This is a genomic window from Psychrobacter sp. UBA6766 (assembly GCF_002453355.1).
In the GTDB taxonomy this organism is placed as follows: domain Bacteria; phylum Pseudomonadota; class Gammaproteobacteria; order Pseudomonadales; family Moraxellaceae; genus Psychrobacter.
The window spans coordinates 34,139-91,809 of record NZ_DKGQ01000025.1; the positions used below are offsets into that span (position 1 = coordinate 34,139).

The window sequence follows — 57,671 nt, forward strand, 5'->3', positions numbered from 1 at the left end:
TTATCGCCTGCAAACCACTGCAAGATGAAAGGTTAACCATTTTATGTTTACTATACGCCGTACCTCAAATTTTAACAGCCCTAATTTCAGCGTTGTTTTCAAATCTTCTGCTATCTATAAGCTCATTGTCGCGACGCTCGTGATAGGGTCAGCGTCATTGGTAGGCTGCGGGCAAAAAGGCGATTTGTACTTGACAGAGCCCAGTAGTCAAACGGTTAAAGATAATGTACCTGCGCTTGAGAGTTCCAGTCATCCACAGGATGCTGCCTTTACTGGTATCGACGATGATGACTATCAAAAACAGCGCTATCTGGAGCAGCAGCAAGTACTACCTGAGCCAAGTGACGATCCCAACGATTACTAATTTTTATTAAAAAAGCAATCTTTCCCAAAGCTTTTTAAGTTTATCCCAACGTTTAATGTTTACCTAAATCACCTGATGAGATTAGAGATATTTATATGAGTCATTCTGAGCGTCAAACGGACGATTCCGTCACTACCCAAACTGAGCAGGGATTATATGTGCATCCTGAAGCTTTAACCGCCCATTTGCCCGCACTGGGTTATCGCGAAGATACGCTATATATGGAGCAGGTAAGTATTAATGAGGTGGTTAAGCACTATGGTACGCCGTGCTATGTGTATTCAAAACAAGCGATTTTAGACGTTTATCAGGCTTATACTGCTAGTTTTGCCAGTCTACCGCACCAGATATGTTATGCCGTAAAAGCCAATTCTAACCTTGCCGTACTTGGCGTCTTGGCGCAAGCAGGAGCAGGATTTGATATCGTATCTCGTGGCGAGTTAATGCGCGTGTTGGCAGCCGGTGGCGAGGCTGCGCGCGTGGTTTTTTCAGGCGTTGGCAAAATGTACAGCGAAATCGAATATGCGCTGAATCAAGGTATCGGCTGCTTTAACGTCGAGTCAATCAGTGAATTGGCGCTAATCAACGAAGTCGCAAAGCAGCTTGATAAGAAAGCGCCAATTTCACTACGGGTCAATCCAAATGTCGACGCCAAAACCCATCCGTATATCTCAACAGGCTTAAAAGACAATAAATTTGGTATTGCCCATGAAGAAGCTGTTGTCGTTTATGAGCAAGCGGCGCAGTTATCGCATATCGATATCGTTGGTATCGACTGCCATATCGGCTCACAATTAACTGAGGTTGCACCATTTGTAGCGGCACTAGATAAAGTGATTGAGCTGATACATAGCCTGCGTGATAAAGGTATCGAGCTGCGTCATATCGATTTGGGCGGCGGACTTGGCGTTCGTTATATTGATGAGACGCCCGTATCTATCGATGCATTTGCCCAAGCATTATTGCCAAAACTGAGCGAGCTTGGCTTAATGGTGCTTTTTGAGCCAGGTCGTAGTATCGTGGCCAATGCTGGCGTGTTATTAACCAGAGTTGATGTGCTCAAACCGACGCCACATAAGAACTTTGTCATTGTTGACGCGGCAATGAATGATTTGATTCGCCCTGCTTTATATCAGGCCGAAATGGCCGTGATTCCAAGCGTTTTGCCTAAAAACGACATCGATACTGACGGCACGCAGCCATGGGATATCGTCGGCGCAATTTGTGAGACGGGTGACTTTTTAGCAAAAGATCGTTTATTGTCTCTCTCGACGGGCGACGTGTTAGCCATCACTGGTGCCGGCGCGTATGGCTTTACCATGAGTAGCAATTATAATTCACGACCTCGCGCCAGTGAGGTGATGGTAGCTGATGACCGTCACCAACTGATTCGCAAACGTGAAACGCTTGAATCTTTATATGCTGATGAAGTGTTGTGGCAAGATCAATAGTTCCTTTAGCCAATTTAGTGTTTACGAGTTTTTTTAATTAAAAATGACCCATTGTTATAACGACAATGGGTTTTTTATTGCTTGCTTTAATGAAAAGTCTATTAAGAGACATAATTTGACGGCATAAGACTTATTTAGCATAACGTTAACTTAGCACTTGGTAGCGGTGATAATTATGATTGTATCTGACAGCGTGCTAATATAAGGCATACATAAAAATAGGATAGGATAACAAGGATATGCTAATAGAATTTACAAAAATGCATGGGCTGGGCAATGATTTTATGGTCATCGATTTGGTGACCCAGCGCTTAGAGTTAACCAAGGATTTGGTGCAACTGTTGGGTGATCGTCATTTGGGTATCGGCTTTGATCAACTGCTTGTGGTTGAGCCACCAATGCGTCCCGACGTTGATTTCAGTTATCGCATTTTTAACACCGATGGTACTGAGGTTGAGCAATGTGGCAATGGTGCACGCTGTTTTGCCCGTTTTGTGCAAGCCCGAAAATTGTCATTTAAGCAGCGTCTGCGTGTTGAAACGGCAAGCGGCATTATCTCCTTGACGACTGACCGTTATGGCTGGGTCGAAGTCGATATGGGAAAGCCCAAGTTTGAGCCAAGCGAGATTCCTTTTACTCCAAGAGCAACGACCAAAATCCAAAACGCCTATCATTTAAACGTCAATGGCACGCCGGTACAGCTGTATGTCGCCAATATGGGAAATCCGCATGCGGTAATCAGGGTTGATGACGTCCTTGAAGCTGATGTTGAAACCTTGGGCAAAGCCATTGAATCACATCCGGCCTTTCCAGAGCGCGTCAATGTTGGCTTTATGCAAGTCATGAATCAGCGTCATATTCGTCTGCGGGTTTATGAGCGCGGTGTCGGTGAGACTCAAGCTTGCGGTACAGGCGCTTGTGCGGCAGTAGCTGTGGGTATCCGTGAAGGCTGGCTCGATGAAGGCGAAGACGTACGCGCGCAGCTTTATGGCGGCAGCATGATTGTCAAATGGCAGCCGGGTTATTCAGTGATGATGACTGGTCCAACGGCCTTTGTCTATGAAGGTGTCTTTAGCCCAGATGGTCTGATGGCGCAAGCGGGAATCGCCCCCAATCCAGAAGGCTAATAAATCATGACGACAGCGCCTAGCTCGGATATTAAGTCAAACACTGAGTCAAACACATGGCTATCAGCAGAATTGGCAAAATCTATCGAAGCAGATAGCATGCTGTGTGAACTGTTAGCGCCAGTACATCGTTGGCTAAACACACTATCAGTGCGAAATCATTCTGAGCATACGCTGACGGCTTATTTTGCGGGACTAAACCAATTGGCGTTATTTTTACGTGGGAAGCGTTTGACGTGGTCGCGCTGTGACAAGCGCCAATTAGCCCAACATATCAGTCAGCGCCTTGATGAAGATAAGCTGGCACTGGCTAGTGTCCAACAAGAGCTATCCGCTATCCGTCATTTTTATGGTTGGCTGATAGAAGAGGGTTTAGCGCGTATCAATCCAACCACTGGCTATCAGCTCAAGCGTAGCCCCAGACCTCTACCATCTATTGCTGATGTTGATTTACTGACGCAATTGCTAGACCAAGGAATTCCAGGTACGCCAGAGCAGGCGCGCTTGTGGTTACGCGATAAAGCGATGTTTGAATTGCTTTATAGCAGCGGACTGCGAGTCGGTGAGTTGGTTGCGCTCGATATGGCAGATGTGGATTTGGCTGACTTACGCGTTCGCGTGACGGGTAAAGGTAATAAAACGCGCTTAGTACCATTAGGAAATAAAGCAGCAGAGGCCATTAAACGTTATCTACCACATCGCAATTTGTGGGTCGAGCAGATGGATAGTGCGTTATTTATTAGTGAGAAATTAGGTACGCGCTTATCAACACGGGCAGTGCAGCAGCGTCTCAAAGTTGCTGCTACGCGCGCTGGAATCGCACAAAATATGTATCCACATCTACTGCGTCACTGCTTTGCGTCGCACATGCTTTCAGGAAGTGGCGATTTGCGCGCTGTTCAAGAAATGCTCGGGCATAGTGATATTAGTACCACGCAGATTTATACCCATGTCGATTTTGCTAAATTGACACAAGTTTATGATCGCGCCCATCCACGCGCGACTCATGGTCGAAATGATGATATCAGTTAAGTTTCAATTTCATTTTTAACCCTTCAATCCTACATTTATGCCAAACGATGACAATCAAAGATAGGCATTTTTTGTCGTCCTTGCGCTTGAGTGGCTTTGTCTAACGTTGCTAAGACGATGGCATAATTCTTCTGCTCTTTATTTACCGCTTGTTTATTCAACTCACTATCCTCGTAGCTATTGATAATTGTGCCATCATAAGCGCTAATCGTTGTATGCCCCCATGTTTGGCGGGTATTATCGTCCTTATAAGTGTGCTCGCCACCTTGCGCGGCGCCAATCACCATGCATTGACTATCCAAAGCCCGCGCGCGTAGCAATAGCGACCAATGCGCTTGTCCCGTTAAATAAGTAAATGCCGATGGCGCACTTAATAGTTCTGCGCCCGCTTGCCGCAGTCGCTGCGCCAATGCTGGAAAGCGTAAATCAAAGCAAACCATCATACCGAGCTGATAAACGGCTGCATCGATTTCAAGTGGCACGACAACCGTTTGTGTACCTGGTTCAAAGGTTGCCGCTTCATTATAGCTGCCTTGCTTATCAGCAACGGTTGCGGTAAATAAGTGAATCTTGTCATAGCGAGCCACTCGCGTCCCATCGGGGGCAAATAGCTGACTGACTTGACGTAGCCTATTATTAGGTACAATGGCGCCATCAGGACGATAAGAGCAGGGTAGCGAGCCTGCTAATACATAAATACCATAGCTGCGCGCATATTCTGCCATCGTGGCCGATAGCTCATCGAAACGCTCAGCGGTAACAAATTGCTTGCCCATGCTACAGCAGTTTTCTGGTAAAACGACCAACTTGGCGCCTTGTGCGCGCGCATCGATGATAGCGGCCTTTATATCAGCTAAATTGTCTTCGATGTTTTGCTGGCTATTCATTTGGACGGCAGCAATCGTCATTGATTGGTTCTTTGTTAACTCATTCATAATAGTATTCTCAATTTTTAAGCTGTATAGAGCTTTTGCTCTTCCTTATTTTTATTTTGTTTTCATTTAATATTTGAAATTTTAGTCTTTAATCGTGGTTTGGATGCATGGTCTTAGTGAACAGTTTTGGCATTGTCTAAGTCCTGAGTACTTATAAAGATTACTAACTTCTTAACGCTTGAGCAAATGATTACGAATGCTTCAAGCGCACAGGATATAAATTAACGTAGCAACATTGTAGCAAAAAATGCTATCGTCATGACCTGATAGGGTAAAGCGCTTATTAATGATGCTAAGCACTAATAAGTGCAGGCTTTAACCAGCATAACATATTGAATCTCACCACGATCGGAGTGTAATAAGTCACCCATGAGTATGTCGTTTGGATTAGCGGCCACGCTAAGCACCTCACAAAAACTGACCCCGCAGATGCAGCAAGCCATTAAATTGCTGCAGCTCTCTAGTCTTGAGCTCGCGCAGGAGGTGCAGGCGAAGCTTGACAGTAATCCATTGCTTGAGCGTGTCGAAGATGATGAAGAGGACTACGATAATTACGACAGCAGTAACACTGAGGGGCTAAATGAGTTTGGAGAGTCATTAACGCTAGACAGTTGGAATCAAAGCACGAGCGTTGATTCGTTTTCTACGTCTACTCATTCATCAGAGGATGGTGTGCATTATGATAACAATAGCAGCGACGACACTGTCTTTAATGACACTATCAGCGATAGCTTAGATAAGTTACAGCAAGCCAGTTTTGATGATGAAGCGATCGACAACCATGCATTGGACGCCGACGATTATAGCGGCTTTGACAGTGGTAGTGATGCCTCTGCCGCGACAGGCTCAGGTAGTCTTTCAACTCAATCAGGGCATGGAGGCAATGAAGACTTTGATAGCTACCAAGGCAGCACCAGCGCGTCAATTCAAGACCATGTACGCTGGCAATTGAACTTTAAGCATCTCTCCGAAACAGACACACTTATCGCTGAATACTTGATAGACTCCATGGATGAGATGGGCTTTGTGCGCCTTGACATCGATGACTTGCTACAAAGCTTTGATACCATGGCGAGTTTTTATCAATGGGATGAGCGCGTTGAGCACGATGAGGTCATGGTGGTACTACGCATTATTCAGTCATGCGACCCGCTTGGGGTTGGCGCACGCAATCTAAATGAGTGCTTGGCGATTCAATTATCTAAACTGCATCCTACTACTGGCTATTTAAGAGAAGCGCAGGCATTGTTGTCTGCCAGCGAGCACTTGGTCAGCAATAATATCAAAGCACTCACTGAACTCACAGGACTTGTGCCTGAACAAATTACCCCCGCGCTTAATTTACTACGTACGTTAAATCCTTCACCTGGTTTGCTGTTTCAAAGTAGCCAGCCCGATTATATGCAACCATCAGAAAGCTACGATATTCCTGATGTGTTGGTCACGCCTATTCGGCGCCACCATACCAACAAAAGCAATACGACTGCGCAAGAAGACGGCTGGTACGTACGCCTTAATCCTGAGACCCTACCAAAGCTACGGATTAATCAAGAATACGCCAACTTAGTCAAACGTGGCGATGACAGCCCTGACAATCAATATCTGCGTGAAAATCTTACCGACGCGCGCTTATTTATTCGAAGTATCGAAGAGCGTAACCAGAACCTGTTAAAAGTAGCAACCAGTATCGTGCGCTATCAGCAAGAGTTTTTGCAATATGGCGCAACTGCCATGCAGCCCCTTGTTTTAAAAGCCATTGCCGAAGAGGTTGGTTTGCACGAATCGACCGTTTCGCGTCTAACGACAAGTAAAACCATCTTAACCCCGCAAGGGCTGTTTTCCCTCAAGCACTTCTTCTCTTCACACGTTAGCAGTAGCGATGGTGATATCTCCTCAACCGCTATTAGCGCCATGATTAAACAACTCATCGCTGATGAAGACCCTAAAAAGCCCTTATCTGATAGCCGCATAAAAGATTTTTTATTTACAGAAGGTATCGATATCGCTAGACGAACGGTTGCCAAATATCGTGAAGCGATGAATATCGGCTCCTCCACTCAGCGAAAACAAAAATATTAAATGTTGCCATTCAATATCTTATAAATGTTGTACCGCCATAATTAAGCCAATTTGTACATAAATAAAAAATAAAATTTTTTGATTATATAGAAACATGAGGGAAACATCATTTAATATTACATTTACTTACAATTGTATGGCTTGCTACTCTTCCGTTTTCATGACAAATTAGAGACATACCAACAAAGAAAACCAAGTACCGGTTTGGCCTATTTTGATCATATTAATATGATAAAAATGCATTTTCATATCAATAAAGGAGTAGAAGAATAAAGCCATTAGTTATTAATAACTGACAGGCCAAACTTTATGATAAGAAAGGTACTCGGTAAATCATTGGTAAGGCGGAATGATACAAGCTGTGAAGCGAGATCATCTGCTGATTTGATTGTAAGTAACAATATAAGCAATAATAAAAGGACGATAATATGAATGTTTCTATCAGTGGTCACCATATCAGTGTTACCGAAGCCATGGACAATGCCGTTCGCGAAAAACTTGTAAAAGTAGAGCGTCACTTCGATCAGATTCAAAGTATTCAAGTAAAATTATCGCTAGACAATAGTGGCTCAAGTGATGGCGGTAAGAAGACTCATAAAGCCGAGGCAATTATGCGAGTCGCAGGTCAAGAAATGTTTGTCCAAGCCTGTGAAGACGATATGTATAAAGCCATTAATGAGATGGCAGACAAGCTTGATAGACAAGTGCGTAAATACAAAACCCGTCAAGACCGTCAAAAACTACAGGGTGCTGGGCGTGATGGACGCTATGAAGATTTAACGACGGATGACGCTGCTCCAGCGATGTAGTTTGTCTGTCATAGCTTTAAGTCGTAGATGGCTCTGTTGCCATTATTGTTTGATAAACTTTAGCCTATAAGATAATTATTATAAAAAGCATGGTTATTAAGCAAATATATTAAAACGATGGACAATTTAGTCATTAAAACGATTTAGTTACTCAAAAGTAGGACCGACTAAAAAAGACCTCAACGTGTCAACGTCAGAGGTCTTTTTTTGTGATCAAGTTTAAAAATATCCAGTCGAAAGCATGCTACTTCAGAACTCATTGGCTTGATTTTAATATATGAGGCATGGGCGTGTGGTTTAACCGCCACCAACCGCTTGGACGACTTCTATATTCATGCCTTCAATGATACGTAGTTTATCAAGCTCGCTTTTTGGCACCAGTTCACCGTCAATTTCAACGGCATAACGACCTTTACTAAGTCCGAGCTCGTTGACGACCATTTGTACAGTTTGATGCGTAGTTTGTAATCTTTTACCATTGACACTAATCGTACTCATAATATGTGCTCCCTAATAATTGAATATTCCTTTTACCAAGTTTATTTAGATTATTTATTGTAGCTGCTGATCAGTTGCGTCATCAGTTTTGACGGGGCGTTTAAGTATTTTAGTCACTTGGATGGCAGTAGCTATTAAGAAAATTCCTATTAAACATATTCTCAATCTAAGCAGCTTTTCCTATTGACCTAAACGAAATGTCGAGATGGCAAGCCATAGCCAACCCGCAATCATCAGCACCCCACCAATAGGTGTAATCGCCCCAAACCAGCGCGGTGCACCAAGCGTCATCGCATATAAACTACCTGCAAAGATGAGCGCCCCGATTTGTAGAAGCCAAGCTGTTGTTTGGGTCGTATAATTGAGGCGAATTAACACACCAACGAGCAACAACCCTAGTCCGTGTATGAACCAGTATAAGGTCGCCGTTTGCCACCATTCAAGCTGCTGGATGCTGATCGAATTTTTGAGACCATGAGCACCAAATGCACCCAAAGCAACGGCAATAGCCATATTAATCGCCGCAATACTTATCCAATTTAGCATGATAAAAATCGTCTTATAAATGAAGCTTTAATAATAGGTGTTTTCTGACTCACAAGCTAAAGTTTATTGAATATCATCAGGTAAAATAACGCTATCAATGGTCATTGCTTCACGAATTTTATCCATGGCATTTTTTTCGATTTGGCGGACGCGCTCTGCTGAAATAGAGTAAACCGCTGCTAGCTCATGCAAGGTTGATTTTTGCTCAGAAAGCCAGCGCTGCTCGACGATATCGCGTGAACGATCATCTAAGGTGTCCATTGCCGCAAGTAGTGCAGATGAATTGTTTTCTTCCCAATCTGTTTCTTCAATCATCTCAGCAGGGTCGATGCCATCCTCTAAAAAGAGCTGTGGTGCGTAGCGACCATCGTCATCATCGCTTGATTGCGCTTCAAATGAGGCATCATAAGATGTCAGGCGTGACTCCATTTCGAGCACTTGTTTGCGCGTCACATTTAAGTCATTAGCAATGGCGTCGGCTTCTTCGATGGTCAACTGGTTATTGGTCTTTTTAAGACTGCGTAAGTTAAAGAATAATTTACGATGCGCTTTAGTAGTAGCCACTTTAACAATTCGCCAATTACGAATGACGAATTCGTGAATCTCAGCCTTAATCCAATGCACGGCAAAGGATACCAAACGCACACCTTTATTGGGATCAAAGCGTTTGACGGCTTTCATTAATCCTAGATTGCCTTCTTGAATCAAATCTGCTTGCGGCAAACCATAGCCTGAGTAGCTACGTGCTATATGAATCACAAAGCGCAGGTGCGACATCACGAGCAGGCGCGCAGCTTCGACATCGCCCTCATCATAATAGCGATGGGCAAGCTCCTGCTCTTGCGTTGGTGTCAAAATCGGAATTTGATGGACGGTATTGATATAAGCACCCAAGTTTACGCCAGGCGCTGATAGATGTGTTGGCATGGCAGGCACTAAATCACGGGTACGCGTGTCGCTAAGTGTGCTTGCATCATAAGGCGGGCGTGCCGCCGCCGCTTTTAGTGCCGCATCGCGTGCTTCGTTTTTCTCAGGTGCTGCGCTGTCTTTTTTACGGGTATTTGCAGCGTCATTAGGAGTATTAGCCATATTCTTGACCTTGGTTAAAATAGATAAGCAATGAGTCAGATAAAAATCTTTATAGTTATAATTGTAAAGGATAGCGCGGTTTAGTTGCTATCAGTTTTGGTAATGATGAAGTGATATATTGTATCAACTACCTTTTTAGAATGAGTTGATGACCCACTTTCACTACCTGAGGCTGTCGTCTGATTTACCACTAATAATAAAGGATTTATTGCTTCTGTTTGCTGGCTTTGCTGACAAAAAGCGCTGATATCTGCTTGCGAGTTTGGGTCAGTGGCAACCACGTATAATGACTCACCAACAGTCACATCACGAAGCGCTACTTTGGTTTTTAACAGTGGCATTGGGCAAGCAAGTCCACGACCATCCACCATATTTTTAATAATAATTATGGGCTTTTTCCAGTTCACATTATCATTTAAGTTAAAATCATCTGTTAGATTGAAACTACCTGCTGATAATAAATCTAGCAGTTGCGTTATCGTCTGTTGCTGGGATTCAGACAAAGTTTCGGCGAAACGAATAGGGTATGAGCCGCTTTCAATGACAGATTGATTACTAGCAGACATAAAATAAACCTTTAGAATATCAATGTTTGAGAATGCCGGATTTAATAGCGCCTTATTAACAAGCTTTCATCAAGAGCTATTATAGCAAATTGCCATCCCTCAATTGCAGTTGAATATAGTGATCATAATCATTGGTCAATCAGGACATCTTATTAATACTAGACATTATATTTATAGATAGGTTTATCTTATAGGCTAAAACCATCAATCGATGCTTTAAATTTGCACAAACATGTTGCGCAATCGTGACGCGTGGCAGCGTTATTGGTAGCCAAAAGTAGACTACAATTGACCTTAGATAAACAAGCTCGTATAGTCAAAAAGACGTTATGGTCACTCGTATAGGACAGGCATTTGTACTTCTCTCATAGATCATCGAAGCTTAAGAAGCTGACAATAAACACATTGGATAAATGTGCTTTTGCTCAGTCATCAAATAAGCTACCAGCGTTCAAGTTATTTCCATCGAGATTAGCGTTTGCTCTAAACTTAGGAGTATCTGCTGCATTACTGGCACTGACAACTACGGCCAATAGTGCTGGCACGCAAGCCGCGCCATTTACTTACGGTTCATGGCAGACGTCCAATGCTGAAGAATTGGATTTACCCAATTTGCGCGGACCGGGATTAAGTTTTGCTGAGCAATATCAAAACAAATTACTTGGTGAGTGGTCATTAAGGAACATCAATGGTCGCGCTAAAATGGAGCACGATCCTTGGATTTATGAAACCATAAAAGACATGACTTGGCGGTTAAATGCGCAAGCCCGTCAGCAAGCACCATTGGGTTTGGTTATTATTGATAATCCCAGTATCAATGCTTTTGCCGCGCCCGGTGGGGTAATTGGTCTTAATACAGGAACGATACTCGCGGCGAGCAGCATGGATGAGATTGCCAGTGTCGTCGCGCATGAGGTGGCACATATTAGTCAGCACCATTATGAGAGCGGGGCCGATGAGCGCAAAAAAGCCTTGCTGATGCAAATAGGCGGTATGCTGGCGGCGATTGCCGCCTCAGCAGTCGATGGTGATGCCGCAGCCGCCGTCATGATGGGTAGTCAGACTGCTACTATGAATAGCAGCATGGCTTTTAGTCGTAATAATGAGCGTGATGCTGACCGCGTTGGTATGCAAATAATGAACCAAGCGGGTTACGATCCACGGGCGATGCCGCGATTTTTTGCGACAATGAATCAAAAAAGCCAGCTGAACCAAACCGCCAATCAATTCCTGCCCAGTTTCGTACGCTCACATCCTTTAAGTAATGAGCGTTTAAGCGAGTCACAAAGCCGCGCTCAGCGCTACGATTCACTGCCATTATCCAAGCAGCAGCGTCATCAAGCATTATTTGATTTGCTTTACTGGCGTGTACAGAGTACGGGGAAGCATGTTTCTGAAACGGAGCTTATAACTGCTGCTAAAAATAGTATCGGGGCAAAATTGGCATTGATGTATTGGTACGGCGAGCAGCAACGCTTTCGTGAGGCCAGTGAGCTGTATACCGAACTGTCAGCGTTGCCAACGCCCAAGCGCCAGATATTAGAGCCGTTATTATCCATTACCCAAAGTCAGATTCTCACGGAACAAAATAAATGGCAACAAGCGGCTGAACTGCTAGAAAGTCAGCAGCGCCTGTATCCCGAGCGTCGCGACCTGCGTCTATATCTAGCTGAAGCTCTGACCAACGGAAACCAACCAGCGGAAGCGCAAGCGTTGCTCAAACCCTTGACCGAGCAGCAACCAAGTGACCGTTATGCATGGCAAAGCTTACAATTGGCCAATGAAAAAATCGCCAAAACCACAGAATCGCCGCAGCTGGCAAAAATCGCCACGATTAATGCATTGCGTTATCGAAGTCATGATCAGCTATGGAGTGGACGCTATGAGCGTGCTCTGACTTCTTTGACGCAAGCCAAGCAATTGACTGAGCAAATGCAGAAAACCGCTCAGGCCAGTAGCGCTCGACCACTACTTGCCAATATTAATGCGGAAATCAAAGCGGTAAAAACCGCCAAAGACTTTAAGCCTTAGGCGGTTGTTGCTAGCTTGGGTTTTATAAGAATTAAGCATATATAGCAGTCTGACTTTAAAACCAATATAGGGCGACTGAGACGAATTTTTCGTAGCCTCTGTCATAGCAGCAAGCAAGGAAGATTTATATCAGTCGCACGTCGCTACTCACGTATCGATTTCATTTTAAACTAATGATAACTTTTTTACCTTTGGTTAACACTGCAGCGCGTCTTTTACCAATTTAGAAATTAATGCGGGGTCAGCGCGGCCCGCCGTTTTATTTTTTAATACACCCATCACGCTACCCATATCGCGCATTGAGGTTGCGCCTTGTTGGGCGATTTCGGCATTAACTAAGACCGCAAGCTCAGCATCATCCATTTGTTTTGGCATAAACTCATTGATGATATCAATCTCAAACTGCTCTTTAGTTGCTAAATCATCGCGACCATTTTCGGTAAAAATAGTTAGTGACTCCTGACGCTGCTTGAGCTGTTTTTGGAGCACTTCTAATACTTGCGCATCGTCAAGTTCGGTCTGGCGGTCAATCTCAATTTGTTTAATGACCGCTTGCACATTGCGGAGCACTTTGACACGCTCAAGCTCACGCGCTTTCATCGAAGTTTTGATGGTGTCAGATAACGTCTGTTTCAGTTGACTCACTGTTATTATTCCTTATAAGTATGGGTAAAATAATTGTTGGTAAAGTAATTGGGGATAAAATGCTAAATAAAATCTGCCAATCATTGATCAGCAGTAATAACAAAAATTGTAGCATAAAAAACGCCACTGTTATTCATCGATAACAGTGGCGTTAGTGTAGCGCTGGTATTTAGCTAATCGTATTGGTGATTAGTACATACGAGTGGTACGAATAGTTTCGCGTTGTAATTTTTTCTTATAACGCTTTACAGCAGCGGCTTTTTTGCGCTTGCGCACTTGCGTTGGTTTTTCATAAAATTCACGCTTACGAACGTCTGATAGAACGCCGGCTTTTTCACAAGCACGTTTAAAACGACGGATAGCGATGTCAACTGGTTCGTTTTCTTTAACCTTAACTGCAGGCATGAAATCTCCTTGATTAGGATGAGATATAAGGGCATTAGTTTGGCTGTGTATTAGTATTTAGCCGTAATATCTCAAGATTATCGGCATCAGCTCAAACTAGGACAGTCTTGCACAATAGCACAAGGGCGCTTATTTTAATCAAAAATAGCAGCAAAGTCAAAGACTTTAGCGTATCTCTATTAGATAAAGGTCAAATAATAACCAATAAACTTTAACTGAGCAGTAAAAATATGATGAAATATAAAATAAAGCTTCGGTGTTAATATTATTAATAATCTTTTAACAAATAATCAATAAATCATGGACAAAACAGCTGTTTAGCAATAACGACTTCTAGTGGGTGTATGGTATTCTATATATAATCTGCCGTTCAGTCTTGAGCCCTAATCTTTAAGTTTTAAAAATAGGTGCTTAAAAATAGCGTCTTCGGCAGATTCTACAACGCTTTGATAGCAATCATATTAAGGATCTTTTAATGAAAATTGGCATGAAAAAAACTGCAGTTAGTACCGCGCTATGGGCAACATTGCTTCTTACGATGGGCGTTAGTTTAAGTGCTTGTAGCAACGAAAAAGAGGAAGCGGGCGCAGAGTCGGGTGAGGTGTTAGCAACCGATAGAGTCGATGACGCATCAGCGCTTGCACGTAAAAACGCTCCTGAAGCAGAAGATATGGACTTCCCAGAAACAGCGCCAATGCCTGCTGCTGACACGACGGAAGGTACAGAAGAAGGGGCTGCGGGAACTGAAGCTACGACTGCAGAAGATGGCGCAACGACAGATACGGCAGGAAATACGGCTACTGCAAACGCTGATACAGACGCGGCTTCTACTGCTAGTACAGAAACAACAGATTCAGATTCGGCGGCCACGACTACCGAGCCTGCAACAAATTAATAGAAGTAGATAAAATTGAGTAAGTAAGCCGCGTACTCAGTCCATAATATCGATTCATCACTGCCAGCTACTATTACTATTAATATGCCAGCAATGACATTGAGATTTACATCAACAATCTATAGATGAGGGAATAACTATGACTATGCAGCAAAACACAATGAAAGAAAAATCAGTGGCTAAATTGGCGCTAACGAGTATAGGCCTTAGTGCGCTTTTGGCACTTAGTGCTTGTAGTGGCGGTGACAATACGGCAGCTGAAGAACCAACCGCTACTAATGACACCGAAACAGTGGTGGTAGAGCCGGAAACGCCGGTTGCAGAAACTGAAGTAGCAACGCCTGAGCCTGCAGTTGAAGCAGAGCCCGCTGAAGTTCCTGTAGAGGAACCCCAAGAAGCACCTGCACCTGCTGAAGAAGCGGCTGAACCTGAAGTATTAGCAGCTAATGCGGGCGAGCAGTTGTATGAAAAGCAGTGTAAGGCCTGTCATGCAACAGGATTGTTGGGTGCACCTAAATTTGGTGACAAAGCCGATTGGGCACCGCATCTTGAAAAAGACATAGAGACGCTACACATGCATTCTGCGAAAGGCTTTAATAAAATGCCACCACAGGCCAATGATAATGTAAGCGAAGCGCAAGTTCATGCCGCCGTAGATTATATGGTTGCCGCTGCCAGCTAACACTAGTATTGCTTGTTGAAATTTACTAGACTGACCGCCATTGTAAGCTAACAGTGGCGGTTTCTTTATTATTGAAAAAATGGCACCACAAATTATATTTCTAAAAAGTTCTTTAAGCAGTAAGCTTTGTATAGTAAATATACAAGATGTACCGTCCTAAACGCGGTAAAGCAAAATATAAAGGCGCATAAATGAAAGTATTGGGTTTAGAGACCTCTTGCGATGAGACGGGTCTGGCAATTTTTGATAGCGAGCAAATAACGAGTGAAAATAAAGGTTTGCTCGGGCAAGTACTATATTCTCAAATAGAGCTTCACGCCCTATATGGTGGTGTCGTGCCTGAGCTTGCGAGCCGCGATCATATTCGTAAATTGGTGCCGTTATTCAACGAATTGCTAGAGCAGTGCAACATCACTAAAGATGAGATTAATGCCATTGCTTACACCAAAGGCCCAGGGCTTATCGGCGCTCTAATGACGGGAGCATTATTTGGTCGCAGCTTGGCTTATGGATTGGATGTGCCAGCGATTGGCGTTCACCATATGGAAGGCCATCTTTTAGCGCCACTGATGGGAGCGAATCCACCGGCATTTCCGTTCGTATCGTTACTGGTTTCTGGCGGTCATACATTACTGATTGCTGCCCATGGTATCGGACAATACGAAATTCTAGGCGAATCCATCGATGATGCGGCGGGCGAGTGCTTTGATAAAGCAGCAAAAATGCTTGGTTTGCCATATCCTGGTGGCCCTAATATTGCCAAATTAGCAGAAATGGGCGATCAAAATGCCTATGATTTACCACGTCCAATGTTACATCGCGGTTTAGATTTTTCCTTCAGCGGTATGAAAACAGCGGTCCATAATCTTATCAAGGATACCGCTGGTTCTGATAGCGATTCGCAAGTTCGTGCTGATATTGCCGCAAGCTTCCAACATGCCGTGGTCGATACGCTAGTGAGGAAATGTGTTAAGGCGTTAAAACAAGTTGAGATGAGCCGCTTAGTCATCGCAGGCGGCGTCAGTGCCAATAGTCATTTGCGTGAGACACTAGAGCGTGAGCTCACTAAAATAAATGCCACGGTTCATTATGCACCGCCAGCGTTGTGTACCGACAATGGCGCAATGATTGCGTATGCCGGTTACGAGCGTTTGCAAGCAGGGCAGGCCGATGATTTGGCCGTCAGCTGCGTACCGCGTTGGCCGATGACCGAGCTACCTGCGCTATAGATGCTAACCGTTAGATGATACCCAACTATTAAATTTTATCTCACTCAAGGATGACTTATGCAGTGGCTTGCGATAGGATTAGGTGCTGCCATTGGCGCATGCTTGCGAGCATGGCTTGGACGGTTTAATCCGCAGCACAGCTGGATTCCCCTAGGAACATTAGGTGCCAATATATTAGGCGGGCTACTAATAGGAATGGCATTGGTATGGTTTGAGAGTACGGGTAGCAACTTATCGCCTCATGTCAGGCTATTTGTTGTCACTGGCTTTTTAGGGGGATTGACGACTTTTAGTACCTTTAGTGCTGAAACTTTTACCTTAATTAATGATGGTCGCTTGTTATCGGGACTGATTTTAATTGGTCTACATGTTGGGCTAACCTTATTGGCTACCGCGCTAGGCTTTCATCTTTTTAAAATGGTTTTATAAAATTGCTGTTACTGAATATTGATAAGTAAAGGCGCATAAAAAGAGACGTGCTCATTATTTAACATGCTTTTTTTATTACAACAATTTTAAAAAACCCACTATATTGGTTTGACTATCCCTTCTAACAAACTGGCAAATCCTTGCATATAGGCGGTATCTTGGCTCGAGGTACGCGTTGCTGCATAGAGCTGACAGTAGACGCCACTGCCTAACGGGCGTGACACTACCCAGCCTTTTTTTTCATATTCAGCAACCACCCAGTCGGGTAAAGCCGCCACGCCGCGTTCGCTGGCAACCAATTGAATTAACATGGCGGTCAGCTCGGTGGTACGCATACTTTTAAAACTGACCTGTGCTGGCGTCATAAAATTAGCAATGATATCTAGGCGCTTCGCTTCTACTGGGTAGGCAATCAAGATTTCATCAACCAAGTCTTGGGCATGAATGATTTTTTGCTCTGCCAATTCGTGAGTCGGCGACAACACCAACCGGCTCTCGTACTCAAACAATGGCTGATAGCTGATACCTTCTATTGGTAAATTACTGGTCGTAATTAATAAGTCGATATCACCTTCCATCAATAAATGATGTGGCTCAGGCTCAAAACCAGTGGCAAAGTCCAATTCGACATCCGACCATTCGCGGCGATAATGATTAAGAATCGGCATCAACCAATCAAAGCAGCTATGACATTCAGACGCCAATCGCAACCTTCCTGCTTGGCCATGAGCCAAGCGCTTTAAATTTGCTTTGGTGCGGGTGACCTGCGGCATGATGCTGTCTGCCAGTGCCAATACTATCTTTCCAGCAGGCGTAAAAGTTAGCGGACGTGTGCGGCGATTGACCAAACTGATATTATAGTAATTCTCTAATTCTTTTAACTGATGCGAGACGGCAGAGGCAGTGACATGAAGTTCATCAGCCGCCGCAGCCAACGATCCATGGGCTCGCAGCGCAGTTAGTGTATTAAGATGACGCAGCTCTAGCATAAAATAACCTAACCACTGAAGTTAAAAAATAGGAAATGTCGTGTTTGAAATATTGAAAAGTCGTAGGCACTTTTTGCCTGTTTTTACATTATAGATATTTTCGCCATAAAAGTTACAACTAACGCCGACGTAATAACAATTGCGAGATAACCACCAAAATTAACGAAGCAACCAGTAAAATCGTCCCAATCGCATTAACTTCAGGTTTAAGTCCCACGCGCACCATAGAATAAATACGCAGCGGTAGAATCTCATAGCTGGGACCAGTGACAAAGGTCGATACCACCACATCATCGAGTGACAAGGTAAAAGCAAGTAACCAACCTGCCATGACCGCAGGAAAAATTACTGGAATTAATACGGTACGCACCATCGTTGACTCGTTAGCGCCTAAATCGCGTGCCGCTTCCATCAGGCGCTCATCCAAGCTACTTAAGCGTGCAAAAACGGTGATGACCACAAACGGTAGGCAAAAAGTAATGTGTGCCAATAGCAACGAGACGAATCCTAATTGCAGCCCAACCAATAAAAACAGCGCCAATAGCGATATCGCTAACACAATCTCAGGCGACATCATTAGCACAAATAACAAGCCATTTAGCAGGCCCTTGCCGCGAAAATCATAGCGATGTAGCGCAAGAGCAGTCAACGTGCCGATGATTGTGGAAACCGTGGCAGCAACCAGGCCCAGCACAATAGAATGCCAAAAAGCATCAAGCATTGCCTGATTGTTAAATAACGACTCGTACCACTTTAAACTAAAGCCGTCCCAGTGATAACCGATTTTTGATTTATTAAATGACATCACCACCAATACAATGATGGGCAGATATAATAAAGTATAAATCAGACCGAGATAGCCTTTAGCGGCAATATTAGCGATGCTAAGCCGCTCGATAGCGCGTTTGGTTTTTGTTGGTGAGCGATGCATTGACGAGTTATTGGTTGAATTGCCAGACATTAGGCCACCTCGTTAAAGTCGGTTTTGCCAATACGGCGGCTACTGGCACGGTAGGCGAGTAATAATACAGCCATCGCAAGCGTTAATAGCACACTGGCTGCAGCGCCAAATGGCCAATCTCGAGCATCTAAAAATTGGTTTTTGATGATATTACCGACCAATAAATTGCGTGAGCCGCCCAAAATATCAGCAACATAAAACATCCCCATCGCTGGCAGTAGTACCAATAGTACCCCCGAGATAATACCCGGTGTGGTCAAAGGCAGTACCACATGCCAAAAGGTTTGTTTTTTCGAGGCGCCCAGATCTTGTGAGGCAAGGAGCATATCATTGCGCAAATCGCTAAATACTGCATACAGTGGCAGCACCATAAAAGGAAATAGCAAATAGGTTAAACCGGCAATCACCGCCCCTTGGGTGTATAAAATATCTATGGGCGCATCGATGATGCCGATGGCTAATAAGGCTTTATTAATCAAACCATTACTGGCAAATAATAATTTGAGCGCATAAGTTCGTACCAAAGAGTTGGTCCAAAATGGCAATATCAGCATAAGCATCAACAGTGGCTGCCAGCGTTTATCCACTCTTGATACAAACCAAGCAAACGGGTAGCCAAGCAATAAGCAAATGACCGTGGTGATGCCCGCCATCCATAACGAATGCACAAAGACATCAAAATAAAGCGGGTCAATCATGCGCGCGTAGCTGTCGATAGTCACCGGTAAATTTATAAAAGCGCTGCTATCACGGGTTAAAAAGCTGACTGCAATGACTAGGATATTTGGCAATAATGCAAAAATAAGCAGCCAACCCCAAATAAGCCACAGCGTTGCGGTACGAAAAGGGCTTTTATTACTGACGTTTTTATTCTTTAAGCCAAGGCGCGCCATTAGCTGATATCCTTTTGCGCAGCTAGACTGTTCGCTGTAATTCCAGTCGCTTTATTATTCGCTTCTTCGTCAAGCGTTCCATCTTCTGGTAATACCCATTCCCAGCCGTCAACCCAAGATACTTTAACACCTTCATAAAGTTTATAATCAAAACTTGGGTCATCTTCATCAAAGAATTCTGAGGCTTTAATAATATGCCCGTTAGCCAGCTCAATAATCGAGTCTAAAGTACTGCCTTTATAATTGCTTTCAATCACCCGTCCCAATAAACCAGTATGTTCTTTATCATTGGGGTCGTAAATGCGCAAATCTTCTGGACGCAATAGTAAATTGACGATATCGCCAACTTGCACGTCATTGGCAAAGTTGGGACGGCGCAAATTGCGTAAAGTAATCGGGCCTTCCTGCGCTTGTGCTTCGCAGACCTCGACTTCAATACGCCCATTGGTCACGCGACCATCGCGATCGGCCTGCTCAGGATAAACGCCTTTAACTTCCGCTTTGAATAAATTGGTCTCCCCGATAAACTTGGCAGTAAATAGATTGGCAGGGGTTTCATAAATCTCAATCGGTGTGCCAATTTGCTGAAATCTGCCGTCTTTCATCACCGCAATACGATCCGACATCGACAGCGCTTCTTCTTGGTCGTGGGTGACAAAAACAAAGGTAATGCCAAGCTCCCGTTGCAGACGTTTGAGTTCAGATTGCATTTGCAAGCGCAGTTTATGGTCGAGCGCTGATAAAGGCTCGTCGAGCAATAATAGTTTAGGACGATTAATCACCGCGCGCGCAATCGCTACTCGCTGCTGCTGACCGCCCGATAAATCTTGCGGTCGACGATTGGCCAAATGCTCAAGTTGTACCATCGACAGCATCTCACGCACCCGCGTTTGAATCTCATCTTTTGGCACTTTCTTGAGTTTAAGTCCGTAAGCGACATTTTGCGCCACCGTCATATGCGGAAATAACGCATATTGCTGAAACACGGTATTGACCGGACGCTTATCCGCTGGCAAGCCTGCCATTTGCATACCATCAAGATAAATTGCCCCAGCATTCGGCTGCTCAAAACCAGCAATCAACCGTAACAAGGTCGTTTTACCGCATCCTGACGGCCCGAGCAAAGTGATAAACTCACCATGCTGAATATCGAGGTTAATATCCTTTAACACTTCGGTTTGATCGTAAATCTTTTGGAGACCAGTCAGCTTTAGCAGCACCTTATCAGTATTGGGCGACGCAGGCGCGGTTTGCAGGTTTACATTTGATTCGGTCATAAAGTTGATTCCTAAAACACCAAATGCGCAGTAGCGCTAAAACACTAGATACTGGCAGCAATTTATTAAATGTTGTTAAGTATGGCGATAAGCGATAGCTATATATGGGGTCTGGTTGCTGCGTATTATAACAAACCCTTGCTATAAATCAGTGCAAGTTCGTTATCGGTTGGTTGGATTAAGTTTTTAATAGAATAAGCAGGATAAACGCTGTTTGGAATATCGTGCGTTTAAAATAAAGAATTTTTACCGTTTTCTTGCGTTGCTTGCGCTACAATAATTTTGTGTATGCTAAATACAAAGATATTTGCAATAGCAAACAACTAAGCTGAAAAAATAAGCTTAGATGAAAACTGTAAGTTAAAGCAGAAAACAGCCGGCTAGAGCAATTTATAATTTTAACCCTTTTGATAAACAAGGACCCCTTATGCCTAACAGTAACCGCCCAAAAACTGGTCAAGAAGCACTGGCACTACTCAAAGAAGGTAATGTGCGCTACGTGGAAAGTTTGACCAGCACCGACCCCTGTATGCAAAAACGTCCCGAGCTGATCAGTGATCAAGACCCGTTAGCAATTATCTTGGGTTGTTCAGATGCCCGCGTTCCCGTTGAGATTGTATTTGATCAAGGTCTGGGCGATTTGTTTGTTATACGCGTGGCAGGAAACGTGGTTGCACCATCACAAATCGGCTCGATTGAGTTTGCTGCTGAAAAATTTGGCACCAAACTGGTGGTAGTACTTGGACATTCGCATTGCGGAGCGGTAACCGCTTGCGTCGATGCGCTCATTAATCCTGAACAAAACTACTCGCCAAATCTACAGTCCATCGTCGATCGTATCCGCCCAAGTGTTTATAACTTGCATGAGCTGGCGACTGCCAACGGTCAAGATGTCGATGCGGATGAGCTGGTTGATCGCTCTATTCGTGCCAATGTGCGCATGTCGGTCAGCCAATTAAAGCACGGTTCGCGCGCCTTAGAAGACTTAACCAGTAGCGGCCAGCTACTCGTCGTTGGCGCTGAATACAATTTAGAGACTGGAAAAGTACGCTTTTTAGATACTTAATAGCTATTTATCATTAAACGTCTTGTCAGTGAATGTCTTATCATTCAACGACTAAAATAGTGGCTACGAGTGAATTATGAAGGTATCCGCTATTAACGATTGATGATAGATAATTGATGACTAAAAACACTTAAATATTGGAATAACTATGACTGATTCAGAAAACTTGGCCAATAACCAAAAAGCCAACAACCAAAAACCCAATAATCAGACAACGATTGCTCAACCTAAGAGCAGCGTAAAAGCAGAAGGTGTTCAGCCAATTTCAGCTCAGACGATAGGTTATACCTTTAACCATACCATGCTACGAGTAAAAGACCCGGCCAAATCATTAGCCTTTTACACTGGTATTTTGGGTATGACGTTATTGGCGGTAAAAAAATTCCCAGCGATGGATTTTGATTTATACTTTTTAGCCAAGCTCACTGAGAGCGAGCGTGACAACTTGCCAGCGGGTGACGACTTAGAGATTTTTGCCTTCCGTCAGCGCGGTATTTTGGAGTTGACCCATAACTACGGTACTGAGACTCAAGCAGATTTTAGTTATCACGATGGGAATGGTGAACCTCAAGGCTTTGGTCATATCTGCTTTAGTGTGCCAAACCTTGATGAGGCAGTTGCTTGGTTTGATGAAAACAATGTCGAATTTAAAAAACGTCCAGAAGATGGCAGTATGAAAAATATCGCCTTTATTAAAGACGTTGACGGTTACTGGATTGAAATTGTGCAAGCAGACTTAATGGCTTAGTTTTATAAAACCCTTATAATTCTATGAATTTGAAAAACTTTTTTAGAGTGTTAATAGGTCTAAAAATGTTGGTTAGTTTGAAACCTTTATTCATAAAAAAGCCGCTATTTTTAATATGGCGGCTTTTTTATATTCGAAAGTGAATACTGTTTAGTCTTTTTTCACTCTAAAATCGGTATGGCACGATTTACAGCTTTCACCCACTTGACCAAGCGCTGGCATTACTTGATCGATACTGGTTGCTGTTTGCGCCGCCGCATTTAACTCAGCAGTGGCTTTTTGAAAGTCATCTGCCTTTGCGCGGAAATCATCAGTGTTACTCCAAACCGCTTCAGTTGCATTACCAGTGGCTTCTTGATTTTCAAAATGACTCCAAGGATTGGCTGAGTCTTCGGCTAAAAATGCCGCTTGTTCTTTAAATATATCGGCATCAAACGTATCTGGTGCTTCTGCCATATCACCCATGATGCCCATCGCATCGCCCCAGCTTTTCATACTGTCTTGGCGCGCTTTGACATCAGGGTCAACTGGCGTGCTACAAGCTGTCAGGCCTAAGATGGCTGCCATTAAAGTGATGCCAATGATAGACTTGAATGTGTTGTTATTAGAGACCTGTGCCATCTGTATTGCTCCTTATACGCGGCTAATAAAAAGGTGCCGTAGCATTTGCATGCTCGCCACCTATTAAATTACTACTATGAATATAAATGTTATGTTGTTGTTTTAAGTACTAAAGACAGCGATGTTCCAGTTTTTTATAGTATATTTGATTTAATCTATACTGCTGTTAATTAAACCTTAATAGACTAAGATAAAATAGGTCAATAAAGTACCTTTTTGTAATGTCCTTTCAAACCTCTATAAAATAAAGAATACTGACTTAGCAAGTTGGTTTATATTTAAATAACAGATATTAAATGATAAAGGTCAGCAGTAAACGCTGACCTTTATCATGTTCGTCTTTATTATTATAGAAATCAAATAGCAGGATTTATACAAAAACCTCAACGCTGTCTGCGACTTATTATGCCAATGACGGCTATAAAGTCAACCAATCACGCGGTTTTAGATAAAAATTGGTTAATTCAAACTCAGGTGTTTCTGGTGCAGGTTCAAAGCGATAATGCCAACTGGCAAGCGGCGGCATACTGACTAGGATGGATTCAATGCGTCCATTACTTTGTAGCCCAAACAGGGTACCACGGTCATAAACGAGGTTATATTCGACGTAGCGTCCGCGGCGATAGAGCTGAAATTCACGCTGCGCTTCGGTATAAGGGGTGTTTTTACGCTGCTCAAAAATTGGCAAAATGCCTTCAAGATAACCATTGCCGACCGCTTGCATAAAGTTAAAGCAAGTTTCAAAATCCCAGCCACGGCTCTCGGTATTGACGTCATCATAAAACAGTCCGCCGATACCGCGCTGCTCATCACGATGACGCAGATGAAAATATTCATCACACCATTGTTTAAAGTCAGGATAAACGCTATCGCCAAAAGGCGCGCAAAGGTCATAACAGACCTGATGCCAATGAACGCAGTCGGCGAGGACAGGGTAAAATGGGGTCAAATCAAAGCCGCCACCAAACCACCAAATCGGGTCTTCGCCCTCGGCCTCAGCAACGAATAAACGCACATTAGCGTGACTGGTTGGCACATTAGGATTTTTAGGATGAACAACCAGTGATACACCCAGTGCTTGTGCTTTACGACCGGCAATGTCAGGATGACGTGCGGTTGCCGAGGCGGGTAGGTTATGGACATGAATATGACTAAACATCACGCCCGCTTTCTCGATGACTTCGCCATCTGCCATCACGCAAGAACGACCGCCGCCGCCCTCAGGGCGCTCCCAATCGTCGGGAACGAAAGTTGCTGGATTGTCATTGCTACTGCCGTCACGCTCTTGCGCCTCTAAGGCTCGGCAGATTCGCGCTTGCAAATCCACTAAGAACTCGCGAACACGTCTGATGTCATCGTGAGTTGGCGTTACTACTGCATTGGTTTCTGACAAATTGTCATTGTTATCTATATTTGGTATGGTCATAAAATATCTAATTATTTACTATTTATTTAGGTGTAAAGCGGTATTGAAGTCTTTATCCAGCAGATGTCCCATACGATCGCGTTTGGTTGCTAGATAGTCAGCATTCATATCGTTCACCCCGACCAACAACGGCACGCGCTCAACGACATTGATGCCATGCTCCGTTAAATAAGCCACTTTATCGGGGTTGTTGGTAATAAGTCGAACGCTATCGACGCCAACATGGGCGAGCATCGGTCCACACATATCATAAACGCGCGCATCAGCCGGTAACCCTAACATAAGATTGGCATCTAGGGTATCATGCCCTTGATCTTGCAAAGCGTAAGCACGGATTTTATTGGTCAAACCGATACCGCGACCTTCTTGACGCAAGTATAATATTGCCCCACAGCCCGTCTCTTGTATCGCTTGCATCGCTGTATTAAGCTGTGGCCCACAATCGCATTTTAGTGAGCTAAAGGCATCGCCAGTTAAGCATTCAGAGTGAATACGAATCAGCGGAATAGGGGCTTCTTTTGGTGCGTTATTATTTCGGCTTAATGCTGCGACCTGCTGATTTAAAACATTGGCTTGATCGGCCACAGGCAAACCCACGGTAAGCATCACATGCTCTTGACCGTCTTCATTTTCGAAGACATGAATATCAAACTCGCCGTGACGAGTAGGAAGCTTGGCGCTAGTGATAAATTGATATGACATTAATGTCCTGCATAAGCTGATCATCGTGACGCTACGGTCTGCGACTACCACTCTATACTATATAATAGTAGTCAAAGTAAAGCAGATAGACTGCTAAGAGAAATAGCATACGGATGCTGCCTAGTGGAAATACACACAAAGTTCACAGACGGCGCACGATGATTAAAGCGACAATTAAAAATAAATGCTATTATGCCATACTATTTTGACGGATACAGTGACAAGTCTTTGCCCTTACATTACTATGTCGTCACTAACGTCCGATATGAAGGCAAAATTAGCAGGCCGCATCGGGTTTTGTATTAGGCCATGTCCTTATTTTAAAATGGCGATAAAAAGTTCACATTTGAAAGAGTTGCTTTATTTTAAATAGCGTATTTTTCGTTATTCACAATTATTTTAACAGTTATTTTAAAAGCTGTATCAATAATCATATAGTCGATGGCATTTATCAGTTTATGATGTCCACGCTATTATTAACGCCACTTAGAATGTCAGCCGTGGCAACGCCGTCTCGGTATTCTAAGGTAGCATCTTGTCAGCAGATTGGTAGGTATCGTACGTTCTATGCAGCAGTCACCTCACTCCCCACAGTCTAAGTCATTATCTGCGTCAGCCATTGATTCTGCTGCACCGCTATCGAACCTGCAAAAAACCTATGCAGTTATTCCACGTGAGCGTCCACATACGCCCCTGCTTGATACGGTAGCAGCGCCCGCTGACCTTAAAGCCTTTAATGAGGCACAGCTAATTACTTTGGCGGATGAGCTGCGGCTTTTTCTCTTGTATTCAGCGGGTCAAAGTGGCGGTCATTTTGGGGCCAATTTAGGCGTTATTGAATTGACCATTGCGCTGCATTATCTGTTAGATGCGCCGCAAGATCAGATTGTTTGGGACGTCGGCCATCAGGCTTATGCTCATAAAGTGTTGACAGGGCGCCGTGAAAAGCTTGGCACCATCCGCTCAAAAGATGGTTTGACTGCTTTTCCTGAACGCGCCGAGTCTGTCTTCGATACTTTTGGGGTGGGCCATTCATCGACCTCTATTTCAGCCGGTCTTGGTATGAGTTTAGCGCTGCGCTATCAAGGCCGGGCACAAACCGTTGCCTGTATTATTGGTGACGGCGCCATGACAGGTGGTATGGCGTTTGAAGCGATGAATGACGCCGTGCAGCAAGATGCGGATTTGTTGGTCATTTTAAATGACAATGATATGTCGATATCTTGTTCAATTGGTGGCTTTTCGCGGCATTTAGCGACGTTATGGGAGTCAGGGTATCAAGTTGATATCTCTGATGCAGGCGAGCCAATACTATGCCAGCGCCCTGATATGCAGGCTTATGACCGCCGAAAACGTCATAATGAGCTGCGCGATGTGCCGCAATTAGAAGACAATTTGTTTAAAGCCATTGGTTTTACTTACTTTGGCCCATTTGATGGGCATAATATCCCTGAGCTACTGCGCGTGCTGTCGATTGCCAAGCAATTAAAAGGCCCGGTGTTAGTCCATATTTATACCACTAAAGGTAAAGGCTTTGCACCTGCTGAATTAGATCCCGTAGGCTATCATGCCATTAGTAAGTTACCTGCCGAAGCTAGTGAAAAGAAAGCATTAAAAGACAGTCTGACAACTAGCAAGCCGCTATTAAAATACTCGCAAGTATTTGGCCAGTTTTTATGCGACAAAGCCGCAGCTGATGATAAGCTACTCGCGATTACCCCCGCCATGGAAGAAGGCTCGGGAATGATTGAGTTTGCCCGTCAATTCCCAAATCGTTTTTTTGATGTAGCGATTGCTGAGCAACATGCCGTAACTTTGGCGGGCGGAATGGCAACCCAAGGCGTCAAGCCAATCGTGGTGATTTATTCGACATTTTTGCAACGTGGCTACGATCAGCTGATTCATGATGTGGCGCTGCAGAATCTTGATGTAATGTTTGCCATTGACCGTGCCGGTTTGGTCGGTGAAGATGGTGCTACCCATGCTGGTGTATTCGATTTTGCCTTTTTACGCTGTGTTCCGAATATGCTGATTGCCGCGCCAAAAGACGAAAATGAATGCTATCATCTGCTTAATACTTGTTATGAATATCAAGGCTGTACAGCAGTACGCTATCCGCGTGGTACAGGAACTGGCGCAGTTATAGAGCAGCCAGCTCAAGTTTATCCTATTGGTAAAGCGGTGGTAGAATCGGTATTAGGTCAAGATAACGCACCTAATAAGTTGGCATTATTAGCCTTTGGTACCATGGTGGCTACCGCTGAGCAAGCCGCAAAAAGCCTGATTAATGATAATATAACATCAGATTGTCAGATTCATGTGGTCAATATGCGTTGGGTAAAACCTTTGGATACTCATTTTCTCGAAAGCTTAATTGAGCAAGGTATCACCCATATTGCAACCCTAGAAGAGCATATGATTATGGGCGGCGCGGGCAGTGCGGTAAATGAGTATCTGCTAAACGAATCGGCCGCCTTTAAAAATAGTCGCCCAGCTATTTGTAATATTGGCATTCCTGATCGCTTTATTGCTCATGGTTCGCAGGCAGAGCAAATGGCCGACTGTGGTTTGGATGTTGCAGGCGTCGTTAGTCAGCTTCAGCAGTTGCTAAAATAAAACCCTATCACTAATAAAAAATTGCTAAAATAGCGGACTGAAAAATAAAGCATTTTTGCTTAAACCTCGCCTACTTGCCGTAGGTGTGAATTATTTGACAACTTGGGCAGCACCACTACTAGCAATCATAGATTTGGCTTGCTAGTCGGCGATGGTTTTCATTAGTTATGAATATGATTCAGCTTTAAATAGGTTTTATTTTTCGTACATTTTGTAAGTCCCATCTTTTAAGTAGTATTCATTCATCAAACAAATAGGTTATTTATGGAACCCATGGTCGTCATCGCAGCGCGTGCTGCTGAAAAAGTTGGTAAAGAGATTTTATATGCGCATCAAAACCGTCATAAAATTGAGCTGGATATCGAGTCAAAAGGGCTTGATGGTTTGGTTACGCGTATTGATCGCTTCAGCGAAGAGCTGACGATTGAAACCTTAAAAGCCAGCTACCCAAATCACTCATTCTTGGGTGAAGAATTTGGTATGCAAGAAGGTCGCGGTGAAGATGCTGACTGGTGTTGGATTATCGATCCGTTAGATGGCACCAAAAACTTCGTCCATGGTGTGCCGCAGTTTTGTGTTTCTATCGCTGTGCAGCATAAAGGCGTGACCCAACACGGCGTTATCTATGATCCTGTTCGTGATGAGATGTTCTCTGCTAGCCGTGGTAAAGGTGCGCGGTTAAACCAACGCCGTATCAATGTGAGCGAGCGTAAAACCATCGACGGCGGCCTGTTTACTACTGGTCATCCGCTTGAGCGTAAACGCAATGGTGAAGTCATCTCTTATGCCAAGCAGCATTTTGAAAGCTTACAGAAAATCTCTGAAGCGGGCGGTCAAATTCGCCGTTTAGGTTCAGCTGCGCTTGATTTATGTTATGTCGCCGCTGGTCGTTTTGATGGCTACTTTGAGATGTCTATCAAGCCTTGGGATATCGCTGCTGGCGAGCTTATCGTAACCGAAGCACGCGGCGTCGTCGTTGACCATACTGGCGCACACAACTCAATGACTTCAGGCTCTATCTTTGCCTGTAACGTCAAACTACTAAAACCTTTGATGCAAGTCGTTGTCCCAACATGGGGCGATATTTTGTAGTTCTCTGCTGTCTAAGGTATAGATGATTTAATGTTAATAGCAAAAAGCTGGTCCCGTTATGGAGCCAGCTTTTTTGTTTTACCGTTTTCTTTGTCGCTACTTTTATCTGTAACCGTAATACCTTGAAATTCAAGCGCTTTACTGGTGCGCTCTAATAGCTGCAACTCTTCTTCTATCAACACGAGCATGTCTTGCACATGCGGCAAAGCTTTACTACAAGCGGTAATACCAAACTCAATCTTGTCCAAATAGCTGGCAAGGGTAATATTCATCGCTTGACCGTTAAATACGATCGACGCCGGATACAAAGATTGCAAGCGCGCGCCATTCCAATAAAGCGGTTTTTCAGAACCGGGAACGTTCGAGATAATAAGGTTGAAAGCCTGCTTTTTAGGAAATATGTTTGTTGCCAAATTGATGCCTTCCCAAGCATAGGCAATCACACTATAGTTAATCACTTGCGCCTGATTCATACGCCGAAAGCGGCGCTTGCCATTATTCATACTGCGGTGAATCAGCTTAATTCTGCTTAATGGGTCATCTAAATGCGTTCCCAAATTGGCCAGTACAAATGACAGTTGATTACCCGATACGCTATTATCCGTACGTAATGACATCGGTACAAAAGCAATCAATGGCTTGCTTGGTAGCGCATCCATCGCTAGCAAATAGCGGCGAATGGCACCCGCACAAACGGCAAGCACAACATCGTTTTTACTGATATTTAGACGCTCAGCAATATCGTTAAAACGCTGAATATCATACGACTGGGCGGCGATGCGCCGTGAGGCTGAAATGCGTTTATTGAGGATACTCATCGGCGCCGCAAAAGTGCTGACATAACTGTCGTCACCGAGATGTTTCAAATTATCGAGCAGTTCTGTAAATACTGGTTTAATGGTGGATATTTGCTCTTTGATAATCCGCCGCGCTGAGCGCTCTTTTGGCAGGAGCGCATCGACTTGATTACGATGGCGCGCCATTAATGACCAAATCGGTAGCGTGACCGGTTCGGTTGGCGATTGAGATAAGGATTTTTTGACCAAGCGCATCGCTGCGATGCCATCAACCAAGGAATGATGGATTTTAAAATATAAAGCAAAACGCTCAGGAGCGCCTTCGCTTTCCGGCTGAATGCCTTCAATAACATGACATTCCCACAGCGGCATTGCGCGGTCTAAAAGGCGACCATGTTCCCTTGATACATACATCAACAGCTCGCGTACGCGGGCAGGTTTTGGTAGCGCCACATGGTGTAAGTGATGCTCAACGTCAAAGTGTTTGTCTTTTTTCCAAAATATCAGATGCTCAAGCACTTGGTTAAATGGAAAAGTTGGTGGCACATCAGAGTGCTGCATTTGTTTGACCAATTGGCAGACAAAATCGCTATCTGCATTTTTTGGTAATTCGAATAAGAGAAGACCGCCAACATGCATGGGCTGTTTACGCGACTCAAGAAGTAAAAACAACTGGTCGACTGCTGTTAGAAGTCGCATAATAAATCCTTTTATAAAAATGAAAAGATATTCAATGAAACAAAGGCCAAACGATTATAAAATAACTGAAAAGTCTTATTAATGATAAAAATATCTATGACGACATTCTTATCATTTTATAAATTATTTTTGCTAAAAACCTAAATAAAAGATTTGAAAAAACTTAGCTGAAACCGCTACTGAAAAAAGTAGCCAGTCTGCGGCGAGCTAGCAATGGCCATTTTGCGCATCGGCATACGACCAGCTAAGAAAGCTTGACGACCTGCCCAAATAGCATGTTTCATGGCCTGCGCCATCAAAACAGGGTTTTGCGCATTGGCAATCGCTGAGTTCATCAGCACGCCATCACAACCAAGCTCCATAGCAATTGCGGCATCAGAAGCTGTACCAACCCCAGCATCAACCAAAACGGGCACTTTAGCATTTTCAATAATCAGGCTAAGTGTATGGCGATTAAGCAAACCAAGACCAGAACCGATCAAACTTCCAAGCGGCATAATCGCCACGCAGCCCATGCTTTCTAATTCTTGAGCGACAATAGGGTCGTCTGACGTATAAACCATGACTTCAAAGCCATCATTAATTAACACTTTGGCGGCTTTTAAGGTTTCCATCACATTTGGATAAAGAGACTTTTCATCGCCCAACACTTCTAGCTTCACCAGATTATGTCCGCCCAATAGTTCGCGAGCAAGCTTACAAGTGCGAACCGCAGTTTCGGCATCAAAGCAGCCCGCCGTATTGGGTAAAATAGTATATTTATCCGGTGAAATGACATCTAATAAATTTGGCTCATCGCTGTTTTGTCCGATATTGGTACGGCGAATGGCAACGGTGACAATTTCAGCTTCTGAGGCGCCAATAGCCGCACCCGTTTCAGCCATATCTTTATATTTTCCAGTTCCAACCAACAATCGAGACGAGAAGGTACGACTGCCAACTGTGAAAGTGTCTTGTGAAAGATTATCTTGTAAAAGGTTGTCTTGTGAGAGATTGTCCTGCGAGGACAATGACATTGGATTGGCATGAGAAGTTGTGTGTTTTGACATAAGATTGATCCTAATAGCGGGCGAACAGAGGTAGCTAACAAGGTTATTTATAAAATGATGAACAAGAATTTATATTAATAGTATCAGTAGTTAAACGTAAGTGGTCGTCATGGAACTAAAAGTTTGCGACAAGGAATGTTAGTGTATGACTGTCTAAACAGCAAAGTCATAAATCATAGGAAAGCCTTGCTACTTGCGTAAAACAAAATGTTATTATAACAAACTCATGCGCGCTTACTGACAATCTTTACCCAGTTTAACGATTTAGGCAGGCGACTTAAAAGAGGAAAGTCAGCAGTACTTTTGACATTGATTATCGGCTAAATTTTCTAAACTCTCTAAGCTACGTTATTTTTAATCGACGCTATTTTTTTAATTTGTCATTCACTAGGTCGTCTATATGATGCAACTGCCATACAGCTTCGCAAAACGCCATCAAATTTTGGCCATTTTGGCTATTGACCCCGAGTTGCCACCGACTTTGGTATTGACCAAAGTTACGCCACTGTCCGCGATTAATGAAGCGGTGCGTTTTTTGCAGCAGCAAGGCGCGCGCGGCGTTCCAAACTACGAAAGTATCAGCGCCGATGATTTCGAAAAACGGATGAATGCCGCTTATGCCGGAAACACGGGCGAGTCGCAGCACATTGCCGCCGGGCTTGAAGACCATCCTGACCTGGATAGCTTAGCCGATAGCGTCCCTGAAACAGAAGATTTGATGGATCAACAAGACGATGCGCCGATTATTCGTCTGATTAATGCGCTATTGTCCGAAGCGATCCGTTTAAATGCCTCAGATATTCATATTGAAACTTTTGAAAAACGGCTAGTGGTACGATTTCGAGTTGATGGCGAGTTAAAAGAAATCATTACCCCAAAACGCCAATTAGCGCCGTTACTCGTCTCACGTATTAAAGTGATGGCTAAATTAGATATCGCCGAAAAGCGTGTACCACAAGATGGTCGTATTAGCTTAAGGCTAGCAGGGCGCGAGGTCGATGTTCGGGTATCAACGCTGCCGTCGAGCTTTGGCGAGCGGGTCGTTATGCGGCTACTCGATAAGCAAGCAGGTCGTCTCAATATGACTTATTTAGGGCTTTCTGATAATGACTATAGCGAGCTTAAGCGCTTAATCCATCGTCCGCATGGCATTATTTTGGTAACGGGACCAACGGGGTCAGGGAAAACTACCACGTTGTATTCTGCATTAACCGATTTGAATGACCAAACCCGCAATATTTTGACCGCGGAAGATCCGATTGAATTCCAGCTCGATGGTATTGGTCAGACGCAAGTCAATAATAAAGTGGATATGACCTTTGCGAAAAGTCTGCGCGCCATGTTACGTCAAGATCCAGACGTGGTCATGGTTGGTGAAATTCGTGATTTAGAAACCGCAGAAATTGCCGTCCAAGCGTCGCTGACAGGACATTTGGTGTTATCAACGCTGCATACCAATACTGCCATCGGCGCGGTGACGCGTTTGCAAGATATGGGTGTTGAGCCATTTTTATTATCGTCATCGCTGATTGGTGTCGTCGCCCAGCGTTTGGTGCGAACCTTATGCACATATTGTCACGACTGGCAAACTGCAGATAGCGAGCAAGCCAAATTATTTACTGAAATTGGTGTGACGCCAAGTGCTGCAAACACAGGAACGGAAAACTTAGAAGAAAAGGCGATTAATCTGCCCAAACCCGTTGGCTGTGATAAATGTAATAATTCAGGGTTTAAAGGGCGGACGGCAATCTATGAAGTGGTGCCAATTGACGATACCCTGCGTCGGATGATTCATAGTAACACGGCTGAATACGAGCTAGAAGAATACGCTCGCCAGCAAACCCCATCGATACGTGCTGATGGGCTACGCAAAGTCATAGAAGGTCGAACGACGTTAGAAGAAGTTCTGCGAGTCACCAAAGAAAGCGCCCTAACCGATGACGCTATCCTTAGTTAATAGGAGTTAGTTTTTTGCCTAGAATGGCTTTTGACGCCGCTATTTTGCGGCGATACATTCAACCTCGACGCTAGCACCGGCTGCTAGCTCTGCGACGCCAAAGGCTGAGCGAACAGGATAAGGCTTAGTCAGTTCTGCTTTATAGACTTTATTAAAGTCATCAAAGTCGTCCATATCGGTTAGCATTGCCATGCATTTGACGATATCTGACTTTTGATAGCCGTACTTTAATAAGGTTTCATTGATATTGTCGAGCGCTTGTTTGGCTTCCGCTTTGACACCGCCTTTGACCAATTTACCGTCTTTAAAACCAATTTGTCCGGACATGTATAACGTATCGCCTATACGCACCGCTTCTGAAAACGGATAATTGCCGCCGTCACCAAGAAATACAGGGCTCGATTTGGTAATGGTAGCGTTATTCGACGCTGGCGCCGCATTGGCATTAACTGCAACTCCTAGTGAACAGGCGCTAATTAGCAAGGCTTTAGATAAATTGGTCGTCAGTTTATTGGTATATGTAGACATGCTTGTCTCCTTATTATGATGTTTTTTAAGTCCATTTTTAGGTGCTATAGTTTTTTATAATAAATTATAATTCATTGCTCTCTAGAATTTTTGAAGAAGACTGATTATCTTCTTCACTCTCAATCTGTTCGTTTTTGGATTGCTCATTCTCAAGTTGTTCACTCTCTAACTGTTTAGCTGCTTTACCTTGACGGCGCGCTTCTAATTCAGATTTCGGAATCCAAGCCCAGGTCATCTCAACGACGATGGGGTCGCGGTCGCTATCGGACTCACGGTCATGAATCACGCAGGGAATGATCATCTCGCCTTTTGGCGTATTTAAAATATCCAAACGCTGCTCATCAGATAATGAGGCTACGGCGGCAATTTGACCTTTTTTAATCGGGCGATAAAAATTCACTGAATAAGACTTAATTAATAATACACGGTCAGAAGGTAGGTTTAAACCTAAAATGAACCCTGTCGCGGTTTCAGCAAGCAAGGTGATGGCGACGGCATGGACTGAGCCAATATGATTTTGTACCGCTCTGGTATTATTTAAGCTAACCACCACTTGATTGGGATCGACTGTCTCATAATAGATGCCTGTCGTGCCCACATACGGCACTACTTTCCCAAAGGCTTTTGATAAAATGCTGGCGCGCGCCCCCGCAGGCAAATATTTGGTGACAGACAACAACTTGGTAAATTGGTTGCTAATAGGTTTTAGCGTACTATTTGGTTGTTCGACTGGCACTTTAGTGTTGTCAGAAACCTTGGCCGGCAGTTTGCTACTCAGTTTGCTAGGGAGTTTTTTTAATAATCCTGACATACAACATTCCTCAATTTGAAGTGGGATTTACGATACTTACTACTGGTTTTTTGCTGCTGATGCTTTGCCACTGGGATAAAAAGGTTTAGACGATGGATGAGGCGGCTAATTCTTTTTATCATGCTTTTTATCTTAGCAACTATTTTAGTTATGGTACATCAAGCGCCGTATCGCTACTATTATTAACATGAACTACCGCGCTTTTGACTTCCTCTCCTCACTAAACAGAGGGGATTCCTACAGCTAGACGGTCAAGCCCGACCGCGAGGATGTTCTTTGCGGCATTGATATCTCTATCATGCCATGTGCTACACTCAGCACAAGTCCATCTTCTGATTCCAAGTCCTGCTCTACCTTTCGGACTACTATCGCTTATTTTGCGACAGCACGAGCAGATCTGGGTAGTGTAACTCTCATTTACCATCTCAAGATGACAACCTGCATGCTTGCACTTATATTCCAGTTGTCTTTTGATCTCAAACCATCCTGCATCGTATATAGATTTAGTTAGTTTGGTTTTCTTATTGGTAAATGAATGTGATTTAATATCTCCAACCACAATCAATGCATTGTTTTGTACAAGATTGGTGGTGAATTTATGGATGATGTCTTGCCTTGCATTTTTAATCTTGGCATGAATCGCCTTAGCACGTTTTTTGTTTTTAGCACGTTGAGCAATAGCTAACTTTTCAGCATATTTAAGCGTTTGTTTGATCTGTAATTTGTCGCCAGTTGATGTAGTAGCAGCCTCTTTTAAGCCTAAGTCAATACCGACACTGCCTTTACCACTTATTTGTTTTGGGTAGTCCTTAACAGTAATACAGGCATACCAGCGATTACGGCGGTCTTGTACTATCTCAAGGGTGTTAATTTGATATAGGCTCAGATTGTAGCTATCCCACACATCAATAATTAGCTTTTGACCTTTAGACAAAGATAGCCCAATAGTACTTTTAAGCGCTTTCTTTCCAGTCTGTCTTGTGTTTAAGTGCTTAATAGCAGACTTCTTAAAAGGTATCCAGCCAAGTGATTTACGTTTAGCATTAGGACGGCTGGTACGCCAGTTAAGTTTGGCTTTTTTAAACTGCCTACGAGATTTAGCATGAGTTTCATTGATGGCTTGTAGGGTTTGACTATGTAGGCCTAGACAGTCGCCACTACCTTTGGTGTATTCACTTAAGTCGTAAGCACTAAAAAACTTACCTGTGCGTTTTAGATGCTCAAAACTTAACGCATTCACATAGTTCCACACATAATTGACTGAACCGCTTAGGCGATTAAGCTCTGTTATGTGCTTGTCTTTGATGCGTAGTTTGAGTGTTTTCATTACTCTAGTGTGGCAAAAGCATGGCAAACTAGCAAGTCTTTAAAGACGATTTGCGACAAGCGATGTCGCCTTATATACCTGCTCTAAACCGCAGTATTTTATAGTGACTGACAATAAAATATGACTAACGTAACGATATCTTAGAGGGCAGAAATATCGAAGCCGATTGTGATATCGCTTATTGCCTGCTCGGTCGCTTAATTTTAACGAGCAAAGTTATAATAGTCAGATTTTAGTGCGGCTGAAATATTTCGCCGTGACTTTCTATTGCTAAATAATGTTATGTTGGATAATGCTATGCCTGATATATCTTCTCGAAAACCAACCAATATCATCTATACGGGCGTTGCTGGTACAGGTAAAACCTATCGTTTATTACAAATTGCTAAGCAATATACTAATTATTTGCCTCGCGTAAATGACAAAGAGTTATTAGGACAGCTTTTGCAGCCGTTAAGTTGGCGTGACGTTGTTTGCTTAATATTTTTGGATTTTAAGTCGAAAAAACAAGACTTGGTTAAGGTGCCAGAAATTGTCAATCATGAGTTTTTTGTCAATAAAGCGGCGCAAAATTCGCGTGAGAAAAATTTAAGTAATACTGCCTGGTCTGTGCTGCAAATGCATACGCCTGCTAATTCAAAAACGGTGAGTTATAAAAACCGCGCTAGCCAAGCCTATTTTGATAAAGACAATAGCGGCGCATGGTATTTACTGCCAGAAAGCATGGATTTGTTAAGCGATTTAGCGCAGCAATTGGCCGAATTTCAGCAGGCACAGCGCGAGAATAGTAACCAAAATCAAGAGTTTCGCCAACAGCGTTTTAGTTTGGTCAGCTTTCATCAAGCCTATGGTTATGAGGAATTTGTCGAAGGTATTCGTCCTGTTATGGCAGCGTCTGATCACACAACGAAAAGTTCAACTCAGATGAGTTACGCCATTCAAGATGGGACGTTCTTAAAACTATGCCAACGCGCTGCCAATGATCCCGAGCAGCGTTATGCCATATTAATCGATGAGATTAATCGTGCTAACGTATCACGGGTATTTGGTGAGCTATTAAGTTTGATTGAGCCAGATAAACGTGCTGGCATGGCAAACGCGATGATGGTTCATTTGGCGTATTCTGGGCGAACCTTTAGCGTCCCAGCCAACGTTGATATTTATGCCACGATGAATACCCAAGACCACTCACTAGCGCCGCTTGATATGGCATTACGTCGGCGTTTTCACTTTATTGACTGTCCGCCGCAGCCCGAATTATTACCTGTTATTTATGTCAATCCAGTTAATTCAGAAACCGGTAATTCAGAAACGGTTGATCCGGCAGAAACGATAGATTTAGCAAAAATTTTAACTGGTTTAAATAATCGCATCACGCAAACGCTAGGGCTTGATGCGCAATTAGGTCATGCGTTTTTATGGTCGGTAAATACGCTTGAGCAATTGCAAACGGCACTTATTGAGCAAATCATTCCGCAATTAGCACAAGCAGCGGGTGGCCAAATCACTATTTTGCAATATATTTTTCAAGACGAGCAGCAGCCGATAAGCGCGCAGTTTATACAAGATAGCCAAGCGCTCATCAATAATGAGGTAAATAACTTAGCCAGCCCTAACCATCCAAATCGAATGTTTGCAGACCAGCACTCATTTCTTGGTCAGACTGTGAGTGCTAGCAGTTATAAAATTAATGCAGATTTAATCCATAACACTGCTGAGTTTGCAAGGCCAGTTGTCTATGAGCGTTTATATTAATAGAGTGGTTGGCGAGTGATGAGTAGGGTATTACAGTCTGATAGCAAAGCGATAGGTAGCAACGTTAATAGCGGCGTTAATAGTGCGAGTATTGCCAATAACGTTAACGCAACTACGCGTGATGCTCATATTATTACTGTGTTTGAACACCAGCGTTTAACCACGCGAGATTTTGTTCACCTATCAGATTTTCATTGGTTAATGGCGCAAGAGTTTAGCGTTTTTAGTATTAAACGCCAGCAAGGGCAATGGCAGCTAAAGGTTGGCCATTATATTGGCGTTATCTTATTGCCAAGTGGTATGACGCTTGAGATATTGCCCAAACTGATAACAAAAAGTCCTACCAATCACAACCAACAACAATACGAGTCGACCAAAGCCAACGATATCAATCAGACACGCCGATGGGTTCAGGATATGTTGGCGGATTTAACCAATCGCAATCAGGCTAAAAATAAACTTCTCAATGTTAAAAACCTAGGTCAATTTAGTCCTCAATTAGCCGCGCTACCGACTAAAGCATTACCATTATCAGATTGGCTTATCGCACAGTTTTTGCAGTGCTTGGCTCATTATCAACCAACCAAGCATTATCAGACGCAAATCCAAAACCAAGCAGCGCTACAAGGTCGCTTACTGATTAAAGAGCAACTGCGCTTTAATAGTATGAAGCCGCATAAGTTTGTCTGTGAAAGTAGTGTGCTGAGCCAAGAGATGCTCAGTAATCGTTTGATTAAAAGCGCGTTAGTGTTACTTACGCCATTATTGTCGCCGTCAAAATCGCTCCTAGCATTACAGTTATGGCAAAAAATTTCTACGCTAAATCGCCATGAGCTTCAGCGATTAGAGCTGCTATATAAACAAGCAAAACGCCAATTAGCGCTGCAGCCTTTATCTCGGCAGCAGTTACAAGCGGCGCAGCAATTATTGGACTTAGCTTATTGGCTTTTGCAGCAATCTGACGCTCATACTGGCAATGGGATTAAGCCTCAAACATTAGCCAAGCAAAATGCCGCTCAACCGCGCCTATGTTTATTGATTGATATGAACCAAGCGTTTGAGCAATGGGCAAGCCAGCGTATCGCGGACCAGTTTCAGCAAATTGATTTGGCTTATAAACCTTTGTTTCAAACCCAACGTGTGTGGCTACGTGATATAGCAGGGCAGGCGTGTCTCTCTATTCGTCCTGATTTATTGATATATAAAGCAGCTGATGATAAAGCAATTAATAAAGCTACCGTAGGGTTTAGCTCGCATAAATCTTTTCACTCACGGCAATCAGGCAATTATAGTCATGTCATTGATATTAAATGGAAACATTTGCCGCATGCAGGCGCCATTAGTGCGAGCGATGCCTATCAGTTGACCAGTTATGCACAGACTTATCATGCAGAGCAGGGGTGGCTGGTTTATCCGGTACAGGACGATAGCAAACAACCCATCCTGCTTAAGCAACAAGCTTATGATGACGCAGACGCTCATACGGTACGTAATAAGCAGTCAAGTCCTGCCAAATTATGGCTGATACCTTTTAATGTGGTGACCGGCACCGTAAACGGTGACTTGCTTCCAGATTTGAATGTAGTATAATGAGCGCTGTTGGCAATTGAGTATTAGGGTTGGTAAAAACCAACGTTGCGTCACCGCCATTTTTATGAAAAATGGTTATTTTTGAAAGAATTTAACGATTCTTTAAAATAATCAAAAATAGGTGTTGACACAATCAGCTTTACCCCTTAATATGTGCACCTCGATAGCGAGGAACATTAACAAGTTAGCGGTATGACCGACAACGAGTTAAATAACAAACTATCGAGATAATAGAAAATTTCGGAGTGTGGCGCAGTTTGGTAGCGCATCTGGTTTGGGACCAGAGGGTCGTAGGTTCGAATCCTATCACTCCGACCATCTATTTAAAGAGCCTTACAGGCTTTTTTTTATGTATAATGATATTGTTTTTCATGTTAGATGTTTTTGACATAATGAACAGATCAAAATATATAAAAGTCCTCTAAGAGCGCCTGTAGCTCAGCTGGATAGAGCATCTCCCTTCTAAGGAGGTGGCCGCAGGTTCGAATCCTGCCAGGCGCACCATTTAGCCTGTCAATCTTGCCTTATCAGGCAATAGTTATGGCGGTTGTAGCTCAGTTGGTAGAGCCCCGGGTTGTGATCTCGGTTGTCGTGGGTTCGAGTCCCATCAGTCGCCCCATATTTTATTCTGCATTACCTTCCTTATTCAATTAAAAAATCTTTTTTAAATCATTCTATTTGCCTTTATGGGCATTTTTTTTGCCTATTTTTTACCTATTAATGAATGCCGCCAAAATTATTATATATTATAAAACGTTTCAGGCATTTAATATCTCGCTACCTACTAGCGTTTTTTCGCATTTTTTCTTATGATAGTTATTTTTAATAAATATTTATTAAAATTACGTCTCTAGTTGATTCTCAAAAAATCGTTGTGGTATTTGTATCGCATGGATTTGTAACTGTCTCACTGTACCTTTCTTATATTGACCTGGCTATGGCTTTTAAAATTTGGCATTTTTCTAAAATCAGTCATTTTTACATTGAGGTTTTAAGTCAGAATGTTTGTTTTGTATTTTTTAGATATTTTTTTATTTGATGCCTGTCCTCATTTTAAAGAAATGGCGATAAAATGAAATAAATTGCAGTCAAACAAAAAATTAAAATGTTGCTTTAAGGATATCGAGCAAGTTCACGCTTAGAGACGTTTTATATTTTTGTCTCCACTTGACGGCTACCGAGCCCATGTTATTGAGGAAATGAGGGATGGACGCACTAAGCGTGTTGCTACAAAATGTGCATTTATTCGAAACGAAGTATTATCGTTTAGATGGGACGGGCAATTGGTCTTATTCAATCACTAGACAAGATACGATTTTGTTTTATTTGGTCATGTCAGGGGGTTTTTGCATCGATGTCGGCAATGGCCCACGAGAAACACGTGCCGGTGACATGATTATGATTCCAAACGCATATAAGCATGTGAGTTATGCGCTGAATTATAATGGTGATGAGGCACAGCCGTTAGATGAGTTGCTAATCGATTGTAAAGATCGGACGCTGGAACTTAAAGGCAACGGGGATAGTAATGCCAACTCATCATTGATATTGATCGAATGTAAGTATGATAAAGCGATGATTCGTCCTTTATTATCAGTGCTGCCATCGATACTGCCCGAAGTTAACGATGAGGCTGATGGTAGGTTTGAAGTCATTGATGTCGAGATTAGGCTCCTGACTTTGGAGGCGGAACGCGAGCGCATGGGTAAAACTGCGGTCATCAATCATTGGGCAAGTATTATGATGATTGAATGTTTGCGGGTGTATATCGAGCGTCTGCCTGAAGCCACCGATAATTGGTTAACCGCCATGAAAGACCCATTTTTGACCAAGGCGCTGGTAGCCATGCATGAGATGCCAAGCGAAAATTGGACGATTAATAAGCTCGCTGAAGTAGCAGGGATGTCGCGCTCAAGCTTTGCGCAGCGCTTTAAAGAGGTGGTTGGTATACCGCCACTGACCTATTTGATGGATTATCGCTTGCGCTTGGCTGCCCGTTATCTGCGTTTACAGCAAAATAGTATTAGCCGTATCAGCGAGTTGGTTGGTTATGCTTCGGACTCGACCTTTAGCCAAGCCTTTAAGCGCGTCTATGGTATCTCGCCAAAAGCTTATCGCCAGCAATACCAACAACAAACGCTTGCTTAGTCAGCTTTTACATTATCCATATTGCTAAAAAACGCTAAGGTTATTTATCCTTAGCGTTTTTTTTATACCAATCATACTGATTTTTACTTGTTCATTTAGTCTTTATCATTCGTTTTGATGCCGAGTATTTCGGTGATGGAAAGCTGACAACACACTTAGGTTCAGGTACTATAGAATGGTGAGTCGCCCAAGTTCCAGTGTGAGATTTTAGCGCACTTTATTGTAATGTATGATAACTGCTACCTGTAAGTAGTTAGTTATAAATACTGATCTCCTAGTAACTTAGGATAACTTGGGCGAAGTTTATTTTTGCAGCTAATGGTATTTTATGACTGAACCGACCGCCAAGCCAACCGTGACCTCAAATAGCCAACATAGCACTACTATGCCCGCAACACCGACCGGTAACGCTGGTAAAAAAGATGTTAAAGGTAAGGTGAAAAACAAACAGCGTATGGCGAAAAACAAACAAAAAAATCATGTCACGCCCGCACTTGATAAGGCGGCGTTGCTAGCGTTGTTTATTTTGCCAAATGCTGAATTAAGTTCTGAGCAAGCAAATCTAAATACTGCCAGTAGTGAAATGGATAGTAGCGAAACGAACAGCAGCGAAACTAGTGTTGCTGCACAGCGAGTGGCGCTTTATCGTCGTCAGCATGAGCGCACACGTCAGCTATATATGGCGTCCGCCGCTACCCGTCCTACGTATTTGGTGCAAACGCTAAAAACACAGTTTGCAGAATATCAGCAATATTTATTGGCGCAGCAGCTTGATAAACGTGGTCTTATGGATACCGATGGGCTAGAGCGTTTATGGCAACAGCTGCACGTGGTCGATGATATTATCGAAGATATCGTCCGCCATATGCCAGCGCAGCAGCCCGCAGGTTGGCAGCTGACGACACAAGATGGTCATAATCCGCTACGTTTCCCTACCGTTGGTAAGCTCAAACATGGCAAACCTATTTTAGACCAAGGCAGCGTAAACAGTTATGTACTTGGGCACTTTGGTGTCAGTAGTTTTACGTATGACCGCGGTTATTATATCGGTCACGTGGTTGGTTACTTATTTAGTTGCTATTTTTGCGCCCATTTATCTATCAGTTATGGGGTTACCGCACTTAGTCAGCAGGTCGTAAGTGACTATGAGTATGCCAGTCTTGAGACGCCGCATATGGTGAGGTTGCTACAAGGCTTGGATGGTTATTGCAAAAAACGTATTTATCAATTGGCGGTTATTTGCGCGCGCCTTAGCGTCTTTGCCAGTGACAAGCGTATCGAGCGAATGCTGATTGCTGAGGTCAATGACTTTGATAAAAAATTGCAACAACAGCATTTAGATGTTTTATTATTACAAGGCTTAATGCCGGATAGCAATGATTCTACGCCGCTTTTTTAAGGCATTTATTCTCTAAAATCTATTTTAAAAATCCTGCTGATTATCATTTCTAATTGACCCCCTAGGACACTTGCTGCTATGCCCGCTTATCATTATAAAGCGTTAGACGATCATGGTAGTATTCAAAAAGGCCTAATAGAAGGCGACTCTGCGCGCCAAGTACGCCAGCAACTGCGCGATAAGCAGTGGACGCCCGTTGAAGTCAATGCAGTTAATGACAGACAAAGTCAACATAAAAGCCGCTATAAGAAACCATCGGCTTATGAGTTGGCATTGCTGACGCGTCAATTATCCGTATTGCTTGCCGCCGGTATTCCCCTAGAAGAAACGCTCGCTGCCGTCGCCAAACAATCGCCAAAAACCCACATCAAATCGCTTATGCTTGCCGTTCGCTCGCATGTATTAGAAGGCTTGAGCCTCGCGCGTGCGTTACAGCAAGCGGCCAGTTTTCCGCCTCTTTATATTGCTACCATTGCGGCAGGGGAGAAGTCCGGTCATTTAGATTTAATTCTCAACCAATTGGCAGACTACACCGAAAACCGTTTTGCCCTACAAAAGAAAATCCAAGGCGCGATGGTCTATCCAATTGTGTTGATGGTAATGGCGGTTGGGGTAATTATGGGCTTGATGAGCTTTGTAGTTCCTAAAATTGTCAAAGTTTTTGAGCAATCTGAGCAAGCACTGCCTTTAATTACTCAAATTGTTTTGAGCTTATCAAATATCATTACTCAGTGGTGGTGGTTAATGCTGCTGATAATGGCAGGGGCGGCGTTTTTATTTTATCGCTTTTCCCAAACGCAGGCAGGTAAATTAGCGATAGACAGTATCGTGCTTAGACTACCAATATTGGCTAGGTTGTCAAAAGGGCTTAATGCGGCGCGTTTTGCCAGTACGCTTGCGATATTGGTGCGCTCAGGGGTGCCATTGATTGAGGCGCTGCATATTGGCGCGGCAGTGACGACCAATTTACACGTTCAAAAAACCATTATCACTGCAGCTGATAGAGTGACAGAAGGCTCGAGCTTGTCGAGTCAGTTAGAAAAATCCACTTATTTTCCGCCAATGATGGTGCAAATGATTAAAAGTGGAGAAAATTCAGGCGAACTTGAAAACATGCTCAGCCGCGCCGCTACTATGCAAGAAGCGGAAGCAACCAACTTTATCAGCACTTTGCTATCGTTACTTGAGCCTTTGATGCTAGTACTGATGGGCGTGGTGGTCATGATTATCGTGATGGCAGTGATGCTACCGATTGTGAATATGAACGATTTAGCAGGCTAATATACACTCAAATTTTTTAATTTATCTCCATTCAATTCAAATATGATTACCTATTTCTTGCTAAAACTTCCGTTAACTTTCTTAAGCCTTGCTTACTGTTGTAGATTGTTGACAGCGGCGTATTTTTACTAGAGCACAGTCAATCATCACGCTATAGTAAGCGCTCGTCAAAAGCTTTACTTATAAACCTTTTATAAAGTTAGCGGTTATCCACTCTCTTATGGCTCGTATCCATAAAAGTCGAGATTCATAACAAACTATTGCAGCGCTGGATAAAAATAAAAGCATGGTTTATAGTGATAAATCGGTTTGGTGTTCATTAATTTACAGCCACTGACTTTATCGAGTAACTTAATGCGCTCTGAACGCCATTTTTCCTATAAGCCATTTCCCTATTTATATCACCTGATACTAAAAGCGATGACAAAAGCGATGACTACAATTGATACGATGCAAGTAAAGACGATGCCAAAAAACGCTATGAATAACGATAAGTTTCAGGCAGAAAATACGAATAAAAATACGACCACTGCGCTGAAAGATCGTCCGTTATTGCGTCATAGCCAGTCTGGATTTACGCTTATTGAGATTATGGTGGTGATTGTGATTTTGGCCATTCTTGCAGGTTTGGTCGTGCCAAAAGTAGTTGGGCAAAGCGATAAAGCACGCGTTAAAACCACTGAAACGGCGCTGGCGACGGTATCCAATGCGCTTGATATGTACAAGGTTGATAATTCGCGTTATCCAACCACCGCGCAAGGTTTAGAAGCCTTAACCACACCGCCTGCCGACGCCAAAAACTATCCTGATGGCGGCTATATCAAAGGCGGCTATCCGACCGATGGTTGGGAAAACGAATTGCAGTATGTCGCTCCGGGTAGCGAAGGTCGCCCTTATGATTTGTTTTCGTTGGGGGCTGATGGGCAGCAAGGCGGCGAAGGGCAGGATGCGGATATTTATGCCCAGCTATAAGCTTAGCCTTAAAATGATTAGAGATGAGCAGTAAGTTATTCTCTCATCATCACACTTTATGCAGTAAAGCGGCGTTAAATTTTTTAGATATCAACCAATAAGGCATTATTGGTTGATATTTTTTATTAAAGCATAAAATAGGTACAAAAGCGCTCCTGGGATAAATTTTGCTTGCTTATTTGCTTGCTTGCTGTGCCGACATAGCTCGATGCGGCGCAAAATTTCTCTTAATAGCACTGCGTTTTTTATAGTGAATTTACGATAGTCAGTTATTAAAACCCGTCACTAAAGGTAGTTATCTATGTCCATAAAAACAGCAATTTCAACAACTGTCATCAATAAACGCCCTTCTAGAAAATCTCATTTATTGATAATTGCGCTTATGAGCACCTCGTTGATGACAAGTTTATCAATGACGACTTTGAGCGCGCAGGCGGCAGGTCTAGGCGAATTGTTTGGCAACAATAATGCCGCGCAAGCGAAATTTTTGCCCGTTGATGAAGCCTTTCAAGTGGGCAGTGTGACCAAAGCAACGTCTAAGGGCACGCAGTTATCGATTACCTTTGATATCACGCCCGGGCATTACGTTTATAAAAACAAGCTGACGGTAAGTTTTCCTAAGGGCATCAGTGCGACGCCACTTAGCTTTAGTCAATCGCCCGTCACCATTAACGACCCCACCTTTGGTAAAGTGCCTGTTTTTACGCAAAAAAATGTGGTTGCTACCACTACGCTCACCACCAATAATGGTAAAGGCGCAAAAAATGTCCCAGTAGTCATTGGCTGGCAAGGCTGCGCCAAAGCCGGACTGTGCTATCCACCTGAGAAAATTAAAACCACGGTAAACATTGGCAAGGTACGTAAATAAACAGCAACGTAAAGAAGCAACCATGTAAATAGACAGTGAATTGGTCAATTCGAATATTGGTAATAAATAGGTAGCCCTTCATGTCCATTAAGACCGCAGAAAAATCCCCGTCATTAGCGGAAAATAACTCTTCAAAAAAATCTTGTCTATTGGCATTTGTGTTAACCACCAGCTCACTGTTGACAGGATTGGCTGCTACAGGATTGGCGGTTGCGCCAGTCGCATCGCAAGCGGCAGGGTTAGGCGATTTGTTTAGCAGTGATAAAAGTGCGGCCCAGCCGAAATTTTTGCCCGTTGATGAAGCGTTTCAAGTTAGCAGTAGCAGCAAACCTACCAATAATGGCACGCGATTAGCCATTAATTTTGACATCACACTTGAGCATTATGTTTATAAAGACCAAATTAAGCTAACGCTGCCTGCTGGCGTCACCGCTGCGCCGTTCACCTTTAGCCAAAAGCCAGTCTCCATTGATGATCCAACCTTTGGGAAAGTACTGGTGTTTGACCAAGCTAATATGGTCGCCAGCACCATTTTGAGCAGTAGTAATGGCAAAGGCATAGAAAATGCTGCTGTGACGATAGGTTGGCAGGGCTGTGCCAAAGCCGGACTTTGCTATCCGCCGGAAAAGATAAAAACGACGGTAAATATCGCTGCCGCGCCACAATCGGCAGCCAATAGTTCAAGTAATACAGCTCCAGATTCTGCGAGCAATAATAGCAATGCAGTATCTGCGCAGTTATCTACAGTTACGACTGACGCTGATAACCTTGCCGCAGAGCAATCCTTGACTGATGATGAAGTAATTGATTATGCCTTGTTAGATGACGAAGCTCTAGACGGGGAGCTTGGTGCGACCAATACGATTTCTGGTGCTGATGAACAGACAATAGCTAGCGATGTAACAAATAATTCTGCGGCAGCAAACGATAGCAATGATAGCGCAGCAACGAACAATATCGTTACGGGCGATAATGCGATTAATAGAGATCCTTTTGGTTTGGCTTCGCATCCCTGGTTGGCACTGGTGTTATTGTTTTTAGCAGGTTTGGGCTTGGCATTGACGCCATGCGTGTTACCAATGCTACCGATTGTCGCCAATATTGTCGCTCGCCAGCAAAACCCAACAGTTAAAAAAGGGGTCATTTTAACGACCAGTTATGCTATTGGTGTCGCCACCGCTTACGGTATTTTAGGTGCGGCCATTGCCGTATTTGGTGAATCATTAGGCATTATTGGTTGGCTGCAAAACCCTGTTATCTTGATTAGTTTTGCCATCGTTTTTGTCTTGTTAGCGCTTTATATGCTGGGTGTGTTTAACATCCGCTTACCGCGAGCGATTAGCAGTAAAATGCAAGGTCTAAGCCAAGCGGGAGATAGCAAACTTGGTAGCACAGGCGGCAGTTTAATCGCTGGATTTTTATCGGCACTCGTGGTATCGCCTTGTGTTTCAGCGCCCTTATTTGGCGCGCTATTGGCAGTATCAACGATTGGCAGTCCGCTCCTTGGGTTTGCTGCCTTATTTATGTTAGGTTTTGGTTTGTCGGCACCGCTTATCTTAATTGGCGCGACCCAAGGTAAAATCATGCCAAAAGCGGGCGAGTGGATGAATTGGGTCAAGCAGGGCTTTACTTTACTGCTTTTTGCCGTGGCGTTATTATTAATTGAGCGCGTCTTTATCTCGCCTGTGATGCTAATGGTGTGGGCGCTCTGGTTTATGGTGGTCGCGACGTGGGCGTGGAGCTGGTTGGGCAAAGGTCGTATGCTGACCCAAGCGCTCGGGTTAATTGCTGGTATTTGGGCGACTTGTTTAATCGTCGGCGCGGCATTGGGTAACAATGACAGCTTGCATCCGCTGGCATCATTAACATCGTCAGGCGCTGCTCCAATAATGCAAACGGCTGCTGGTCAACCGCCTGCAAATAAGGCAACAGATAAGACGGTGACGACGCTAGCTGAGTTAGATGCCATTATCGCTGCCAATCCTAAAGTGCTGGTCGATGTGACTGCCGAATGGTGTATTGAATGCCGTATTATGGATAAAAACTTATTTCATAATCGTCCTGCGCAAATGCAAGATTGGCAATTGGTCAGACTTGATATCACCGAAACCACAGCCGACTCTAAAGCCATCTTAGCGCGCTATCAACTGTTTGGCCCGCCAGCGTTGCTTTATTATCAAGACGGGCAATTGGTCAATCAACAAGTGGGTGAAATTGGCCGCGCTGAGTTTGAGCAAACCTTAACGGCATTGAATTAATCATTTAATCTAAATCAATACCACATTATTTTTAACGTAAATAAGCCAACGTCCATTGATAATAGGGCGTTGGTTTTTTCAATTTTATTAGACAGCGATAACGCTAGTATAGTGCACTTATTTTCATTACAATAAAGCAACATTGCTAAAGGCGCACTACTATGAGTAAGCGCTACCTTGCACCTCCACATTTATTGATTTTCTTTTAGTTCTTCTTTTATTTTAGCATTCGCGCTAATGGCTATATTAATTATTACATATACTCTGCTGGCGCTCATGTCAGTGAGATAAAGGACATTTATGTTTTCTCATATTACTCCACAGCGACCCTCGTCAGCGCTTATCAAAGCGTGTAGAACCAACAATATTCAGCTATCTACGTGCTCTAAGCGCTATTTAACGATGGCCGTTGGTATGGCACTTTCTTGTTTTACGCTACAAGGTTATGCTGCCAATAGCACTCAAACCCATGGCAACGAAAGCTACGAAGAGTTGCCTGTAGAGGCTATCGCATTTGAGTATGAAAATAATAATTCTCCAGAGAATGTGAGTAAGCGCGTCGTCAATCCGAACGCAGCCGCCCAAAGTGACAAAGTTATCAGTAAAGAATTTGTCGCCGAGCAAGCAAAGTTATTTTACGAGTGTACCCAAGTACAGACCAGTGCCGCACGTTTGGCCTGTTTTGATAAAGTCGCTGAGCAGGGAAAAACACCGAGCTATGTGACGACCAAACAGCCTGTTGATTTGGCAAAAACCTTGCAAAGTACCCTTGCTGGTAATCCGCAAGTTGTCCTTGTAGAAGAAAATACCACCATCTCGGCAAAGGGTAATACTGTGGCTACTGGCGCGGCGAATAGTGCATCAGCCGATGGCGAAAGTTTGGATACGGTTGGACTGACACAAAGAGAAGCGGAAGTGTTAGAAAACGTCGGTGTCACCCAAACCGATATCGAAAAATTTACCCCGCTTAGTTTATCTTATGATTTGGATAAAAACAGCGAGCGCGGCACGTGGACGGTCAGACCTTATCGCCCCACTTATCTTATGCCACTTTTTTATACCTTTGATCCCAATTTAGGCCCCAGTACACCATCACAGGAGAAAGAACCTTTTACTTCTAATGATGTACGTAATACTGAGCTAAAATTCCAGCTGTCTTTAAAGACCAAAGTGATGGAAGATTTGTTTGATACCAGCGCAGATTTATGGTTTGGCTATACCCAAGAGTCGCACTGGCAGGTGTATAACGAAGACAACTCGCGGCCATTTCGCGCCACCGATTATCAGCCTGAGATATTCTTAACCCAGCCCGTGACAGCGGATCTGCCTTTTGGTGGTCGTCTACGTATGCTAGGGGTGGGTGCGATTCACCACTCAAACGGCCAAGATGATCCCTTATCACGCTCGTGGAACCGTGCTTATTTGATGGCAGGCGCAGAGTGGGGCAAGCTATCAGTGATACCGCGCCTATGGGCTCGCGTCAATAATGAGAGTTCTAGTAGTGAGGATAATCCAGATATCGAAGACTACATGGGCTATGGTGATATAAAGTTCTTGTATGATTTGCCCGAACAGCAGAGTCTGAGTGGTACGCTGCGCTACAATCCAGCTACCCATAAAGGCGCCGCGCAGATTGACTATATCTACCCATTAACCAAAAACGTCAATGGCTTTGTGCAGTTATTCCAAGGTTACGGCGAGTCTATTATTGATTATAACCACGAAAATACTTCGATTGGTTTTGGTATCGTACTAAATGACTGGAAAGGTTTTTAGGATAAACGCAGCGATGGGCACCGAGTGATGCGACACTTAGCGCCTTATCAAACCGGATTATGGCTGGCAGAGTATGGAGACATACGCTGTCAGTTGTGCCGTCTTTATCGCAGTACGCCGCAATCACAGCTCTTACAAAACCATTCCTCACTGATCTTGCCAAACAACTCGCCAAACAAGCAATCACTTTTTATTAAACTGCGTCAACGATTTAACGGCCGTTTTCACAGCGGATTGCTTTGCACCCGTTGCCATCACAGTATCGTCTGGCTGCCGAAACCCTTTGACGTTGATATTGCCGCTGGCAAAGTACTATTCATTCAAGCAGCGACCTATTACGACTATCCGATACGTCAAGCTATTCGCGCCTTTAAACATCACGAAGACATGACCAAGCTGCCGCTATTGCTACATGTATTACGCCAGTTGCCCAGACCACACGGCTGTCATTATGACAATAGTGTCGTGGTCGCGATGCCAACGACAGAGCAGCGCCTTGTTAAACGGGGCTTTGACCCTGTCAGTATTTTGGCCGCGCAGCTATCTAAGCATTGGCATATTCCTCTGTGGAATGGCGTAGAGCGTATCGACAATACCGTGAGCCAGCAAGGGCTAACGCGTGCCGAACGTTTAGGTAATTTAGACAACGCTTTTGCTTTAGTAGAAACACCTCCCGTGAAGCGTTTATTATTATTTGATGATGTAGCAACCACAGGTGCGAGTTTGCAAGCATTAGGCCGTGTTTTAAGCAGTCAATCTAAAGGGATAGCGGGAGTTAATTCTTCCACTTCTAATCAATATGATATTTCTGCATATGCGTTAGCGCATGGAAGTCAGACTTAAACTTAATTACGTCCTTTCACAACAAGTCTTGTGTTGCTAATATGTTATCTTAACGTTATATTACCAATGTATTTTAACTAACTTTTTGGTTATTTATCAGCTATTTATAAGTAGTGAATGTAAGCTGGCTGTATGGAAAGATAAAAATATAACGTGAGTTGGGGTAAGTTTTCTACTATAAAACGAGCTGATTTTGTGGAATAAGAATTGCATAGCTAGGGATGAATATGTTGATTGGCTTTTAAATGCATTAGCATGAATTTTGAATACTCGCTACTACCGTAAATATCATACTAATGGTTGCTATAAATAGGGATTTGAGTGAAGGTTTCTGAAAATAACGTAGCAAAGAAGTTACGCATGGCCAGCTCAGGGTTTACCCTGATTGAGCTGATGGTGACGATTGCTGTGCTTGCTATTATTGTTAGTATTGCGGCTCCTAATATTAGTACGCAGCTGGCCAATCAGCGCGTGAAGTCGACAACTGCGATTTTAGAAAACGCATTAAAAGAGGCACGTGCTGAAAGCTTGATTCGCAGGCAGGATATTAAGGTAGGAATTGATGACAATGAGCACATGATTAAGATTGAATTAAAAGATACAAGCTCTACTATCGTTGCAAGCTATTCTTACAATACTAAGAGTACTATCACTGGGAATGATGTAGAGTTCCAGTCCTATAAAATTGCCAATGAAGAAACTATAACCATTTGTGATAGTAACTTAGCGGCGGCTACGCGTCAGGTGATGGTCAGCGCAATTGGGCAAGTCACTAGTCAGCTTGGAGGAACCTGCTAATGCGTCAGCATCAACGGGGGGTTGGACTGGTTGAGGTATTAGTTGCGGTTCTATTGTTGGCCGTAGCGGTTCTCGGCTTTAGTGCCCTACAAATGAACGCATTAAAAGCAACAGATGAGAGCTTAAATCGAAGTCGAGCAATGAGTATATCAAAGCAACTATCGGAAAATATACGCTTGAATAACTCAGGCGCTGAAGACTTTACTAAAGAGCTGAATGCACTTAACGCAGACAGCAACAATATTATAGATTACTGTACTAAAGTTCGCCAAGAAAGTAGTAAGTTTAGTAAAGATAGTTGTAAGAAAGATTCGTGCTCTCCCTCAGAACTTGCTGCACTAAGTGCGTGGAAGGCTGCAAACTTAGCATGCGGACAAGATATTATGCTAAATATGACGACATGTCCGGAAATGACAAATATCAATACGAGACAGTGTGTCATCACTTCTTGGGGTAACACTCTACCTATACTTAGTAAGGGCAATAAGCATGCTTGCGGAGATGATAGCGGCGCATATAAGTTAGGCTCAAGCTGTTTAATTATGGAGGCTTACTAGTGAAAACTTCGTGTAATTTCCAATATGGGTTTACGCTAATAGAACTGATGATATCACTGGTATTAGGGCTATTGATATCTGCAGCAGTCATGCAAGTCTATATTATTAATACTAAGACAGCAGGTATTCAGTCTGGTGCTTCTGATGTAATTGAAAATACAGTGTTTAATACACCAATGATTGAACAAAAGATTCGTCTTGCTGGGTTGGGGTTATCTGATAAAGCAAAGGATAACGAGCCGGGCTCAGGTATTGTTTTAACGAGCGCTAATAATGCAACCAAAGATAATGACAACAAAAAGCAGCTCGATAATTTAAAAAATCCAGATGACATTGATACAAATGGTCTTAAGGACATTACACTAGACGGTAACTCACTAAAAGTTACTTTACTTACTCATACAGGTGATGAAACCGATACGGGTAAAAACAATGAGTGGACTGGCGTAAGTAGCGTTAATCTAAAAAGTGGACAGCTCACCATTCAATACCGCGCGCCACAAAATATGTATGATTGTGAAGGAAGGCTAGCTTTAGGACCGAGACAGGTAAAAGTTGGTGGTGTTCTAGAGACCATTGATGGTCAGGTAGTTATAGAGCGTTTTTATCTCAAAGCGCCCAACCCATCTAAACCCTCTGAGTTGTCTTTATACTGTGACGCTGGCAAGTACATTACTGAGATAATGGATGATTATAGGGAGCAAAGTATCCCAGAAAAAAAGCTTCCGACTTCTGTTAATTTTACAACTAACAATAGTATCCGAGATTTCAGTGATACAGGTCAAGAAATCATAACCAATGTAGATTATTTTGATATTTTGCTGATGACTAAAAAAGATCCAACTCTAGCCAGTACACCAAAAGGTGATACTACTTTACGTTATTACACCGTTAAGGAGTATCTTGGTTTAGAGTCGAGTATAAAGCCTGTTATTGTTGGAATTAAGTACGGATTGATTCTGCGTTCAGGAAATGCCGTATTGTCTGAGGATGGCCCATCAGCATTCAATGTATTAGGTAATAAGCTAACCCTTAAATCAGGTTTAAATAAAAACTATATCAGAACAGTAGTTGAATCCAATGTCACGTTAAGAAATATCAATCATTAAAGCAGTTTGGGTATGACGTGTTGAGGTTATTTTATTTGGATATTTGCACTATGAAAAGACATTCAAACTGTCAGATCAGTCACTCTCAAGAGGGAGCCACGCTCATTGCCGTGTTATTGTTTTTAATGCTTATTATTTTAGTAGGCGTTATTGCAGTTAAAAGTAGTATAACTTCTTTAAGATTAGCAACGAGTGAACAAGTTGACACTCTATTATTGACCTCTTCAGACAATACTAATAAGAATATTGAAAATATCATCAATGAGGCAAAATACGAAAATGAAAGTGTAAAGCTATTAGGACCTCTTGGTTTTTTTGGCTACTTTATGAATATTGGCGCCACCTCTAACCGTGGTGACCAAGTCGTATTTTGTTATCGCCCAAGAAAGAATTACTTTTTTAGTATGTCAGAGGCGACGGTGCTAACGCCTTCTAATAAAAGCAAGCTGATAGGGGGAGCCAATGCTTCAGGCGGATTTTGTCAAGTAAATAACGCTGAGGATTTTGTTAACGCAAGACAAAACGTTATGACACAAGTTTCAGTAACTAGACCAAACACTGTATCTATACCAGTAACGCCTTTTGGGCACGTACCTTTAGGACAATCCATCACCTCAGACAATGCAGCCAGTTCTTCACCCAATTTTCGGATTCACTCTACTTCGTTTTTGCCAGCATTATCGAGCGCCTCTGACAGTGAGATTACAGAGTGTCTCAAAAAACCTAGTGAGAATGCCAGCGCTATCGCTTCAGGTGTGGATAATGATGATACTAGCGAGATAACTTATTTCGGTGAAACTCGTAATGAGTGCTTGGCTAAAATCGGGGTGCCAGCTAAGGTTATCGTCGGCGAGGTTCAGCTAGAGAATATGAACAATACCGAAAAATGCATCAAGTTTGGTAAGGGTAGCGGCAAAATAAGCGATGAGTGCCAAAAAATATTAAATGTCACCGCAAACGGTAGTTCTAAATAGCAATCGTATTAGATCTTATATATCAAATATAGTGAGAATCGTCATGAAAACAAGTCAATCTAATAAGTGTCCGCGTCGACCGTTTCGAGCGACTACGTTGACGATGGCTATAGGGGCAATGCTGCTGACTCTTCCTATGCTTAGTCAAGCTGGAACGAGTGATGATGGGTTTGGCAATAAACGCTACAATAAGCTTGGGGACTTGACAATCTACCAGCCGAGCACAGAATCTAATAAACCAACACTCACTTTGATGCTTGATAAGTCAGGGAGTATGTGGGGTAAATATAGCTTTAAAGAAGACGATGTATATCAGCGTCAAGATATATATAAGGCTTCTAGATGTGAAGGTTTTCTTTGTTTTATAGGTATTGGTAAATTTACATATAGGAATTACATAAGTAAAGCAGATATACCAAATGATTTCACTTATGAAAGTAGTTTCAAAAAATATACTGTGCCAGGTTTAACCGGTGCAGATAAACAGTATTGTCTTATGAGTGAAAAATCCAATACTACTTATGCAGAAGACTATAATCCCATTTACGAAACTATCAATGGCGTAAGTTTGGAGTACTGTGAGAAAAATGGCGAAAGAGTTTATGATCGAATGTCTAAGCTTAAATTAGCTATGTTAGAGCTGTTAGCTTTTGACAGTGTCAATGAAGACATCATTATGGGTATCGGGGCTTTTGGTTATAACAGCTATCAAGGTCAAATTAAGGTTGCTGCAAAACCTTTGGATGCTACTCAGAAAGAAAAGATTTATGGGTTTTTAAGAGGGCTAGACCCTTCAGGTGGCACACCTATGGCAACTGCATTTACAGAAGCAGCTGCCTATATGTTAGGCAATAGTACTTATAATGGAGGATCTGATTATAGCGGTATGCGATCCACGAATAACTCATCTATCGTAAGAAACAATCAATATATCGCCCCTGAAACGCAGCAGTGCGGCGCAAAAGGTGTATATCTGCTAACAGATGGCTTTCCTAATAATATAAGTAATCAATCTAACCTAAAAAAGATGATGAAACAAGCATTGAATGTATCGAATAATATTCAGTGTTCGAGTGAACTATTGGAGGGTAATGACAGCGGAGACCAATGGAAGTGTATGGGTGAGTTTGCAACCCAGCTTCGTACCCAGCGCCAAGTCACCACCGCTATGGTGGGATTTGGTTATGATTTTACTGCTGTTGATGACCCTAATAACTATATCTCAGTTGAGCGCGTAATTGATAAATTTAAAGATAGTGACGGTAAAGCCTATAAATACAATAAAAAATATTATGATTGTAACAAGATACCAATTAGTAATCCTGATGCTCGAAATGCTTGTAACTTAGGCATGGAGTCGGGCAAGTTTGATAATGTCGGTGGCTATGGTCAGGGTGGGTTTTATTTTGCTAAAGACACCAAAGACATCGTCGGTAGTGTTTTGTCCGTCATTCAGGACTTAGAGATGGATCTGCCCAGTATTCCAGCAGGAACCATCACCGTTCCTCAAGACCCATTGAGCAGTTTGAGCGTCAAGCCCTATGCTTATTTGCCCATGCTGGAGCCTAAGGTAGGAAGTGATATTGCCATCTGGCCTGGTAATCTTAAAAAATATCACGTCGAGCAAGGCACACTATTTGGTCAAGGCGGCAAAAGGCTCTATATCGATAGCGACAATAAAGGCGGCTTTCCAGATGATCTCAACCCTGATGCTCAGGACATCTGGAGTAAAGAGAACGAGACGATCACCAATGCTGCTGGGGCGACCGTAAATGTCAATGATAGAATTACCGCAGGTGGGTTTTATGCACAATTAACCGCGCCCAAAAAAGCCAACAATACCACTCGAAATGTCTATGTTGAGAGTACTATCAATGGCTCGACTAAACTGGTCAGGGTTGGCGTCACTGATGGCAAATTGGTTGGATTTGGTGCTAATGAGCTTGATAATTCATATACCACATTAACCAAGCTGTATCTACTTAGCTTTTTGGGCTATGACGTTAGTGCTACCCAAGCGGAAGCTGATCGTATTAATAATTCTGCGCGTGGTGTGCAAAAAGAGCTTGAAAAGTTGATTGCCAATCCACCAGGAGATATTAAAGTTTTAGGCGGCGTGATTCATTCAAGACCTGCATTGATCTCTTATGGTGCAAATATTAACGCCACAGATAAAGATAGTGACAACGATGGCGTGATAGATGACGATGCAGGAATGGTCTCCAATGACGACGCTAGTCGCGATGATTATGTCATGTTTGGCTCCATGGAGGGTGCGTTACATATTGCATCGGCACAGACCGGTCAAGAAAGTCTGGCCTTTATACCAAAGACAATATTACAAAATCAAATCGCAGCCCTGCAACCGGGCAGTACCGTTGCTAATGCTCCCGTATTTGGGGTTGATGCCCCGTGGACGACAAAAGGCAGCTATAAATATGACTTTAGCAGAACCAGTACCAACTCATCTGGTCAGATTACTGCTGAGGAGCTGTATATATATGGTGGACTACGTCAAGGCGGTAAAGGCTTGTACGGCATAGATGTCACTAAACTTAATAATCCTAAAATGCTATTTAGTATTGACAATACTTCAAATGGTTACCAAGCCCTTGGGATGGCGTGGAGCGAACCGGTTACCGGAAAAGTCAAAATAGGATCAGGTAAAGGTAGCGTTAAAGACGTCATCGTATTCGGTGGAGGCTATGATGAGTGCTATGAAGACCCTACTTTTAAGCTTAATAGTGCCGATAATAAATTTTCAGAATGTAAAAATAAGCCAGTAGCAGATGGTAACGCAGTCTATATCGCTGATGCGAAAACCGGCGCGATATTGTGGTCTATTTCTGGTCGCTCTTCTGGTGTTTCCGGTAAGCATATCAAAGTGGATGAAATGAAACACAGCGTGGTTAGTAAGATTACCACATTAGATCGTGATGATGACGGACTTATCGATCATCTATACTTTGGTG

At 43.2% G+C, this 57,671-nt stretch carries 50 protein-coding genes and 3 tRNA genes (1 of these 53 cut by a window edge); 34 read left to right on the plus strand and 19 right to left on the minus strand.

The features are described 5' to 3' along the window. The first annotated feature begins 43 nt into the window (after positions 1-43). The 4 genes from lptM to B4K26_RS05570 all read left to right on the plus strand — a co-directional run bounded on the left by lptM (position 44) and on the right by B4K26_RS05570 (position 3,974). Positions 44-364, plus strand: coding sequence for an LPS translocon maturation chaperone LptM (gene lptM, locus B4K26_RS05555; protein WP_296244048.1), 321 nt, complete (start codon positions 44-46; stop codon positions 362-364). 95 nt (positions 365-459) lie between these two features. Continuing rightward, positions 460-1,815 carry a diaminopimelate decarboxylase gene (lysA, locus tag B4K26_RS05560; RefSeq protein ID WP_296244049.1) on the plus strand — a complete coding sequence of 452 codons (1,356 nt, stop codon included), beginning with the start codon at positions 460-462 and terminating at the stop codon, positions 1,813-1,815. Positions 1,816-2,054: 239 nt separating this feature from the next. After that, a complete protein-coding gene (gene dapF / locus B4K26_RS05565) occupies positions 2,055-2,942 on the plus strand; it encodes a diaminopimelate epimerase (RefSeq protein WP_296244050.1) in 888 nt (295 codons plus the stop codon). Positions 2,943-3,041: 99 nt separating this feature from the next. After that, positions 3,042-3,974 carry a tyrosine recombinase XerC gene (locus B4K26_RS05570; protein ID WP_409521352.1) on the plus strand — a complete coding sequence of 311 codons (933 nt, stop codon included), beginning with the start codon at positions 3,042-3,044 and terminating at the stop codon, positions 3,972-3,974. Positions 3,975-4,009: 35 nt separating this feature from the next. On the opposite strand, the gene B4K26_RS05575 is transcribed toward B4K26_RS05570, so the two are convergent. Continuing rightward, positions 4,010-4,909 (minus strand): carbon-nitrogen hydrolase family protein, encoded by a 900-nt coding sequence (locus B4K26_RS05575; RefSeq protein WP_296244052.1) that lies wholly within the window; start codon positions 4,907-4,909, stop codon positions 4,010-4,012. Between the two features lie 369 nt (positions 4,910-5,278). Here B4K26_RS05575 and rpoN point away from each other — a divergent pair, with 369 nt between their 5' ends. Further along, a complete protein-coding gene (rpoN, locus tag B4K26_RS05580; RefSeq protein WP_296244053.1) occupies positions 5,279-6,988 on the plus strand; it encodes an RNA polymerase factor sigma-54 in 1,710 nt (569 codons plus the stop codon). Between the two features lie 428 nt (positions 6,989-7,416). Continuing rightward, positions 7,417-7,797 (plus strand): ribosome hibernation-promoting factor, HPF/YfiA family, encoded by a 381-nt coding sequence (gene hpf / locus B4K26_RS05585; protein ID WP_296244054.1) that lies wholly within the window; start codon positions 7,417-7,419, stop codon positions 7,795-7,797. Positions 7,798-8,094: 297 nt separating this feature from the next. Here hpf and thiS read toward each other — a convergent pair whose 3' ends face one another. The 4 genes from thiS to B4K26_RS05605 form a co-directional block, all read right to left on the minus strand. Continuing rightward, complete coding sequence (gene thiS, locus B4K26_RS05590; protein WP_296244056.1) at positions 8,095-8,295, minus strand: sulfur carrier protein ThiS; 201 nt, start codon at positions 8,293-8,295, stop codon at positions 8,095-8,097. Between the two features lie 180 nt (positions 8,296-8,475). Beyond that, positions 8,476-8,841 (minus strand): DUF423 domain-containing protein, encoded by a 366-nt coding sequence (locus B4K26_RS05595; protein ID WP_296244057.1) that lies wholly within the window; start codon positions 8,839-8,841, stop codon positions 8,476-8,478. Between the two features lie 63 nt (positions 8,842-8,904). Then, a complete protein-coding gene (gene rpoH, locus B4K26_RS05600) occupies positions 8,905-9,768 on the minus strand; it encodes an RNA polymerase sigma factor RpoH (protein WP_296244194.1) in 864 nt (287 codons plus the stop codon). Positions 9,769-10,010: 242 nt separating this feature from the next. Then, a complete protein-coding gene (locus B4K26_RS05605; protein ID WP_296244058.1) occupies positions 10,011-10,496 on the minus strand; it encodes a sulfurtransferase TusA family protein in 486 nt (161 codons plus the stop codon). Between the two features lie 354 nt (positions 10,497-10,850). Between B4K26_RS05605 and B4K26_RS05610 the strand changes: the two genes are divergently transcribed. Next, the gene (locus tag B4K26_RS05610) at positions 10,851-12,527 is read left to right on the plus strand and encodes a M48 family metalloprotease (RefSeq protein WP_296244059.1); all 1,677 of its coding nucleotides are present in this window, start codon (positions 10,851-10,853) and stop codon (positions 12,525-12,527) included. Positions 12,528-12,722: 195 nt separating this feature from the next. Here the strand turns inward: B4K26_RS05610 and B4K26_RS05615 are convergent, their stop codons facing one another. After that, positions 12,723-13,172: a GatB/YqeY domain-containing protein gene (locus B4K26_RS05615; protein WP_296244061.1), complete on the minus strand. Its 450-nt coding sequence runs from the start codon at positions 13,170-13,172 to the stop codon at positions 12,723-12,725. 189 nt (positions 13,173-13,361) lie between these two features. Beyond that, positions 13,362-13,577 carry a 30S ribosomal protein S21 gene (rpsU, locus tag B4K26_RS05620; RefSeq protein ID WP_010195908.1) on the minus strand — a complete coding sequence of 72 codons (216 nt, stop codon included), beginning with the start codon at positions 13,575-13,577 and terminating at the stop codon, positions 13,362-13,364. Between the two features lie 487 nt (positions 13,578-14,064). Between rpsU and B4K26_RS05625 the strand changes: the two genes are divergently transcribed. From B4K26_RS05625 to crcB, 4 genes are all read left to right on the plus strand, one after another. After that, positions 14,065-14,472, plus strand: a complete 408-nt coding sequence (locus B4K26_RS05625) for a hypothetical protein (RefSeq protein WP_296244062.1) — start codon at positions 14,065-14,067, stop codon at positions 14,470-14,472. Between the two features lie 139 nt (positions 14,473-14,611). Beyond that, positions 14,612-15,154 carry a c-type cytochrome gene (locus tag B4K26_RS05630; RefSeq protein ID WP_296244064.1) on the plus strand — a complete coding sequence of 181 codons (543 nt, stop codon included), beginning with the start codon at positions 14,612-14,614 and terminating at the stop codon, positions 15,152-15,154. A 191-nt stretch (positions 15,155-15,345) separates the two neighbouring features. Continuing rightward, the gene (gene tsaD / locus B4K26_RS05635; protein WP_296244065.1) at positions 15,346-16,383 is read left to right on the plus strand and encodes a tRNA (adenosine(37)-N6)-threonylcarbamoyltransferase complex transferase subunit TsaD; all 1,038 of its coding nucleotides are present in this window, start codon (positions 15,346-15,348) and stop codon (positions 16,381-16,383) included. A gap of 57 nt (positions 16,384-16,440) precedes the next feature. After that, positions 16,441-16,812, plus strand: coding sequence for a fluoride efflux transporter CrcB (crcB, locus tag B4K26_RS05640; protein WP_296244066.1), 372 nt, complete (start codon positions 16,441-16,443; stop codon positions 16,810-16,812). 98 nt (positions 16,813-16,910) lie between these two features. On the opposite strand, the gene B4K26_RS05645 is transcribed toward crcB, so the two are convergent. The 4 genes from B4K26_RS05645 to potA form a co-directional block, all read right to left on the minus strand. Then, positions 16,911-17,801, minus strand: coding sequence for a LysR family transcriptional regulator (locus B4K26_RS05645; RefSeq protein ID WP_296244067.1), 891 nt, complete (start codon positions 17,799-17,801; stop codon positions 16,911-16,913). Positions 17,802-17,919: 118 nt separating this feature from the next. Further along, complete coding sequence (potC, locus tag B4K26_RS05650) at positions 17,920-18,762, minus strand: spermidine/putrescine ABC transporter permease PotC (RefSeq protein ID WP_296244068.1); 843 nt, start codon at positions 18,760-18,762, stop codon at positions 17,920-17,922. Continuing rightward, the gene (potB, locus tag B4K26_RS05655) at positions 18,762-19,655 is read right to left on the minus strand and encodes a spermidine/putrescine ABC transporter permease PotB (protein WP_296244069.1); all 894 of its coding nucleotides are present in this window, start codon (positions 19,653-19,655) and stop codon (positions 18,762-18,764) included. The genes potC and potB overlap by 1 nt, the downstream gene beginning before the upstream one ends. Beyond that, complete coding sequence (gene potA / locus B4K26_RS05660; RefSeq protein WP_296244071.1) at positions 19,655-20,932, minus strand: spermidine/putrescine ABC transporter ATP-binding protein PotA; 1,278 nt, start codon at positions 20,930-20,932, stop codon at positions 19,655-19,657. The genes potB and potA overlap by 1 nt, the downstream gene beginning before the upstream one ends. 427 nt (positions 20,933-21,359) lie before the next feature. Between potA and B4K26_RS05665 the strand changes: the two genes are divergently transcribed. Together B4K26_RS05665 and gloA are read left to right on the plus strand one after the other, a co-directional pair. Beyond that, a complete protein-coding gene (locus tag B4K26_RS05665) occupies positions 21,360-21,998 on the plus strand; it encodes a carbonic anhydrase (protein ID WP_068406318.1) in 639 nt (212 codons plus the stop codon). A 148-nt stretch (positions 21,999-22,146) separates the two neighbouring features. Then, positions 22,147-22,746 (plus strand): lactoylglutathione lyase, encoded by a 600-nt coding sequence (gene gloA / locus B4K26_RS05670; RefSeq protein WP_296244074.1) that lies wholly within the window; start codon positions 22,147-22,149, stop codon positions 22,744-22,746. Between the two features lie 150 nt (positions 22,747-22,896). Here gloA and B4K26_RS05675 read toward each other — a convergent pair whose 3' ends face one another. From B4K26_RS05675 to ribA, 3 genes are all read right to left on the minus strand, one after another. Then, on the minus strand, positions 22,897-23,367 hold the full coding sequence (locus B4K26_RS05675) for a c-type cytochrome (RefSeq protein ID WP_296244075.1): 471 nt from the start codon (positions 23,365-23,367) through the stop codon (positions 22,897-22,899). 418 nt (positions 23,368-23,785) lie between these two features. Further along, positions 23,786-24,793, minus strand: coding sequence for an oxygen-dependent coproporphyrinogen oxidase (gene hemF / locus B4K26_RS05680; RefSeq protein ID WP_296244076.1), 1,008 nt, complete (start codon positions 24,791-24,793; stop codon positions 23,786-23,788). An 18-nt stretch (positions 24,794-24,811) separates the two neighbouring features. Continuing rightward, positions 24,812-25,495, minus strand: a complete 684-nt coding sequence (ribA, locus tag B4K26_RS05685) for a GTP cyclohydrolase II (RefSeq protein WP_296244077.1) — start codon at positions 25,493-25,495, stop codon at positions 24,812-24,814. 567 nt (positions 25,496-26,062) lie between these two features. Between ribA and dxs the strand changes: the two genes are divergently transcribed. Together dxs and B4K26_RS05695 are read left to right on the plus strand one after the other, a co-directional pair. Beyond that, positions 26,063-28,111 carry a 1-deoxy-D-xylulose-5-phosphate synthase gene (gene dxs / locus B4K26_RS05690; protein ID WP_296244078.1) on the plus strand — a complete coding sequence of 683 codons (2,049 nt, stop codon included), beginning with the start codon at positions 26,063-26,065 and terminating at the stop codon, positions 28,109-28,111. A 264-nt stretch (positions 28,112-28,375) separates the two neighbouring features. After that, the gene (locus B4K26_RS05695; protein ID WP_296244080.1) at positions 28,376-29,203 is read left to right on the plus strand and encodes an inositol monophosphatase family protein; all 828 of its coding nucleotides are present in this window, start codon (positions 28,376-28,378) and stop codon (positions 29,201-29,203) included. Positions 29,204-29,259: 56 nt separating this feature from the next. Here the strand turns inward: B4K26_RS05695 and B4K26_RS05700 are convergent, their stop codons facing one another. Both B4K26_RS05700 and B4K26_RS05705 read right to left on the minus strand, forming a co-directional pair. Further along, entirely contained in the window at positions 29,260-30,699 is a 1,440-nt protein-coding gene (locus B4K26_RS05700; RefSeq protein ID WP_296244081.1) for a WS/DGAT/MGAT family O-acyltransferase, read from the minus strand. Between the two features lie 176 nt (positions 30,700-30,875). After that, a complete protein-coding gene (locus B4K26_RS05705; RefSeq protein WP_296244195.1) occupies positions 30,876-31,715 on the minus strand; it encodes a thiazole synthase in 840 nt (279 codons plus the stop codon). A gap of 436 nt (positions 31,716-32,151) precedes the next feature. Between B4K26_RS05705 and gspE the strand changes: the two genes are divergently transcribed. Beyond that, positions 32,152-33,705, plus strand: coding sequence for a type II secretion system ATPase GspE (gene gspE / locus B4K26_RS05710; protein ID WP_414708031.1), 1,554 nt, complete (start codon positions 32,152-32,154; stop codon positions 33,703-33,705). 39 nt (positions 33,706-33,744) lie between these two features. Here gspE and B4K26_RS05715 read toward each other — a convergent pair whose 3' ends face one another. From B4K26_RS05715 to B4K26_RS05725, 3 genes are all read right to left on the minus strand, one after another. Further along, entirely contained in the window at positions 33,745-34,233 is a 489-nt protein-coding gene (locus B4K26_RS05715; RefSeq protein WP_296244083.1) for a RidA family protein, read from the minus strand. Between the two features lie 64 nt (positions 34,234-34,297). Continuing rightward, on the minus strand, positions 34,298-35,044 hold the full coding sequence (locus B4K26_RS05720; protein ID WP_296244084.1) for a DUF4442 domain-containing protein: 747 nt from the start codon (positions 35,042-35,044) through the stop codon (positions 34,298-34,300). A 220-nt stretch (positions 35,045-35,264) separates the two neighbouring features. Further along, positions 35,265-36,371 carry an RNA-guided endonuclease InsQ/TnpB family protein gene (locus B4K26_RS05725; RefSeq protein WP_296244085.1) on the minus strand — a complete coding sequence of 369 codons (1,107 nt, stop codon included), beginning with the start codon at positions 36,369-36,371 and terminating at the stop codon, positions 35,265-35,267. Positions 36,372-36,668: 297 nt separating this feature from the next. Between B4K26_RS05725 and B4K26_RS05730 the strand changes: the two genes are divergently transcribed. From B4K26_RS05730 to B4K26_RS05815, 18 genes are all read left to right on the plus strand, one after another. Then, complete coding sequence (locus B4K26_RS05730) at positions 36,669-38,126, plus strand: McrB family protein (protein WP_296244086.1); 1,458 nt, start codon at positions 36,669-36,671, stop codon at positions 38,124-38,126. Between the two features lie 18 nt (positions 38,127-38,144). Further along, positions 38,145-39,716 carry an McrC family protein gene (locus B4K26_RS05735; protein ID WP_296244087.1) on the plus strand — a complete coding sequence of 524 codons (1,572 nt, stop codon included), beginning with the start codon at positions 38,145-38,147 and terminating at the stop codon, positions 39,714-39,716. A gap of 241 nt (positions 39,717-39,957) precedes the next feature. After that, positions 39,958-40,034, plus strand: a tRNA-Pro gene (locus B4K26_RS05740). 109 nt (positions 40,035-40,143) lie between these two features. Further along, a tRNA-Arg gene (locus B4K26_RS05745) sits at positions 40,144-40,220 on the plus strand. Positions 40,221-40,259: 39 nt separating this feature from the next. Beyond that, positions 40,260-40,335, plus strand: a tRNA-His gene (locus tag B4K26_RS05750). A gap of 587 nt (positions 40,336-40,922) precedes the next feature. Beyond that, positions 40,923-41,864: an AraC family transcriptional regulator gene (locus B4K26_RS05755; RefSeq protein ID WP_296244088.1), complete on the plus strand. Its 942-nt coding sequence runs from the start codon at positions 40,923-40,925 to the stop codon at positions 41,862-41,864. 328 nt (positions 41,865-42,192) lie between these two features. Beyond that, the gene (locus B4K26_RS05760) at positions 42,193-43,263 is read left to right on the plus strand and encodes a hypothetical protein (protein ID WP_296244089.1); all 1,071 of its coding nucleotides are present in this window, start codon (positions 42,193-42,195) and stop codon (positions 43,261-43,263) included. A 78-nt stretch (positions 43,264-43,341) separates the two neighbouring features. Further along, positions 43,342-44,544 (plus strand): type II secretion system inner membrane protein GspF, encoded by a 1,203-nt coding sequence (gene gspF / locus B4K26_RS05765; protein ID WP_296244090.1) that lies wholly within the window; start codon positions 43,342-43,344, stop codon positions 44,542-44,544. 432 nt (positions 44,545-44,976) lie between these two features. Further along, positions 44,977-45,516: a type II secretion system major pseudopilin GspG gene (gene gspG, locus B4K26_RS05770; protein WP_409521348.1), complete on the plus strand. Its 540-nt coding sequence runs from the start codon at positions 44,977-44,979 to the stop codon at positions 45,514-45,516. A gap of 397 nt (positions 45,517-45,913) precedes the next feature. Further along, positions 45,914-46,384 (plus strand): protein-disulfide reductase DsbD N-terminal domain-containing protein, encoded by a 471-nt coding sequence (locus tag B4K26_RS05775; protein WP_296244092.1) that lies wholly within the window; start codon positions 45,914-45,916, stop codon positions 46,382-46,384. A gap of 80 nt (positions 46,385-46,464) precedes the next feature. Then, complete coding sequence (locus B4K26_RS05780) at positions 46,465-48,642, plus strand: protein-disulfide reductase DsbD domain-containing protein (RefSeq protein WP_296244094.1); 2,178 nt, start codon at positions 46,465-46,467, stop codon at positions 48,640-48,642. Between the two features lie 300 nt (positions 48,643-48,942). After that, positions 48,943-50,418: a phospholipase A gene (locus tag B4K26_RS05785; RefSeq protein ID WP_296244096.1), complete on the plus strand. Its 1,476-nt coding sequence runs from the start codon at positions 48,943-48,945 to the stop codon at positions 50,416-50,418. A gap of 27 nt (positions 50,419-50,445) precedes the next feature. Beyond that, positions 50,446-51,261, plus strand: a complete 816-nt coding sequence (locus B4K26_RS05790; RefSeq protein ID WP_296244097.1) for a ComF family protein — start codon at positions 50,446-50,448, stop codon at positions 51,259-51,261. A gap of 321 nt (positions 51,262-51,582) precedes the next feature. Further along, a complete protein-coding gene (locus tag B4K26_RS05795; protein ID WP_296244098.1) occupies positions 51,583-52,059 on the plus strand; it encodes a pilus assembly FimT family protein in 477 nt (158 codons plus the stop codon). Further along, entirely contained in the window at positions 52,059-52,616 is a 558-nt protein-coding gene (gene pilV, locus B4K26_RS05800) for a type IV pilus modification protein PilV (protein WP_296244099.1), read from the plus strand. The genes B4K26_RS05795 and pilV overlap by 1 nt, the downstream gene beginning before the upstream one ends. After that, complete coding sequence (locus B4K26_RS05805) at positions 52,616-53,725, plus strand: PilW family protein (protein WP_296237964.1); 1,110 nt, start codon at positions 52,616-52,618, stop codon at positions 53,723-53,725. Before pilV ends, B4K26_RS05805 begins: the two co-directional genes overlap by 1 nt. A 50-nt stretch (positions 53,726-53,775) precedes the next feature. After that, positions 53,776-54,699, plus strand: coding sequence for a pilus assembly PilX family protein (locus tag B4K26_RS05810; protein ID WP_296244100.1), 924 nt, complete (start codon positions 53,776-53,778; stop codon positions 54,697-54,699). 43 nt (positions 54,700-54,742) lie between these two features. Then, on the plus strand, positions 54,743-57,671 hold the 5' portion of the coding sequence (locus B4K26_RS05815) for a PilC/PilY family type IV pilus protein (protein WP_296244101.1). It continues 1,058 nt past the right edge of the window; the window shows 2,929 of its 3,987 coding nt (coding positions 1-2,929); its start codon is at positions 54,743-54,745; its stop codon lies off the right edge, out of view.

What these genes read in the sequence shown, in the direction of transcription:
- lptM (WP_296244048.1), top strand. Translation starts at nt 44, where the DNA reads ATGTTTACTATACGCCGTACCTCAAATTTTAACAGCCCTAATTTCAGC.
- lysA (WP_296244049.1), top strand. Translation starts at nt 460, where the DNA reads ATGAGTCATTCTGAGCGTCAAACGGACGATTCCGTCACTACCCAAACT.
- dapF (WP_296244050.1), top strand. Translation starts at nt 2,055, where the DNA reads ATGCTAATAGAATTTACAAAAATGCATGGGCTGGGCAATGATTTTATG.
- B4K26_RS05570 (WP_409521352.1), top strand. Translation starts at nt 3,042, where the DNA reads ATGCTGTGTGAACTGTTAGCGCCAGTACATCGTTGGCTAAACACACTA.
- B4K26_RS05575 (WP_296244052.1), bottom strand. Translation starts at nt 4,909, where the DNA reads ATGAATGAGTTAACAAAGAACCAATCAATGACGATTGCTGCCGTCCAA.
- rpoN (WP_296244053.1), top strand. Translation starts at nt 5,279, where the DNA reads ATGAGTATGTCGTTTGGATTAGCGGCCACGCTAAGCACCTCACAAAAA.
- hpf (WP_296244054.1), top strand. Translation starts at nt 7,417, where the DNA reads ATGAATGTTTCTATCAGTGGTCACCATATCAGTGTTACCGAAGCCATG.
- thiS (WP_296244056.1), bottom strand. Translation starts at nt 8,295, where the DNA reads ATGAGTACGATTAGTGTCAATGGTAAAAGATTACAAACTACGCATCAA.
- B4K26_RS05595 (WP_296244057.1), bottom strand. Translation starts at nt 8,841, where the DNA reads ATGCTAAATTGGATAAGTATTGCGGCGATTAATATGGCTATTGCCGTT.
- rpoH (WP_296244194.1), bottom strand. Translation starts at nt 9,768, where the DNA reads ATGCCAACACATCTATCAGCGCCTGGCGTAAACTTGGGTGCTTATATC.
- B4K26_RS05605 (WP_296244058.1), bottom strand. Translation starts at nt 10,496, where the DNA reads ATGTCTGCTAGTAATCAATCTGTCATTGAAAGCGGCTCATACCCTATT.
- rpsU (WP_010195908.1), bottom strand. Translation starts at nt 13,577, where the DNA reads ATGCCTGCAGTTAAGGTTAAAGAAAACGAACCAGTTGACATCGCTATC.
- B4K26_RS05625 (WP_296244062.1), top strand. Translation starts at nt 14,065, where the DNA reads ATGAAAAAAACTGCAGTTAGTACCGCGCTATGGGCAACATTGCTTCTT.
- B4K26_RS05630 (WP_296244064.1), top strand. Translation starts at nt 14,612, where the DNA reads ATGACTATGCAGCAAAACACAATGAAAGAAAAATCAGTGGCTAAATTG.
- tsaD (WP_296244065.1), top strand. Translation starts at nt 15,346, where the DNA reads ATGAAAGTATTGGGTTTAGAGACCTCTTGCGATGAGACGGGTCTGGCA.
- crcB (WP_296244066.1), top strand. Translation starts at nt 16,441, where the DNA reads ATGCAGTGGCTTGCGATAGGATTAGGTGCTGCCATTGGCGCATGCTTG.
- B4K26_RS05645 (WP_296244067.1), bottom strand. Translation starts at nt 17,801, where the DNA reads ATGCTAGAGCTGCGTCATCTTAATACACTAACTGCGCTGCGAGCCCAT.
- potC (WP_296244068.1), bottom strand. Translation starts at nt 18,762, where the DNA reads ATGTCTGGCAATTCAACCAATAACTCGTCAATGCATCGCTCACCAACA.
- potB (WP_296244069.1), bottom strand. Translation starts at nt 19,655, where the DNA reads ATGGCGCGCCTTGGCTTAAAGAATAAAAACGTCAGTAATAAAAGCCCT.
- potA (WP_296244071.1), bottom strand. Translation starts at nt 20,932, where the DNA reads ATGACCGAATCAAATGTAAACCTGCAAACCGCGCCTGCGTCGCCCAAT.
- B4K26_RS05665 (WP_068406318.1), top strand. Translation starts at nt 21,360, where the DNA reads ATGCCTAACAGTAACCGCCCAAAAACTGGTCAAGAAGCACTGGCACTA.
- gloA (WP_296244074.1), top strand. Translation starts at nt 22,147, where the DNA reads ATGACTGATTCAGAAAACTTGGCCAATAACCAAAAAGCCAACAACCAA.
- B4K26_RS05675 (WP_296244075.1), bottom strand. Translation starts at nt 23,367, where the DNA reads ATGGCACAGGTCTCTAATAACAACACATTCAAGTCTATCATTGGCATC.
- hemF (WP_296244076.1), bottom strand. Translation starts at nt 24,793, where the DNA reads ATGACCATACCAAATATAGATAACAATGACAATTTGTCAGAAACCAAT.
- ribA (WP_296244077.1), bottom strand. Translation starts at nt 25,495, where the DNA reads ATGTCATATCAATTTATCACTAGCGCCAAGCTTCCTACTCGTCACGGC.
- dxs (WP_296244078.1), top strand. Translation starts at nt 26,063, where the DNA reads ATGCAGCAGTCACCTCACTCCCCACAGTCTAAGTCATTATCTGCGTCA.
- B4K26_RS05695 (WP_296244080.1), top strand. Translation starts at nt 28,376, where the DNA reads ATGGAACCCATGGTCGTCATCGCAGCGCGTGCTGCTGAAAAAGTTGGT.
- B4K26_RS05700 (WP_296244081.1), bottom strand. Translation starts at nt 30,699, where the DNA reads ATGCGACTTCTAACAGCAGTCGACCAGTTGTTTTTACTTCTTGAGTCG.
- B4K26_RS05705 (WP_296244195.1), bottom strand. Translation starts at nt 31,715, where the DNA reads ATGTCATTGTCCTCGCAGGACAATCTCTCACAAGACAACCTTTTACAA.
- gspE (WP_414708031.1), top strand. Translation starts at nt 32,152, where the DNA reads ATGCAACTGCCATACAGCTTCGCAAAACGCCATCAAATTTTGGCCATT.
- B4K26_RS05715 (WP_296244083.1), bottom strand. Translation starts at nt 34,233, where the DNA reads ATGTCTACATATACCAATAAACTGACGACCAATTTATCTAAAGCCTTG.
- B4K26_RS05720 (WP_296244084.1), bottom strand. Translation starts at nt 35,044, where the DNA reads ATGTCAGGATTATTAAAAAAACTCCCTAGCAAACTGAGTAGCAAACTG.
- B4K26_RS05725 (WP_296244085.1), bottom strand. Translation starts at nt 36,371, where the DNA reads ATGAAAACACTCAAACTACGCATCAAAGACAAGCACATAACAGAGCTT.
- B4K26_RS05730 (WP_296244086.1), top strand. Translation starts at nt 36,669, where the DNA reads ATGCCTGATATATCTTCTCGAAAACCAACCAATATCATCTATACGGGC.
- B4K26_RS05735 (WP_296244087.1), top strand. Translation starts at nt 38,145, where the DNA reads ATGAGTAGGGTATTACAGTCTGATAGCAAAGCGATAGGTAGCAACGTT.
- B4K26_RS05755 (WP_296244088.1), top strand. Translation starts at nt 40,923, where the DNA reads ATGGACGCACTAAGCGTGTTGCTACAAAATGTGCATTTATTCGAAACG.
- B4K26_RS05760 (WP_296244089.1), top strand. Translation starts at nt 42,193, where the DNA reads ATGACTGAACCGACCGCCAAGCCAACCGTGACCTCAAATAGCCAACAT.
- gspF (WP_296244090.1), top strand. Translation starts at nt 43,342, where the DNA reads ATGCCCGCTTATCATTATAAAGCGTTAGACGATCATGGTAGTATTCAA.
- gspG (WP_409521348.1), top strand. Translation starts at nt 44,977, where the DNA reads ATGACTACAATTGATACGATGCAAGTAAAGACGATGCCAAAAAACGCT.
- B4K26_RS05775 (WP_296244092.1), top strand. Translation starts at nt 45,914, where the DNA reads ATGACAAGTTTATCAATGACGACTTTGAGCGCGCAGGCGGCAGGTCTA.
- B4K26_RS05780 (WP_296244094.1), top strand. Translation starts at nt 46,465, where the DNA reads ATGTCCATTAAGACCGCAGAAAAATCCCCGTCATTAGCGGAAAATAAC.
- B4K26_RS05785 (WP_296244096.1), top strand. Translation starts at nt 48,943, where the DNA reads ATGTTTTCTCATATTACTCCACAGCGACCCTCGTCAGCGCTTATCAAA.
- B4K26_RS05790 (WP_296244097.1), top strand. Translation starts at nt 50,446, where the DNA reads ATGCGACACTTAGCGCCTTATCAAACCGGATTATGGCTGGCAGAGTAT.
- pilV (WP_296244099.1), top strand. Translation starts at nt 52,059, where the DNA reads ATGCGTCAGCATCAACGGGGGGTTGGACTGGTTGAGGTATTAGTTGCG.
- B4K26_RS05810 (WP_296244100.1), top strand. Translation starts at nt 53,776, where the DNA reads ATGAAAAGACATTCAAACTGTCAGATCAGTCACTCTCAAGAGGGAGCC.